Genomic DNA, 45,103 nt, shown 5'->3' with positions numbered 1-45,103 from the left:
GATAGTTATAACTTCTTATTTCTTTTTTTTATTTTTCTTATGAGGATTGCCGAATTTTTTTACCATTGCTTTTAGCAAGGCATCTACTTTCATAATTCCTTCGTATTCCTGCCAGATTCTTGGGTGGAAATTTTTCAAATAGAAAACCAAATCATCATAAGCCAAAGCCTTCTTTTTAATCAAATTCCTCTTCATAACTCCCCCTTTTTATTTTCCCTTCCATATATATAACGGATAAGAAGGCAAAAAGGTTACCACCTTTTTTATCTAATCTCATCTAATCTCATCTAATCTTGCGACAATAGTTATAACTTCTTATTCCCTTTATTATTATTTGGGGTTAATTATTTAGGGAGCGAATAATTAAAATTGGCAGGCAGGAAAAGGGAGGACAAATGTCTAATTTAAAAAGGAGGTGATTATGAGAAAAAATCCTGCCTGCCGATAACCCTTATTAGATATATTATAACAAAATTTCTCTAAAAACAATTTATAATCTTTCCTGTCTTAAAAGATTCTCCTATTTTTAAACGATAAAAATAGATATTTTTCGGCAAATTATTGAGGTCAAGTTTTAACTCATATCTACCGGCTTCTTGGGTTTTATTTAATAAGGTTATAACTTCTCTTCCGAAATTATCGTAAATTGTCAATCTCACATTGGCTCTTTTCGGCACTTCATAATTTATTACCAAAATTCCCTTGGCAAAAAAAGAATGGCTTGTGAGATTTTTTTCTTTAATTGCTGTTCCTTGGGTATCAAGGAGATAGGCTTCATCGCGACCGGTTTGGGCATTGTATCCCCGACCAGCAATATAACGACCATTAGAAGAGATTGCCATCGCATCTCTTAAAATACAACCAGGTGGTATAACATTCGCGTAGAGAACATTTAAATCTTCCATTCCCCGTTCTGGTGTCCAGATAAAGGCATGCCAATTACCAGTAGAGACTTCTGACCAGCCAACAACAATGCTACCATCATAATTACAAGCCCAGGCTTCACTCCAATCACCACCTAATGTTCCCAAGTTAACCATTCCCGTATTTCTTGTCCAACGAAAGGCTTTGATTGGCACTGATGATACTGGTCCCCAACCACCAACTACCACTTCACCGTTACCGGAGATACCAATCGCTTCACTAAAACCAAAAGATGGATTATGGATATCTTCCATTACACCATTTTCCCAACGAAAGGCATGATGGATTTGGTTTTCAAAACCTGACCAACCAGCAACTACCCGACCATCTAAGGAAATAGCCATTCCGAAACTACGTAAAGCACCAGGAAGGACTCCTAAATCTTGCATACCCGAATCAGGCTTCCAACGAAAGGCGTGATTATAACCGCTACTATGCTCAGCACCACCAGCAACAACCGAGCCATCATAAGAAACAGCCCGCGCCCAACTTACCCTTCCGCCCAAAGTGCCAAATTGATACATTGTATCATTATGCCAGCGAAAACCTCGGTAATCATTACCACTGCCAATAAATCCATAACCAACAACCACTTCACCATTTGCTGATAATCCCCAGGCTTCCGCATCTCGGTTAGGAACCAAAGGTTGAATAATTATCATTCCACTATCCGGTTTCCATCGCCAGGCATAATGAGGACTATAAACTCCTGCCCAACCAACAACAACCCGACCATCATCAGAAACCCCATGGACTTCGGCATAAGGAGTTCCCAAAGAACCAAGCCAAGTTAAAGATTGAGAGAATACTAAATTAATAAAAAATAATACTAAAAATGATTTCTTACCCATCTTCACTCCTTTTTAAAAATAATCTCTACCGGCGGGCAGGAAAGAAAGGTAAAAATGGAATTAAAAAGGAGGAAAAAAATGAAAAGGACCTGCCCGCCATTATTTTTATGATTAATTATAACAACCTTATTTTCAATTTTCAATCTTTTGACTTTTCTACTATTTTCTTTAAAATTAATCTATGGAGAAAAATTTAATAACCAATTTAAGAGAGATAACCCGCCTTTTTTGTTGTTTTCCTTGTGTCTTGGTCTCCTGTTCTTATGAAGGAAAGGATAATATTATCAGTATCGGTATGGTTCACATCTTCTCTTTCAATCCACCATTGATTGGCATTGGTGTTGCGCCTACCCGTTATTCCTATTCTTTAATCAAAAATTCGCGGGAGTTTGTTATCAATATTCCCAATAAGGATATGGTAGAGATTGTCAATTTCTGTGGTGAGAAAAGCGGTCAGGAAGTTGATAAATTTAAAGAGCTCTCTCTAACGAAAGAGAAAGGAGTTAAGGTGAATTGTCCAAGAATAAAAGAATGTCCAGTAAATTTAGAATGTCAAGTAAAATACGAAATTGAAACTGGTGACCATACCTGGTTTATTGGTGAAGTCTTATCTTGTTATGTTGACAAAAATTATAAGAAAGAAGAGAATCTTTTATATTGGGGTGGTAAATATTATTCTGTTGGCAAGGTTATTAAGGTAAGGTATTAATGATATTTCTTTTAATTCCCTTAATCTTTTCCCAATATGGCAAGAATAAGATTCAGTATCAGGATTTTTCTTTTTATTATTTAGCGGGTGATAAATTTCTTTTGTATTATGAAGAGGGGAGTGAGGATTTGGGTAATTTTGCCTATGAGATTGCGGAAAAGACAATTGAGGAATACGAAGAGATCTTTAATTTTAGATTAAAAAGAAAGATACCAATAATTGTTTACAATTCGCCCAATCAATTTCAGCAGACCAATATTATTTTGGATTTATTGGAAGAAGGGATTTTAGGGTTTGCGGAGATATTTAAGAATCGGGTTGTTTTACCTTTCACTGGTTCCTATTATGATTTTCTATATACATTAAGGCACGAGATTGCTCACATTTTTGAATACGAGTATTATTGGAAAAGGGGGTTATCAACCCTTTTATCTTTCACACCGGAATTTACTTTGCCCACTTGGTTTATGGAAGGACTTTCCGAATATCTATCTCAGAGGAGAAATTCCTTACATCCGATAATTATTGCCGATTTACTAATCAATGATAAATATATTTCCCTATCTTCTTTACCGGAAGGGAGTTATTTAAATTATGTTTTTGGTGAGCATTTCTTTATCTTTTTAGAAGAGCGATATTCTGATAAGAAGGTCTATGAATTTTTAAGGGAGGTAAAGAAGAGAAAAGGGATTGATGGTGCTTGTAAGAAAAGTTTTGGCAAAAGTTTTTCTTCCTTAGAGAAAGATTTTTTAGATTATCTAAAAGAGAGATATTATCCCTTAGTATATAAAAAGAGGAATTTTCAAAATAAGGCAAGAATAATTCTTGACCACCAGAAAGAGAAAAGGAGATATAATATTTTTCCTTTGCCGATTTCCGAAACCGAATTTCTTTATCTCTCTTACAAAGACGAAGAGGTAGGTATCTTTTCCTATTCTTTTCTTAAAGAGAGATCGAAACTTCTCTTAAAAGGGGTCTCTTTTTTAGGAACTGGTGAGATAAGTATCTTAAAACCAGCACTCACTTATAGCCGAAAAGAGAATGCTATTTATTATATCAAAAGAATAGAAGGCAAAATCTATCTCTGTAAATATTTCTTAAAGAGAAAAAAGGAAGAGAGAGATTATCTGCCATTAGAAGATGCCTATCATTTAAATATCTCACCAGATAATAAAAAGATTGTTCTTTGCGGAATGAAAAATGGCAAAAGCAACTTATATCTCTTTTTATTAGAAAAAAAGGAGTTAATAAGTTTAACGAGTGATATTTATGAAGAGAAAGAGCCTTACTTTTTTAATGATGATACATTACTTTTTATAAGTGACAAAGATAGATTGGGAAGTTATGGAATTTATTTATACTCTTTAAAAGAGAAAACTATCAAAAAGGTTTACCAGTCAGAAGGAGAACTCTCTTCGGTAATTCCTATTTCCAATTTTTTAGATACCCTACTTTTTATTTTAGACAATTCCTTAGTTATCTATTCATTAAAAGAAGAGAGAATTTTATACAAGAGTGATTTTCTTGGTGCCTGTCAGACGCCGGTTATTTATCAAGATAAAATTCTCTTTTCTTATTATCACAATCAGGGTTATTCAATCTGTCAGATCGATAATCTTTCTTCTTTGATTGAAGAGAAAGAGTTTATTAAAGAAGAAAAAGAAGAAAGGGAATTTTCTTATCCAGAGACAAGTTTAGCAAGAGAGAAAAGAAAATATAATTTTTCCCTTTCGGCTGATTATGCTACTGGTCAGGCATTCTTCTCTTCGGCTTTTGGTCTTAGTGGCAATATCTTAATCTCTTTATCCGACCTTCTTGGTAATCATCGGTTTTTAATCTTAACCAATCTTTATGGACTTATTGACTTTTCCAATTTCTATTTCTCTTATGCCTATTTAAAAAGAAGGGAAGATTACTATTTTACCTTATTCCAATTTGTTGATTTCTATCATTGGCGTGGCGATACCTTTTTAACACTTACTGAAAAAGGGCTATTTCCGGTTTTATCTTATCCCCTTACCAAATTTTTAAGAAGCGAATTTGGCTTATTACTTTATTTAAGGGATTTTCGATTTTACTATCAGAAAGGAGATGAAATATACGAAATTAAAAAGAAGAAAATTGGTGAGAAGTTTTTATACAACTATTTCTCCTTGGTTTATGACAATGCCCTATTCTCTTATTTTGGACCGATCAAAGGTCAACGTTTTTTATTCCAGCCCTATTTCACAATTCCACCAAGTGATTCAATCTTTCAGAGTTTATATTTAGAAACAAGAAACTACTTTAATATTTATGATAACTCTTATATTCTTGCTTTTCTTTTTGGTGGAAAAGCCAGTTTTGGGATGAATCGGGAGAGGTTTTATCCTGATGGCAATTTTGTTCGTGGTTATGAACTTGTCTATCCCGAAGAAGAGTCTACCAGTTCCTATCTCTTTATAAGTAAATTAGAATTTCGGACTCCTTTTATTGAGATTTTAAAACTGGGCTTTCCTTTGCCAATAACCATAAAAAATATTCGGACAAATACTTTCTTAGATTTTGGTACCAACTTGAAAAAATCTGTTTGGGGAGTTGGTTTTGGATTAAGATTTTTTGTTGGCTATTTTCCTTTTATGATTGATTTTGCCTATCCCCTATCTAAAAAAGAAGATAGGTATTGGCAGATTGTCTTTGGTATTAAAGAAGACTGGTAAATGAAAATCTTTTTTCTCCTTTTCTTTATCTTCCAAAGATTTACTTTTGAATTAAAAGATATTAAAATAGAAAGATTTATTTTTGATAACAAGACCTATGATTTTATCTATTCTCCCAATTTAAACTATCAATATCTTCCTTCTTTACCAAATTACGAAGAATTTATCTTTTTAGATAGCGACAGCGCCAAAATAAATATTCTCAACACTTCTTATGAAATAAAGCAAGACATCTTTTTAAAAGAAGAAGATAATAAGAAATTAATTGATATTGAATATTTAGGAAAGAGGGAAAATAAAAATCTCTTTAAGATCATAATCAACCCCTTTGAATATAACAAAGATAATAAAACCTTAAAAATCTATAAGAAAATTGATTATGAGATTAAAGAAATTAAAAAATTAGAAAAGGATACTTTCCGATTTTTAAAAGAATTTCCCAATAAAGATTTGATAAAAATTGAAATCTGCTCAACTGGTGTTTATGAGATAACCTATAAAGATTTAAAAAATCTAATCCCAACGATTGATTTATTAAATCCGGAATATTTTTCTCTATACGATGCCGATTTTAAAGAGATTCCGATAATTATTCTTGGTGAAGAAGATAAAAAGTTTGATAAAGAAGATAAAATCATCTTTTTAGGCAAAGAGCATTTCTCTTTATATACTTTAAATAATATCTATTGGCTTTCCCTTTTTAATTTAAATAAAGGAAAGCGAATAAAAAAATATTTGGTTAGCCAAGAAAAAGAAAGGGTAATCAATTTTGCTTGTGAAAGTTTAAAAATAGAATATGATAATTTATGTCCGGCAAGAAGCGGAGTCTTATGGGTTTCAGAAGAGATTAATAAACCGACCGGTGTTTATAAATTAAGAAAAGAATATAAACTATCTTTCTTAGATAACCCAATTAGTTTAAAAAAAATATTTTTAAGGTTCTGGCCAAAAAATGGAAATATCAATCTTTATATTTATCTTAATGATTATCTTTTAGATTCACTAAAATTTATTGGTCAGCCGAATTATCCCCGCTTTGAAGATTTCATAAAAGAGAAAGAGATTTTATTAAAGAAAGATAATACTTTAAGTTTAGAAGTGGTTGGCAGTGATGAGATGGTTTTTTATTTTGATTTCTTAGAAATAGAATATAAAAAAGAACTAATTTTTGAAGATAAGCCAATATTTTTTACGATTGATACCTTTGGCAAGGTAGGTGTGGAGATTAAAAATAAAAGCAAGGAAAAAGAGATATTGCTATTTGATATTACCGAAATAGAAGAACCAAAACTGGCAGAAAACTTATATATTGATTCTTCTCTCATATCTTTTGCCCAGTATTTTTTTGGAAAAAGAAAATTCTATTTATTATCAAAAAGAAATTTTAAAAAGGCAATAAAGATTGAGAGAAAAATTTTAGGAAAATTAGAAGGAGAGTATGATTATATTATCATCACACCTAAAGAACTTTATTCTTCGGCTTTACTTTTGAAAAGTTATCGGCAAAAGACAACTAATTTAAAGATTGGTATTGCCCTGTTAGAAGATATCTATGATCAATATGCTGGCGGATTAAGAGAGATTTCGGCAATCAAAGAGTTTCTAAAAGATAAAAGACCGAAATATTGTCTCTTTTTAGGCGATGCCAATTATGATTATCGGGGATTAATAAAAAGATTTGTTGGTGTGCCTACTTATGAATGGGGCTATGATTACGAACCTGGTGCTTATACTGATAAGGGATTATGCTTTGATAGTTATTTTGCTGATTTAGATGGCAACGGCGCTTCACCGGATATCATCTTAACAAGATTACCAATAAGAAATGAAGAAGAGATGAGAACCTTTTTAAGAAAATTACAAGAATACGAGAAAAACCAATTTATCCCTTCAAATAAAATTTTATTGCTTTTGGCGGATGATGAGTATAATGGTGATCTAACAAGGAAAGACCTAATTTGGCGAGACCATTATGGTGGTTGTGAAAATATTGCCAATCTCGCAGGTAACCAATATCTTTTAAAAAAGATCTACCTTTTTGATTATCCCCTTTTAAAAAGTAATGACAAAGGAAATGTCAAAGAAGATTTGGTAAAAAATATTAATAAAGGGATTGGTATTTTATGTTATTTTGGCCACGGTGCTGGTAATAAACTTGCCCACGAAAACATCTTCTTATTAAACGATATTTATCAATTAGAAAATAAAGGAAAATATTTCTTTGGTTTCTTTGCCAGTTGTGGTGTTGGTCGGTTTGATGAAACCGAATACGAATGTTTAGCCGAAGAATTGGTGAGAAGCCCTTATGGTGCGATTGCGACCGTTGCTGGTAGTAAGGCAACCAGTACAATCAGTAATAAATATTTAGCAGAAATTATGTTTAGAAATATCTTTTCCCAAACCTGTTCAACTTTTGCTGAAGCCTTTTTTAAAGCCTGGTATATTGATAAGAAATACCATTTCTTTGGTGAGCCATTAACCAAAATCCCTTTTTTCCCGTTAAAAAGAAATAATCTAAAAACTGATGAGACATTAAAAACAAGCAAAATATTTTTAATAAAAGATACTATTTCAGAAAAAGAAGGCGAAGCAATAATTTTTGCTTCCTTGCCAAAAAGAAAAAGAATTTATAATTCCTGGTTTGGTCAGATATTTTATGATTTGCCACAAGATTTTTGTTATCTAAATTATTTAAAAATAAAAGAGAATAGAATTGTTGACTCCTTTTTTGTTCCGAAAATTCCTTTTCCTGATACTATTTACCTTACTGATGGAATTTCCTACTTTTTAAACCCTTCGGCAAATATCTATCTGGTGATTAAAGGAAAGGATAATTATTCTATCTCCTCACCTCCTCTCTTCTTCAAAAGAGATACAAGTAATATAGAAAGCAAAGTAGATTGGCAACTTTTTGCTGATAATAAATTATTAAAAGAGACGACCGAAGTGAATAGAAACTTTCTTTTAAAAGGGAAAATCTACTCTCAAACCGGTATCTTACAAATACCTTATCCTTATGCTTGTGGTTTTTATTTAACTCCTTACCAAAAATTCTTTGACCTTCTTCCCTATCTCTCTTATCAGCCAAATTCCTATACCAATTTAACCTTTTCTTTGCCAATAAGTTTGATTAACGATACCGCCACTCTAACATTTTATCTTACCGATAATCTTTTAAATAGATTTTCTCGCACCTACTTTTTAAAAGTTTACGAAAAGGATGAGATAAAAGATTTCTGCTTTTTTAAGATAAATGAAAATACCTATTGTTTTTCTTTTAATACCAATAAGGTTTTTGAGACAAAAATTAGGATTTATACTTTAAAGGGAAGATTAATAAAAGAACTGAAAACCCTTACCCAAATCGGCAGAAATCTTATTTATTGGGATAAAAGAGATTTTTTAGGAAATGAGATTGCGAGAGGAATTTATTTAACAAAAGTGATTTACAATTTAAATGGCAAAGAAGAAAGTTTTCTAAGAAAGATTATCATTGAATAAGATTGACTTTTAATTCTATTATTTTTATAATTTATTATGAGAAAATTCTTAATTTTTCTTCTTTTTATCACCACTCTTTTTGGTGCCCACGGCTATCCCGGAGCAGTATTTTTAATGATTTGGCCATCAGCAAGACCAACTTCTTTAGGTGGAAATTTTACTGGTTTAAGTGATGACCCGTCAGCCACTTATTATAATCCTGGTGGTCTTGGACTTTTAAAAGAAAGATTTAGTGCTGAATTGATGCATTGTAATTGGCTTCCTGGACTTACAGAAGGTTTAGATATTTCAATGTATTATGAATTTCTGGCATTAACTTATAAAAAAGAAGAAATTGGCACCTTTGGATTTAATACTATTTATTTAAATACAGGTGAAACTGAAGTTTGGAATGAAAAAGGCGAACTCCTTGGTAAATATACCACTTTTGATGTGGCTTTAACATTCTCTTATGGTTATCCAATATTAAGTAATTTGGGCGCAGGTTTATCTTGGAAATTTATTTATTCTTATTTGGTTCCGGATTGGGTCTGGAAGGCAATGCCGGAATTGGGAATTGAAGCCGGTGGCACAGGAATAACTTGGGCATTTGATTTTGGAATTCTTTATAAACCTTTTAATTGGTTTTCTTTTGGCACTTCTTTAAGCAATATTGGACCGCCGATCTCTTATATTGCTGGCAGCGAACCTGATCCATTGCCAAGAATGTTAAAGGTTGGCTTAAACTTCTCACCGATTAAAAACGAGAAGATAACATTAAATCTACCAATAGAATTAAATATTGGACTTGTTGAAAAGGCAGATACAACAACTTCGGAATTGGAAGATATGTGGAAAAGTTTCGGTATTGAAACCAGATTTTTAAATAACCTTTTCTCTTTAAGACTTGGCTATTTTGAAGATGTTACTGGTTGGCGTGGTGGTGTGATTGTTGAAGATGAGAATGGTGAGCAAGATTGTATTTCAATCTTTGAATATCTTTTTAAACGAAAAGGAAGAAAACTTATCAAAGGCGATAGAAAAATTTCTATTCCCTTTACTTGGGGAATTGGTTTTTCTTACAAAAATTTTAGTTTAGATATCTCTTCGGACGAACTGATTTATAGTTTTCCAACCACTAATTACAAATTTTCTTTCACTTTCCGAATGTGAAAGGGATTTCTCTTATTTTAGTAAATTATAACACTACCAAATATCTTATAAATCTTCTTAATTTTCTAAAAGGGAAAAATTACCAAATTATTGTTGTTGATAATAATTCCGAAGAAAGATTGCCAACGGAATATTTTAAAAATAATAACATTCTTTTAATAAAATTAAAAAAAAATTACGGATATAGTAAGGCGATAAATATTGGCTTAAAATATGCTACTGGTGAATATATCGGCGTTTTAAATCCCGATATTCTTCTTTTTGACAACGAGATCGAAGAACTAATTTCTTATTTAGAAAAAAATCCTGATTGGGGATGTATCGCACCTTTGTTTATTACCGAAAAAAGAGAAATTCTACCTTCGGCTCGTTCTTTTCCAAAGCTTTCTCACCTCTTTTTCGGTTACCGTTCAATCATTTATCGAATTTTTAAAAACAACCCTTACTCTTCTCAATTTTTAAATTTAGAAAAATACCAAGCGACCGAACCGCTCGAAGTTAATTCGGTTGTGGGAACTTTTATTATCTTTAAAAAAAGGGCATTAGCCACTATCGGTAATTTTGATGAGAATTTTTTTCTCTTTGCCGAAGATTTAGATATTTGTAAACGATTATGGGAAAATAACTGGAAAGTGATCCTCTATCCCAAAGTGAAAGTAATTCATTATTTAGGAAAGGCACGCAAGAAAAATTTTGTGAAATCAGAAAAAGAACGGTTTCGCTCTTTTTACTATTTTTTTAAAAAACATTATTCAAAAAATTTATTATCAGATTGGCTTTTTTCTTTTGGTTTATCCTTGTTATATTTTCAAATAATCTTTTTAAACGATACAAAAATAAAATTATTTTAAGAAATGGGGCTTCTTATATTTTATCTAACTTTAATAAATAACTTCATAACCAATTACACCCTTTTTAATGGAATGGTTAAATTCAAAGACAAATTTTATCTTTGGGGTGAAGGTGGTTTAGTTATTACTAACAAAGATTTTGGTGTGGAAAAATATTATTCCTACTTTGATGGTCTTACCTCTAATTATTTACAAGATTTATCTTGGGATGCTGATTCCAATCTCTGGATTGGCACAAAGTATGGCGGACTTGTTTATTTTGACTTAAAGAAAGAAAAATTTTATTCCTATCCGCCGGAAAAAATCCCTTACTCTATTAATATCAACCAATTAGTAGTGAAAAAAGATACCCTTTTTCTGGCTACTAACCAAGGTTTTTATTTAATAAACACCAAAGGAACAATAAGTAACTTTAATGACGATAGCATTATTAAACTTGAATATCCCCAAATTCCAACCAACAACATCTTATGTATAAGAGTTTTTGATAATATCTATTTAGGTACCAATCGGGGAGTTTCTATCATTAAAAAAGATTTATCCGAGATTAAGAACTTTCCTCAACCTTTGGGCGAAACAGTAAAATCAATTACTAAGATAAGAGATACTCTTTTTGTCTTAACGGAACTGGGAATTGCTTATTTAGCTAATAATCGGTTTTTACCTTATTTTCGTTTTGCTAATCCAAAAATTGTCTATGATTTTACTTTTTATCAAAACTCTTTTTATTTAGGAATGGATACTGGCTTTTGTGTATTAAAAGAGACACTCCGGATAATAACTCCTAATAAAACAGTGCGATTATATTTAGATTTAGAGACCATACCAAAACTTTACGCAATTTGCCGTTCTTGGGCTCCTAATATTTGTGGTTTTCTTTATCAAGTAGTAGATACTATTAAAAAACCCATTTGGTTTAATTCCCTATTTTCCAAGACAGTTCATAACGTTTGTTTTGATAACGAAGGAAATCTTTATTTAACCCATTATCTTACGGCTTGGGGAATTAGAACTATCAGCGTAATTAAACCAAATAACGAGATAATTTGGTTAACCGATACCTTAATTAACCCCCATTTTTTGGCATTAGATTCTAAAAATCGGTTATGGATTGCTCATTGGGCACTTAATGGTGGCATCTCTTGTTATTCACCGGAAAATAATACTTTTATCCCATACCAATGGGGAGAAGTAAGTTTTAAAAATGTGATTGGTCCCTTAGGAATTGATTATTACGATACTAAGTGGATAAGAAATGCCGAAAATATCATTGCCTTAGATTCTTTAAATAATTCTTATGAGTTTAATATTCCGGCCATCGGTGGTCTTAATACTATCTACGACAATTCTAATTTCACCTTTGACAAAAAAAATCGGGTGTATCTGGGAACTAAAAATGGCTTACTTTTAATCGACCATAAAAATACCTTAGGAAATTTTTCCGATGACGAAATTAAAATCATTACCGCTGGACTCCTATCGCCAATCATCAATTCTTGCTGCTGCGATAGGAAAGGTAGAATTTGGGTCGCCACTCCCAAAGGAGCAGCAGTTTTAAAAGAGGATCTAACTTTCGAAACCTTCACTATTCAGAATAGCGGAATTCTATCGGATGAAGTATATTTTGTAAATTGCGATAAACACAACCGAATCTGGTTTTTAACAAAAGAAGGAATCGCTATTTATTATCCCGAAAAGAAAAAGTGGCGAAGTTATAATCAATATTTTTTACCCAATTGGGAAAAGAGAAATAATTTCTATCGTTCTCTTTATATTAACGATTATCTGGAAGAGATATTAATCGCTACCGAAGATGGATTGATAAGATTCCCCTATCCGGAAGAACCGATTACTTCCGAAATAAAAATTTATCCTAACCCCGTAATCAAAAATCAAAAAGAAGTATTATTAAGAATTAAAAATGTAAAAGAAAATGCCCAATTAAAAATTTATGATTTCTTTGGTAAATTAATAGCCGATGATAAAAATTTTAAAAGAGAAAAAGAGGATTTTGTTATTACCATTGACAGTAAATTCAAAGCCGGGCTATACTTTTTATTGATCGAAACTGAGGAAGAAAAAATATCTGAAAAATTTGTGATTCTTGAATAAGAATTTTTTTTATCTATAATTTTTTATGATTGCGATCATTGTTGGCTCAAAATCAGATTTGCCCATAGTGGAAGAAGGAATAAGTATTTTAAAAGATTTTCAAATCCCTTATGAATTAAAAATTCTTTCTGCCCATCGGACACCTGATGAATTAAGAGAGTATGTAATAAATTTAGAAAAGAAAAATTTTCAAGTAATAATTGCGATTGCTGGTATGGCTGCGCATCTACCTGGTGTAATTGCTGCTTATACCAATCTACCAGTTATTGGTGTTCCTTTACCTTCAAGTTCCTTACAGGGACTTGACTCCCTACTTTCCATTGTCCAAATGCCGGCCGGTGTTCCGGTAGCAACAATGGCTATTGGTAAGGCAGGAATTACCAATGCCTGCCTTTATGCTTTAAGAATTTTATCACTAAAAGAACAAACAATAAGAAAAAAATTAGAAAAATATAAGAAAGAAATGAAGGAAAAGATTTTAAGAGGAGAATAATATGAAAAGATTTATTATTTTAAATCTACTTTTCTTAACTCTCTTTTTTGGCGAAAAAGGAGGCAAGGTGAAGTTACCAAAACCGAGATACAAAAGTGATGTAAGTGTTGAAGAAGCCCTTTTGAAAAGAAGATCGATAAGAAGTTATAAAAAAGCACCGCTAACTTTAGAAGAGGTTTCGCAATTATTATGGGCGGCGTACGGAATCACTGCTGATTGGGGTGGCAAAACCTGCCCTTCGGCCGGTGCTACCTATCCTTTGGTTATCTATTTAGTAGCCGGAGAAGTGAAAGACTTAAAACCAGGGGTTTATCAATACCTTCCAGAAGAGCACAGTATCAAATTGATATTGGAAAAGGATGTGAGAAAAGAATTGATGGCGGCTGCCTGGCAACAGGAATATATATTGAATGCTCCGATTAATATTATTATTGCTGCTAACTATGAAAGAACCACCTCCCATTATGGAGAGCGGGGAATTAGATATGTCCATATGGAAGTTGGCCATTGTGGCCAGAATATCCATCTCCAATGCGAAACAATGGGATTAGGCACGGTTGTTATCGGTGCCTTTAATGATAAAGAAGTAAAAAAGATTTTAAAAATAAAAGAAGATGTCCTTTATATTATGCCGGTTGGCAGAAAAAAGTGAAATTAAATGAATTTGACTACTATTTACCAAAAGAACTGATTGCCCAAGAACCACCTAAGGAAAGAGGCTTTTCCCGTTTATTAATTGTCAATCGAAAAGAAAGGAGTTTCCAAGAAAGAAATTTTAATGATATTATTGAATATCTCAATCCAGGCGATTTGATTATTTTTAATAATACCAAGGTTATAAAAGCACGACTTTACGTAAAGCTTCCTGATGGAAAAGAAGGCGAGATTCTCTTAGTAAGAAAAATTGGTGAAAATCTTTGGGAAGCCCTCACTCGCCCAGCCAAAAAGATGAAAGAAGGAATAATCTTAAAGATTGATGGTCAGGAAATAAAGATTTTAGAAAGAAAAAAAGAAGGGGTCAGAATTATTCAATTTCTCAACAGCAGTGATCGAGAAGTAATAGAAAAATATGGTAATATTCCTTTACCCCCTTATATAAAAAATTTAAACATAAAAGAAGATGATTACCAAACAATTTTTGCTACAAAAGAAGGTGCCGTTGCTGCTCCCACGGCTGGTTTCCATTTTACCAACGAATTGATTGAAAAAATAAGAGAGAAAAAGGTTAAAATTGGATTCTTAACTCTCCACTGTAGTTTAGGAACTTTCCGACCAATAAAGACCGAAAATATCGAAGACCATCAAATGTACTACGAAGACTACGAAATTCCTGAAGATTTGATAAAAATGGTTGAAGAAACAAAAAAAGAGAATAAAAGAATCATCGCCTGCGGTACGACGGTAGTTCGGGCTTTAGAAAGTCAAATGAAAGATTTTGACAAACTATTACCAGGATATTATACTACCAACCTCTTTATTTATCCACCTTTCCAATTCAAAATTATTGATGCTTTAATAACCAATTTCCATTTACCCAAGTCTCCTCTGCTCCTTTTGGTCTGTGCCTTTGCTGGCAAAGAATTGATCTTCCAAGCCTATCAATATGCTATTGAAAGAAAATTTTATTTTTACTCTTTTGGTGATGCAATGTTTATAATATAAAATGCTCAAAATCTCAGAGATTTTAAAAGCAACAAAAGGCGAGGTTTTAAACAATTTTTCTGACTTCTTAATAACCGGAATAAGCATCGATTCCCGAAAAGTCAAAGAAGGCGAATTATTCATTGCGATAAAGGGAAACAATTTTGATGGCCACGATTTTATTAAAGAAGCAATTGAAAAGGGTGCGAAAGCAATAATTTTTGATAATCCTTCTAAAATACCGGAATTTAAAAACATCTGCTTGATAAAAGTAATTAACTGCCGAACTGCCTTGGGAGAAATAGCGAAATATTACCGTTCCCTTTTCCATTGCCCAACAATTGCTGTCACCGGAAGTAACGGAAAGACAACCGTAAAAGAGTTAACTGCCTTTTTATTAGAAAAAAAATATAAAGTAGTAAAAGCAAAAGAAAGTTATAACAATGATATTGGTGTCCCTTTAACAATTTTCGAACTAACAAAAGACACGGAATTTCTTGTTTTGGAAATGGAAATGAACCAATTGGGCGGAATCAAAACTCTTTGCGAAATTGCTAATCCTGATATTGGAATTATCACCAATATTGGTGATACCCATTTAGAATTTTTAAAAGACCGAAAAGGAGTGGCGAAGGAAAAAAGCGAACTTTTAGAATATCTCACTCCTAACGGAATTGCTATTCTTAACAACGATGATCCAATTGTAAAAGAGATGAGTAAAGACTTTTCGCTCAAAAAGATTTTCTTTGGCATCAAAAATAAGGAATGCGAAATCTTTGCCACTCCCTTGGAATTAAATAAAGATAGCACCAAAATTCTTCTTTTTGATAAAATAGAAATAAAACTTCCTTTAATCGGTATCCACAATATTTATAATTTTTTAGCCAGTTTGAGTGTAATTAAAGCTTTAAATTTAGATATTTATCAATTCCTCGATATAAAAGATTTCCAACCGCCACCAATGAGAACTAATTTATACCAACTTAAAAATATAACTATCCTTTTAGATTGCTACAATGCTAACCCTTCTTCTATGGAAAATGCCTTCGAGATTTTAAAAACAATTTTCAAAAAAGAACGAAAGATTGGTATTTTGGGTGATATGAAAGAATTGGGTGAAAAGAGTTCGGAGTTCCATTATCAACTGGGAGAAAAAGCCGGAGCAATTTTTGATAAATTAATTTTTTATGGTGATTACGGAGAAGAGGTAAAGAAAGGTTTTCTTAACAAAGAGCGTAAGGAAGAAGATTTTTATTATTTTTCTTTAGATTCAAAAGATAAATTAATAGCAAAAGTGATTGAAATTTTAAAAGAAGGAGATATAATTTTAATTAAAGGTTCAAGAATTTTGAAAATGGAAGAAATATTTTATAAATTAAAGGAGTATTATGGAGAAAAAGAAAATTAAAATAACAGACACCACTCTCAGAGATGCCCACCAATCCCTTTGGGCAACCCGCATGAGTATTGAAGATTTTAGCGAAATTTTGCCAAAATTTGATGAAGCAGGATATTATTCTTTAGAAATGTGGGGTGGGGCTACTTTTGATGTTTGTATCCGTTATCTTTTGGAAGACCCTTGGGAAAGACTTTCTTTTATCAGAAAACAGATTAAAAAAACCAAACTTCAGATGTTGCTGAGAGGTCAAAATATTGTTGGCTATAAAAACTATCCGGATGATTTGCTGGTTGCTTTTATTGAAAAGGCAAGTGAACGAGGAATTGATATCTTTCGTGTTTTTGATGCCTTAAATGATACACGAAATTTAGTAAAAGCGATTGAAACCGTTAAGAAATTAAATAAACATTGCCAAGGAACTATCTGCTACACTATTTCACCAGTCCACACAATTGAATATTATGTTAAAAAGGCAAAAGAACAAAAGGAATTGGGAATTGATAGTATCTGCATAAAAGATATGGCAGGGATTATTTCCCCAAAAGTTGCTTATGAGTTAGTAAAAGCACTCAAAGAGGAACTTAAATTACCCGTTCAACTTCATACCCATTCTTCTTCAGGAATGGCTGTCGCTTCTTATCTTAAAGCAATCGAAGCCGGTGTGGATATTATTGATACGGCTCACGCTCCTCTCTCCTTTGGAACTTCCCAACCAGCAATTGAAACGATGCTTTATATTTTTGAAGATTATAAAATTGCAACTGAATTAAAGAAAGAGGTAATAAGAGAGATTTCCGAACATTTTGAAAAAGTTAGAAAGAAAAAAAATATAAAATATGAAAAGTTGGTTGATGAAGAGGTACTTATCCATCAAATTCCTGGCGGAATGGCTTCCAATCTCTATTCCCAATTAAAAGAAATGAAAGCCGAAGAAAAATTACCGGAAGTATTAAAAGAGGTTCCTTTGGTAAGAAGGGATTTAGGATACCCACCATTAGTAACACCAACAAGTCAGATTGTTGGTGTCCAAGCGGTTTTCAATGTTATCAGTGGTGAAAGATATAAAATTATCCCCAAGGAAGTAAAAGATTACGTAAAAGGACTTTATGGCGCTCCACCAGCACCAATTGAAGAGAAACTTATAAAAAAAATTTTGGGTGATGAAAAACCAATTGCCTGCCGACCGGCTGATTTATTATCACCAATTTTAGATAAAGTAAAAAAAGAACTTTCGCCGGAATTAATAGAAAAGGAAGAGGATTATATCACTTATGCCCTTTTTCCAGAGATTGCTTTAAAATTTTTTGAAAAAAGAAAAAATAGGGAAAAGTTTAAGGAGGAAAAAATGGAACAAAAATCTGCTAATGGTAACGACAAAAAAGATATTAAATATTTAGAAGAACTTTTAAATTTACTTTCTAAATTCAAATTTTCTGAAATTAAATTAGATTTAGGAGAAATAAAAATAGAGTTAAAAACCTATCCTACCCAAATTACTCCTCAATTATCTGTTTCCAAACCGGAAGAAGAAAAAACAACGATTTCTTTAACTTCGGAAACCACCACTGCCCAAAAAGAAGAAAAGGAATTAACAACGATTGAAGAGGAAAAGTATGAAAAAATAACCTCACCAATGGTTGGTACCTTTTATCGCCGACCAAAGCCAGATGCGCCACCTTTTTGTGAAAAAGGAGATATTGTTGAAAAGGGCGCTACCCTTTGTATTATTGAGGCAATGAAATTAATGAACGAAATTAAAGCAGAAAAGAAAAGTAAGATTATTGATATTTTAGTAGAAGATGGTTCACCAGTAGAATATGGTCAACCTCTCTTTCTTATTGAAGAGGTTGCTTAAAAAACTCTTTATTCTTTAAGAAAATATTACTAATCTTATATTAAAATTTCTTCTCATCGGTTTTATGCAACCTTTTGCCCTTCCGTGGTATCCCTTTTTTCTTCCTTTTAATACTTTTCCTAAAACAGCACCATAAATTTTATACTATCTCTCATTAAAGCAATTTAAACTTATTAAGGATTATCGCCGCCAAATTCTTTGCTCCAGTCTTACTGCCAAAACACTTCTTTATCTATTCCCTAACATCTTTAACCGTATTATAACCAACCCAACAAATAAAAATCCGTTCTTTTTGGTGAGTTATGAGGCTTTCTTGATAATTTTTTAAATCCTTTTTCCCCTTCGAAATAACCAATTTGTTAAAAGAATTAAAGAAAATACCGTTGGAGGACGGTAGAGGGGTATGATACAGGGTAGGACTTCTTAATATGAATAATATATGAATAATAAAGTCTTTTATTAAAGATAATAATAATACTTTTATTAAAGTTATTAATAATTCCTTTATTAGTGATAAACATAATCACTTTATTATGGATAATAATAAGTTTATTAGAAATGGACGGAAAGGTTAGGTCATTAGTTAAGGCAAGTGCCGCAAGCCTTTTTAAATAATTTAGGAGGGCAGGCAATTGCTTTGCTGGCAGGAAAAGGTGGCTCAAAAAGAGTAAAAAAGCCAACCAGTAGAGATAAAAGAAGATAGCAATTTATAAAGACGTGACAGGTAGGTTATTGTTTTCAAAAAACATAATTGGATGTATAATCGGTGGCAAAGGCATTTCTTAGCTTAATATTTCTATTAACTTGGAACCATGTCTTAACACATTTACTTTTTCTTATTCACCAAAATAATTTATCTAACTAAAATATAATTATAAAAAGTTGTTTTTAAGCAAAAATAAGAAGTAACTTTTTAATTAAAATTTTTACTTTCTTTTTAATCTTTTGTCTTATTTTATCTTTCGGTTGTAAGAAAAAGAAAGAACTTAGCGATTCAGTAACTGCTGTAATAAGTCCTAATGGTGGCACCATAGTTTCTACCGATGCAAAACTTATTTTAGAAATTCCGCCAGGAGCTCTTTCTACCCAAATTACAATTACTGTAAAAACATCTTCAGAGATTTTTGGGCAATATGGAAATTTATATTGGGTTACTTTCTCAGAAGAAAAAGAATTCACTTTTTTAAAACCTGTGACAATTAGAATTAAGTACATCCTCGCTTCGTTACCGGAAGATGCAAAAGAAGAAAATTTGCGAATAGGCTTGCTTGAACCAATGAACTGTTGGGAACTTCTTTCTAATTCTATAGTAGATAAAACAAATCGGGCTGTGAGTGCTGCTACAGAACATTTCAGCGGAGTAGGGCTTTTATATGAAATTCCTACTACTGGAACTATTAAATTGGCATTTCCTTTACTAAACAGAGTTCCTTACGGTGGTTCTGTCCAACAAACAACCGATAGCGGATATATTATCACCGGCTATACCTATTCTTTCGGTAACTACAAACCAAATGTCTATTTAATTAAAACAGATAAAAGGGACAATCTTTTATGGGAAAAATTTTTACCCTCAAACCGTAGTTATTCGGTTCGGCAGACATCTGATATGGGATATATAATTGTAGGCGATATTAAGTATTATTACCCTCATTCTTATATGGAGTGTGTTGATTTAATTAAAACAGATGAGAATAGCAATCTTTTGTGGAAAAAGACCTTTATTGAACGTTCTGGATATGGTTATTCAGTTCAGCAAACACTTGATGGTGGATATATAATTACTGGTTCTACCGGTACCAGGGGAGTTGATATCTATTTAATTAAAACCGATATGCACGGTAATACCCTGTGAGTATCTTCACTTAATCCCATACGAAACTTATCGAAATAGTTCACAATCCAAATTACTAAAATTTCCTCGTGCTTTAATTTAAAGATAACTTATTTGTGTGTTATGGGCAACTATAAAGAAGAAAGAAGCAATTTCCCTTGGAGTGATTACCCATCTTGAAAAATCTCCATATTATTGACAAAATAAAATTTTTTATTAAAATATAAAGTCAAATAGGAGGAATTATGGCTTGCGCAAAAAAGACAACCAAAAAAAAGACAACTAAGAAAAAGAAGGAATAAACTTCTCTTTGGGGCGGACTTTATATCCGCCCCTTTCCTATGAAAGAAATTGTTAATCTTTTTTCTTCTCTTTTTCCCAAAGAAGTATTAGATTTTAACAATTTCCCAATCAAATTTTATAAATTTAACGAAACAGCAATCTCTTTTTTTATCTATTATTTATACCAGAATATCAAAAAGAGTATTTTACTTCTTTTGGAAGATCAGGAAGCCTTAAATAAGATTTCTCAAAATCTCAATAATTTCTTGTCGCTAAATGAAGTTATTCTTTATTCCCAGGATTTATCAATTATCAAAAATTTAATCCGGAAAATAGCAAAAGGAGAGAATTTTGTTCTTCTTTTGCCAAAAAAATTTTTGTCTGATTTAATTCCTAAAAATATAAATGATCTTATCTTAAAAATTATTAAAAACCAATATTTCCCTTATGAAACATTAAAAAATTGGCTTTTCGAAAAGGGTTATCTTTTAACCGATTTAGTTTGGGAAGAAGGTGAGTTTGCTGTTCGCGGAAGCATTATTGATATCTTTCCTCCTGATACTATTTCACCAATAAGAATTGAATTTGAAAATGAGAAAATAATCTCTATTAGATATTTTGATGAGATAACCCAAAGATCAATAAAGGAATTAGAAGAAATTGAAATTACTGCACTCTCCGGTAATACTAAAAATCTGATTCCTTTAAAAGAGTATTTAAAAGATTTTCTTATTATTAGTGATGAAATAATTGAAGATTTAACCATCCATTATTTACTGACAGAAGAAGGAATTACCTTGCCAATCACCTCTCCTCCGAATTATTTTGGTGATTTTTCTTTATTAAAAAAAGAGATTGAAACCAGTGATTATTTTTATTATTTAATTAGCGAAAATTATTTCCCTTCTCTTTTAAAAAGTCTACCACCAGAAAAAATAAAATACCTATCGGGTTTTCTCTCAGAAGGATTGGTGATACCATCTTTAAAAATCACAATTTTAACAGAAAAGGAGATTTTTGGCTTTCCCAAAAGAAAATACCGTCACAAAAAATTTAAAGGATTACCAATCGATGATTTATTCGGTTTAAAAAAAGATGAATATGTGGTTCATCAAGATTACGGTGTAGGAATTTTCCGAGGAATTATTAAAAAGAACTTTGGTTTTGGCGAAAAGGAATATTTGATGATTGAATACCAAAACAAAGATTTTCTTTATTTGCCCGTAGAAAATTTTAATCTTTTGGAAAAATATATTGGAATTGGCGAAGAAAAACCAATAATTGACAAATTAGGTTCTCCCTTTTGGCAAAAGACTAAAGAAAGAATTTTTAAGGAATGTGAAGAATTGGCTTTTGAGATTTTAGAAATTGTTGCTAAGCGAAAATTAGCCAAAAGAGAACCTTACCAAGAAAAGGAAGAATGGGAAAGAGAACTAAAATTAACCTTTCCCTATGAAGAGACCTTTGACCAATTAAAGGTATTAACGGAAATTAAAAGGGATTTACAAAAAAATAAACCAATGGAAAGATTGGTGTGCGGAGATACCGGATTTGGTAAAACCGAAATTGCTTTGAGGACAGCCGTTTGGGCGGTGAGCAATTTTAAACAGGTTGCCTTTTTGTGTCCAACAACTTTGTTAGTTGTGCAACATTATCAAACTTTTAGAGAACGATTAAAAAACTTGCCTATTCGCGTAGAAATGTTATCGCGAATAACTCCCAAAAACAAAGAAGAAGAAATCATAAAGGATTTAAAAGAAGGAAAAATTGATATTATTATTGGTACCCAAAAACTTCTGGAAGAGAATATTCAATTTGCTAATTTAGGACTTCTCATAATTGATGATGAGCATAAATTTGGTGTGAGAGACAAAGAAAAGTTAAAAAAGTTAAAACCGGAAATCGATGTCTTATCTTTAACAGCCACACCCATTCCCCGTACTCTTTATTTAGCCCTTTCAGGATTAAAAAATATCTCGGTAATAAATACTCCGCCGGTGGGCAGAAAGGATGTGATTACTAAGGTTCTTTCCTGGGATGATGGAGTAATCAAAGAAATAATTCTAAAGGAATTAAAAAGGGATGGTCAAGTATTTTTTGTTCATAATCAAATAAAAGATTTAGAAAAATACTACGAAAAACTAAAAACCCTCTTACCAGAAGTAAAATTTGGTGTTGCTCACGGAAAACTTTCCGAAAAAAAATTAGCCCAAATTTATTATGATTTTTTAAACAGAAAATATGATGTTTTAATCTCCACAATAATTTTAGAAAGCGGCATTGATATGCCCAAGGTAAATACAATAATTGTCAATAATGCAGAAAAATTTGGTTTAGCTGACCTTCACCAACTGAGAGGAAGAGTTGGTCGCGGACCGCTGCAAGGTTATGCCTATTTTATTGTCAACCAACCGGAGAAACTTAAAGAGGTAGCTAAAAGAAGATTATCGGCTTTATTAGCCTATACCAATTTAGGTTCGGGAATGCGAATTGCTTTAAAGGATTTAGAATTGCGAGGAGCCGGTGAATTATTAGGTAAAAAACAACACGGCAATATTAAAAGAATTGGTCTCAATCTTTACTCTCAACTCTTAAAAGAAGCGATCCAAAAATTAAAAAAAGAAGAGATTACTAAAGAGCCTCATTTAAAAATTGATTTACCCGCTTATATTCCCGAAGATTTTATTGGTAATTCTTATCAAAGAATTGCTCTCTATCAAAGGCTTTTAAGATTAAATAGCGAAAGGGAATTAGAAGAATTGATTTTAGAAATAAGAGATCGTTACGGTAACTACCCTCCAATAATGGAAAATCTTTTTAAAATTGCTCAAATAAGAATTCTTGCTTTTAACAAAGGAATTAATAAAATTACTTATGAAAAGGGAATTTTTACTATTGAAAAACAGGATAAGTATCTTCAGAAAGAAGGTAACTTAGAAGATTTAATTAAAGAACTAAAAGAATGGGATTTATGAAACCCTTTTGTCAAATAAAGAATCAAATAAATAAAAAGGAGGAAAAATGCCCAGAAGAAAAATATTGGATGAAAAGAAGGCTTTTTTAGAAACCCTTAAAAAAGACGGTGTGGAGATTTTAGCCTCTTATAATGAGCCTTATAATGGTAATTGGCAAATTTTTGCTCTTATCCCCGTAGAAAAATGCGAACCAACCCCTTTCCAGAGAGAAGTTTCCGCTGCCCATCTTGCCCATTTAAAGAATTCCATTGATAAGATTGGTCGGTTCTTAGACCCAATTATTGTAGTCCGCACCGCCGATGGAAAATATTGGACACCTAACGGCTCCCATCGTCTGCATGCTATGAAAGAATTAGGTAAAGAAAAGATTGCCGCAATTATTATTCCTGATGAAAAGATAATGAACCAAATCTTAGCAATGAACATTGAAAAACCTCATAACATTAAGGAAAAGTCTCTGGAAGTTATTAAAATGTATCAACATTTCTTAGAAAAAGATACAGAAAAATTAGAAAGCGATTATGCCTTTGAATTTGAGGAGCCTTTCTATATTACTTTGGGAGTTATCTATCAAGAAAGAGAAAGATTCTCTGGTGCTGCTTATCTTCCTTTATTAAGAAGAATTGAGCAGTTTTTAGACAAACCGCTTAAGGAAGCCTACGAAGAAAGAAAAAGAAGGGCAAAAAGAATTACCGATGAGGTAGAACCGCTGGTTCAGGATATTCTTAATAAGTTCCACGAAAGAGGAATAAAATTACCTTTCTTAAAACAGATTGTTGTCTCCCAAAATAATCCTTACAAAAGAAAAAGAAAGGGAATATTTGATTTTGACGAAGGGATTAATCAATTTATCCAAAATCTTTCCCAATATGATGTAAGCAAAGTAAAAGAGGAGGAACTTTTAGAGGAGATGCCAGAAGAATAATTTTTTTAATTTCTTAATGGAAATTTTAGAGAATGCGCTAAAGGGAAAAGTAATTCACGATTTTCCTTATCCTATTAAAACTCGTAAATGTCCTCATGCTTCTTTGGTTTCTTTAACTAATCCTGGTGGTTGTGTGTATTGTTGCCCAATGTGCTATGCGCGGGCTTATCCTTGGTCAATCACCGATAAAATTATTATTTACAAAAATTTAGTAGAAAAACTATCTTCGGAAATAGAAAAATTAAATATCGCTTTTCCCTTTTATTTAAGTCAAGTAACTGACCCCCTGCAACCAATCGAAAAGATAAAAGAATTAACCTTTCAGATTGTTAGAATTTTAATTAGCAAAAGATTAAGTTTCAAAATTGTAACCAAATCGGCAAAAGGGGTGAAAGAGTTAATCGAGAAAAACAAAGAACTATTAAAGTATCCCTATTGGTTTTTGGAAATGACCGTTGAAGCCACACCTGAGAAACAGATTATTACTAGCCCTAATGCTTCACCAATAAAGGAACGGCTGGAAGTTATCAAATATCTCACGGAAAAAGGAATTGAAGTTGTTGGCCGAACTGACCCAACAATTTTGGGGCTTATTGATTGGGAAGATTTAGCGTGGCTCATTGACAATCTAAAGAATGCGGGAGTAAAACATATTATTGCTTCCTGTGGCTATTATAATAAAGTATCAATGGAAAATTTGCTTAACCGAATGAAAAATTCAATATTTAGAGAACGAATTAAAAAGGTAATCAATTTTTATCAATACCATCCAAATTCAAAAAAGAAGAAATTTCTTGCTCCTTTAAAAATAAGAATTGATTTTCATACCAAATTTAAGAAACTCTGTGAAGGAAATAATTTAACTTATGCGGTCTGCCAGGAATTACCAAAGGAGTATGACTCAAAAAATTTGGTCTCTTGCGAAGGTTCTAAAAGAAATTTTGTTCATATAAAGATTAATAAAGAATTTATACCAATTAATTGTTATGGTGATTGCCTGCGCTCCTGTCCCGATTTAAAAAATCCACCTTGTAATCTACCAATCTTTCAAAAGGAATATCCTTATAAAGGAAAAAGATTATTCCAAAAACTTTATCCTTCTTTAATCTAAATTATTGCCGTTTTATGTCTAACGGCATGACAATTGATATTTACTGCCACTGGTAAAGAAGCAATATGACAAGGAAAGGCTTCAATAAAAACTGCCAAACAAGTTATCCTACCACCAAAACCTTGGGGGCCGATTCCTAAATTATTTATTCTTTCTAACAGATCTTTTTCCATTTCCGCGTAAAAAGGATCGGGATGAATAGAACCAATCTCTCTCAATAGTGCTTTTTTCGCTAATAATGCTGCATATTCAAAAGTTCCCCCAATACCAACACCTACCACAATTGGTGGACAGGGATTAGCACCGCTTTCCTTTACTCTCTTTACCACATAATCCTTAACCCCTTCTACACCGGCTGCTGGTGTTAACATTTTAACTTCACTCATATTTTCGCTACCGCCACCTTTCGGCATAACGGTAATCTTTATTTTGTCGCCTTTGATAATTGAACAATGGATAATTGCTGGTGTGTTATCATTGGTGTTTTTTCTTCGGAAGGGATCACTCACCACCGATTTCCTTAAATACCCATCAATATATCCCTTTCTCACTCCTTCGTTAACTGCTTCATAAACATTTCCACCAACAATTTTCACTTCGTCGCCAATCTCTAAAAACACCGCTGCCAAACCAGTATCCTGACAGATTGGTACCATTTCATTTTTGGCAATCTCCGCATTTTCTAAAATTTGGCGCAAAACCTCTTTTCCCAAAGGTGATTCTTCTTTCTCAATTGCTTCTTTTACTGCTTTTTTAACATCTTCGCCTAATAAACAATTTGCTTCAATACATAATTGAGCAACTTTTTTAGTAATTTCATTTACATTAACTTCTCTCATCTTTAATCCTTTTTTAAATTAAAGCAGGTTTTAAAACCCAAATTTCTCTTTCTTTTGGTAAATTTTCTTTGCTAACTTCTATTTCTGAAACATCCAACATTTTCACATTCTTCTTTTCGACTAAAAAATCTTCTACCGGTGCAATAGGAAAATCTAATACCGGTGTTTTAAAATGCATCGGGATAGTGATTCTTGGCTTTAAAAACTCAACTATTTCACTGGCTTCTTCCGCATCAATTGTGAAATACCCCCCTACCGGAACAAAAAGAATATCTACATCACCAATTTTCCTTTTTTCTCCCTCTTTAATTTGGTGTCCTAAATCACCTAAATGCAAAAGTTTCAAATCATCAGCTATTATCAAAAATATCACATTCTTACCCCTTTCTTTCCCTTTACTTAAATCGTGATAAGTCTCAATGCCAATAAACTTTATTCCGAAAAGCTCTTTTTCTCCTGCGCCTCTCACAATTTCTGGCGTACCTTTTATTTCTTTGTAATAATTATGATCATCGTGCTCATGGCTGATAGTAACAATATGTGCCTCTTCGGTTATTGGCTTATAGCCAACTGCGCCATTATAAGCACCAGACTTGTAGGGATCAGTAATGATCTTAATATTATTGTTGGTAGTAATTAAAAAAGAAGCATGTCCTAAAAATTTAATCTTCATTATCAACCTCCATTAAATTATTCTCTTACTGAAGAGGAATAACTGAAACTCTTTTCTTATTTTTACTCACCCATTCAAAACGTACAATCCCGTCTTTCAAGGCGAAAAGGGTATCATCCGAAGCGATACCTACATTCTTACCAGGTAAAAATCTTGTTCCCCTTTGGCGAACAAGAATATTTCCTGCTCTAACAAATTCGCCACCAAAGGCCTTTATTCCTAATCGCTGACCAGGTGAATCTCGGCCATTCCTTGATGAACCTTGTCCTTTTTTATGTGCCATAAAACCTCCTTTTTAATTTATAATTATAATATTAAATTTCAAAAAATCAAACAATCTCTTCTTTTCCAGGATAGTAATAAAATACCGAATCACCGATTTCCACTCCTAAACTCTTAGCAACTACTGGACATTTTGCTTTTAAAATAAAGAAAGCATCTCTTTCTTTATCAACTAGAGATTCATAATTGGCATGCCCCTTCGCGATAACAATATCGGCTTCTTGATAATTTTTCAAAAATTCTGTGCTCACCTCATTAAAATTCACTCCCAAAAAACCTGAACCGGTATCGATAATTTCTCCCAACTTATCCAGTTCAGCCTCTTTAGCATCTTTAATTGTCGCATCATTTAAAATTGGTTCTTTCTTTACAACTATTACTAACTTTAAAAAAGATAATTGTTCTAAAAGAAGACGATCAAAATAAATCTCACCAGCATTATCTAAAACATACAAAATTTTATTAGCGCCTTTTAATTTTTCCTTAAAGATTTTATAATCATCTCTTTTAAAAGATAGATTTTTAATATGTTGTTCTAAATCAAAATTATTCTGGGGCCCAATATCGATTATATTGCCACAAGCAGCATATTTAATCGCTCCGTAAATTTTATCTTTTTCTTTTTCTAGCAATAACCTTACCTCATTTACTCTTTTTTTACCTATTCTATTCATCTCTTTTTTTAACTCTAAAAAGGGATCAGGATTTTTTAGATAATTATAAACCTCCCTAATAACATAAGAAGTAAATATACTTGGCGGATCTTCTAAAGATAAATTTCCTACCATATCCATCACTAATTTTGTTACATTAATAAAATCTTCTTCTTTTCCTTTGGAAAACAACACTATTCTTTGGGCTTGTCTAATTACACAAGGAATACAATTAGCTTCGCTTCTCATATCAAGTCTTTCTTGGTTTTTTTTCTGCTGCCGGAAATAGAACATTATTTAGAATCAGCCGATAACCAGGCGAATTTTTATGTAAAGATAAGTTTGTTGGTGGGTCACCAATCCGATGGGCATAATCTTCCGGATCATGACCACCTAAACAGGTAATTGTCCCTTTACCATAATTCTTATGAATATACTTTACCTCCTCAGTATTTTTTATCTCTCCCAAAATTAAAACATCCTTTTTTAATCTCTCTCTCCTAAAACCGACATTTTGACCAAGAAATTCTTTAACTAAAGAAACATGATTTTGGACAAGCATACAAGGAACCGGGTCATATTTTGCTGAAAAATCAAAGAGAGAAAAATAAACCTCTTCTCCCCGACCGATTGCTTCTAAATAAGTGTCAATATCTGAATGTTCATATAAATAAGGATCAGTATATACCACAAAATTTTCAAACAAAAGACAATTATCATAATTTAATTTTCCTTGATAATTTGGGTCAACACCGTCGCCATCAAATTCTTTGGGAACAATATCAGTAGCCTCGGCTGCCAAAGCAATATCCGGTGTATCAGCCGATGAACACATAGCGAAAACCATTCCACCATCATAGATATACTTCTTAATCTCTTTCACTACTGCCAATTTTAATTGAGATACTTTCTTAAATCCTAATTTCTTTGCCATCATTTCATTTATCTTTACTTCTTCCTTATACCAGTCAGCATCCCTATAAGAAGCAAAGAACTTACCATATTGACCGGTAAAATCTTCGTGATGGAGATGAAGCCAATCATATTTATAAAGTTCTCCTTTCAAAACCTCTTCATCCCATAAAGTTTTATAAGGAATCTCGGCATATTCTAATGCCAATCTTACCGCGTCATCCCAGGGCTCTTTGTTTGGCGGTACATAAACTGCAATCTTTGGCGCCTTTTCTAATAAAATAGAAGCCATATTATTTTCCTCTATTATCTTTCTTATTTCGCTCTCTTTATTAATATCTACATATTCAAAACTTACCCCTTTTAATTTACATTCTTTGATAACAAAATCATTATCCGGAAATAGAAAAGAGCCTCCCCGATAATTCAAAAGCCATTCCACTTTTATCCCCTTTTCTAAAGATCGGTAGGCAATTCCATAAGCCCTTAAATGGTCCGATTGGCTTAAATCCATTGGAATTAATATTTTATTTAATATAATAAATAATAATATCATCTTAAAATCCTTGTTCCAACTTTTCCTTTTAATGCTTTACCAATATTTTCGGGAGATGTAATGATAACCACTTTCCCGCCGTTCTTCAAGAAATTTATTGCCGCTTCAATCTTTGGTCCCATACTTCCTTTTGGAAAATGACCTTCCTTATAATACTTTATAATTTCAGAAAGAGTAACCTTTCTTAATGGTTTTCTATCTTTCTTACCATAATTTAAATAGACATAAGGAACCGCTGTTGAGATAATAAATAAAGAAGCATTTAACTCCTTGGCAAGTAATGAACCTGTTAAATCCTTATCAATTACACAGGCAATCCCAAAATAATCACCATTCTTCTCAATCACACCAATTCCGCCTCCGCCACCAGCAATCACAATCTTACCTTCCTCCAACAATTTTCTAATTGCAGAAATCTCAATAATCCTTTTTGGTTTTGGCGAAGGGACAACCCTTCTAAATCCCCGATAAGCATCTTCCACAAAAACCCAACCATATTTTCTTTTTAAAACTTCCATCTCCTCTCTCGTATAAAAAGGTCCAATGGGCTTAGAAGGTTTTTTGAAATCCTCATCATTTTCATTAACCAAAACTCTCGTAATAACAGTAACCACCTCTTTATCAATTTTATTTCTCTTTAATACATTGGTCATCGCCAAGCTTATCATATAACCAATCTCCCCCTGAGTCATCGCATTCGCACAATCCAAAGGCTCCTCCGGTAAGAAATTCCTTGATAGATGATTCTTTAAAAGTAAATAACCAACCTGCGGTCCATTACCATGAGTAATCAAAAGTTCATAACCATTTTCAATAACCGGAACTAAATTTTCACAGGTCTCATAAACGGTATTTAATTGGTCATCAAATGAAATTCCACCGCCTTCTTTAATTAAGGAATTGCCACCAATCGCACAAACGCATATTTTCTTCATTATTAATTTTAATTAACTATTAATAAAAATTCAATACTTTATTAATATATTCTTACAAATTGTTTTAAAGATTATTAATAAAGGTATATCCAAGGTGGTATAGTATATAGTCCCCTATCCAAAGGGGCAAATATATTTAAGTTATGTAATTTCAATAACTTATATAAAATTTTTGTGAAATAAAAAGTTTCCATAGAGGAAACTTTAAACTTTTGTTTTTCCCTTCAAAAATGGTTGTCCAATTAAATATCTTTATCTAGAGAAAGGAATCACAAATAGCAACAAAGGACTGACCTGTCCAATTGTGAAGTTCCCTTGTCGAAGCATTTTTAAAAGGCTCAACCCCTTAACTCTGAGTACACTTAAAATAATGCCTAACATTAAAAATATCATAAGGATTATTCTTCTAACCATTTTTCACCTCTTTTTATTTTACTGGATTTTTGGCAATGTTAAAAATTTGGAATAAATAAATACTAGCAACATAAAGAAATTTCCTATAATGGGGATGAGGAAGAGGACGGTCCTATAAGCAAAAGAATCAGAAGCAATTGCTCAATTAGTATCTTATCAAATATAAATGTGTAAAATTCGCCAACTTAATAAGGTAAAAGGGATTAGAAAATATCTATTATCTTTAAACCTGAACGCATACATATTCGCAATATATAGATAAATTTCTATCTATCCAAATATCCAACGCATATCAGCACCAAAAATCATTGTATCAATATGAGGTCTTGTTGGAACAGAAATATCAATTTTCTATTTGCGGTAAGGTAAAAATAAGAAGTTTAATATCTATATTATTGTTGGAAATTTTTAAAATTTAAGGGTAGTTTATTCTCTCACTTTATGAATCTTACCAAATAAGTTTCTATTTAAATAGATGGATATTTAACCTTTTGCCTTCTTAGTGAGTATCTCCCAATTAAAATCTACTTCTCTTTGGATTATTTCTATCTCTTTTTCAGTTAGATGGGAGAAACGACCTTGGAGTTTTAGGTATTCTTTAACAGGTATATTTTTGGGTTGGTAATTTATCACATATTTTACACCATCAAAAACTTCGTATAATGGAAAGACCTTACAATCAACTGCTAATTGGGAGATTGTTATCATCAATTCCGGTGCCATTCGCCAACCTGTTGGGCAAGGTGCAAATATATGGATAAAGGCTGTTCCTTTTGCTTCTTTTGCCTTTTTAAATTTTACTATTAAATCATCAGGAAAACCGATAGAAGCGGTGGCAACATAAGGTATCCGATGGGCGGCAATAATTTCACTAATATTTTTCTTTCTCTCTTTCTTAAAATTCTCTCTTGGTGTCGTTGTTGTCCAAGCTCCATAAGGAGTTGCCGAAGAACGTTGGATTCCGGTATTCATATAGGCTTCATTATCATAACAGGCATAGATAATTTTATCATTTCTCTCGCAGGCAGCCGATAATGCCTGAATTCCAATATCTAATGTTCCACCATCACCAGCAAATGCCAATACTTCAATATCAGTTTTTCCTTTTATATCTAATGCTGCCCTTATACCACTGGCAACAACCGCTGCTGTTTCAAAGGCGGTATGATAAACTGGAACCTTTAAACAATGTAAAGGAAAGGGACCATCAATAATTGACCAGCAACAGGCAGGAATAACAACAATTGTATTCTTACCTAATGCCTTTAATGCCAAGCGCATCGCATAAGCACCGCCACAACCCGGACAAGCCAAATGTCCCTGGTTCATATATTCTTGAGTGTAATTAGCAAACTGCCACCTCATAATCTCACCCCCCGAAAATATACCATTTCTTCGGGATAATCAGCTTTGTAAGCAAAATCAATAATCTCCCTAATGTCATCGGGAACAACATCTCTACCGCCTAAACCAATCACAAAACCGAATATCATTGGCTTTCTTATCTCATTATATAAAATTGATTTAATCTCTTGACAAAATATTCCTGAATGCCCAAAACTAATATTTCTATCAATAACCGCCACCCTTTCGGCTTTTGTTAAAATCTCCTTTATTTGAGGAATAGGTGAAGGTCTAAAAAGTCTGATTTTCAAAAGTCCAACTCTTTTTCCTTTGCTCCGCTCTTCATCAATAACTTGTCTGGCTGTACCGGTAATTGTTCCGGAAGTGACTAAAATAAGTTTGGCATCTTCACACTGATAACTTTCCACTAAACCATATTTTCTACCAAATATCTGATAAAACTCATTATCCACCTCTTCGCTAACCTTCAATGCCTTTCTATGGGCTTCTTCAATTTTATATCTAATTTCATAATAATGGTCAGGTGAAGTAAGTCCACCAAAGGCTCTTGGGTCATTTATATCTAAGAAATATTTTGGCTTATAAGGTGGTAAAAACTTATCCACATCTTCTTGGTAAGGAATATCTACCGGCTCAGAGGTATGGGATAAAACAAAAGCATCCAAAACAAGCATTACCGGAATGAGACAAGTTTCAGCAATCTTAAACGCTTGAATTGTGGTATCTAATACTTCTTGATTAGATTCACAATAAAATTGGACAAAACCAACATCCCTTTGGGAAAGGGAATCATTTTGATCCGTCCAAACTGACCAGCCTGGTCCCATCGCCCGATTAACATTGGCTAACACAATTGGTAACCTTCCACCCACTGCCCAATGAAGCATTTCGTGCATCAAAGCCAAACCATGAGCAGAGGTAGCAGTAAAAGTTCGACAACCAGCAGCAGCAGCACCAACACAGGCAGCCATTGCAGAATGTTCACTTTCTACTTTAATAAACTTTGCTTTTAGAAGACCACTGGCACAGAACTCTGATAATAGTTCAACAATCTGAGTTTGTGGAGTTATCGGATAGGCAGCAATCACTTCTGCTCTTGATAATAGTACCCCATAAGAAACTGCGTGATTACCAGTTACTACCTTCTTTTTACCATAAATCAAACCCTCTTTCATTTCTCCTCCTCAAAGAACATACTTATCACATTTCTTGGACACTCATGGGCGCAGACACCACAACCTTTGCAATAATCATACAATATCTCATACTCACCATTTTTCTTTAATATTGCTAAATCTGGACAGAAAACATAGCAATTATCACAGTTATTACACACACCACAGGAAAAACATCTACCGGCTTCGTATTTAATATCTTGGTCGCTAAGAGTAGCAATAATCTCTTTAAAATTTCTTTTTCTTTTATTTACTGGCAATTTACTTTCTTCGATTCTTTTCTGTTTTTCAAAATAGTAAGTATTAAGATTTTCGTAATCAACTAGATTAAAAATTTCTTTTGGTGGTAATTCATAATTTTTTAAATAATGAAGAATAAAAGCAGCAGCCCTCCGACCATAAGCAATTGCTTCAACAACCGTTTTGGGACCTGTTACACAATCGCCACCAGCAAATACCTTTTCAATATTTGTTTTACCAAACTCATCGGCAAGAATTGTTCTTTTACTAATTATTTCTTTAGGTAAAATATTTAAATCAACTCTTTCGCCGATCGCTTTAATTATTGTGTCACATTTGATAACAAAGTTAGAATCTTTTATGGGTATTGGCTTTCTCCTTCCGGTCTCATCTACCTCCTCGCTTAATTTCATTTTTACACATTCTAACCCTTTTACCTTTCCTTTTTTATCTTTAATCACTCTCACTGGTGCGGTCAAAAAAATAATCTCTATTCCTTCTTTTATTGCCTCTTCAACTTCTTCTTTTACTGCCGGCATTTCTTCTTTCGTTCGGCGATAGAGAATTTTTACTTTCGCTCCCTTTCTCAATGCCGTACGGGCACAATCAATTGCGGTATTACCACCACCAATAACTAACACATTTTTGCCAAAATCTTTAATTTTCCTTTTAAGATTTATTGTTTTAAGAAATTCCAATCCCATTAAAACACCTTTTGCTTCTTCATTAGGCACTCCTAATTCTTGTTCAATTTGAGCACCAATCGCCAAGAAAACTGCATCGTATTCCTTTGTCAAATCATCCAAAGAAAAATCTTTTCCCAGTTCTTTTCCGAAAATAAATTTTGCTCCCCTTTTTATAAGTTTTTCAACCTCTCTTTTTACAATCTCTTTGGGCAAACGATAACTAGGGATACCATAAAAAAGAATGCCGCCAGGATATTCTTCTCTTTCCAAAATTGTCACCTTTACGCCATTAGAAAGAAGGTAATAGGCACAACTAAGGCCACTTGGGCCACTGCCAATTATTGCTACTTTTTTATCATTGGTTAGTTTCTCGATCCTTCTTTTAGGCTCAACAAAATTTAATCCATAATCGCCAATAAATCTTTCAATAGTGTGGATAGCGATACTCTCATCAAACTTTCCCCGATTACAACCGGTTTCACAAGGATGATAACAAACGCGGCCGGTGATAGAAGGAAAAGGATTTTTTTCTAAAATCGTGAGATAAGCTTCTTCGAATTCTCCCTTTAAAGAAAGGGCAATATATTTTTGGATATTTTCATTCGCTGGACAATAGTAATTACAAGGAGGCGTCTTAGAAAGATATTTAGGATAAAAAGTTCGCCAAGTACCGGTCTTATTAATTAAAGTTGTTTCCCAACTAATCGCTAATTCTGGATAATCTTTAACTCTCAAATCTAACTTTTTCATAGGCCTCCCGACAGGCTAAAATATTTTCTTCTTGTTTAACATCTACATATTCCTTAATACTTTCTAAAACACTATCTAAACTAACAAAAGGATGAATTCTTACAAAAGCACCGAGCATTGCCGTATTAACAATCGGTGCGGCTTTTGTCCCCAAACGATATTTTAAAGCAATTTGAGTAGCATCACAAACCGCCACTTTGTAATTAGGAAAAGAAAAAAAAGAAATTTCTTTATTAGTATTAATCAAAATTGTCCCATTAGGTTTTAGACCATCGGTCACATTTATCTGGTTTAACAAAACCGGATCTAAAATGATAATATGGTCAGGATGATAAACTTTATAACGGATAACTATCGGTTTCTTGTCAAACCTTAAAAATGCTTGAACGGGTGCTCCTCTTCTTTCAACACCAAATTCCGGAAAGGTTTGACAATAATAACCTTCTTTAAAAAGGGCGGATGCTAAAATTTCCGAAGCAATAACGGCTCCTTGTCCGCCCCGACCATGAAACCGTATTTCCACCATTTAACCTCCCTACCATTTATAAACCATTCCTGCCCAAGTAAAACCAGTACCAAAGGCACTCATTAAGATCAAATCACCATCTTTTATCTTTCCCGTTCGATAAGCCTCATCTAAAGCAACAGGAATAGTGGCTGCTGACATATTACCATATTTATGTAAAACAATAAAAGTCTTTTCATCAGGGATTTTTGTTCTTTCATTGGTTGCTTTTATTATTCGCATATTTGCTTGATGGGGAATAAAAAGTTTAATATCATCAATAGAAACATTGGCATCTTTTAACGCCTTTTCGGCTGCCTTACCCATCCAAATTACTGCGTGTTTAAAAACTTCTCTTCCTTTCATATGAACATAATGAAGTTTCTCTTTAACCGTTTTTTCTGATGCCGGTAATCGAGTACCGCCAGCCGGTTGATAGAGAAGCTCGGCTAAATTACCATCGGCTCCTAAATTAGCCGACAAAATCCCTGATTCACCATTACTTTCAACAATCACACAAGCACCAGCACCGTCACCAAATAAAACACAAGTTGCTCGGTCTTCCCAATTGACAACTTTTGACATTACTTCGCCACCACATACCAATACCTTTTTGGCAATTTTTGTTTCAATCAAAGTGCCCGCAAGTAAAAAGGCATATAAAAAACCGGAACAACCAGCACTCACATCAAAAGCACCCTGTCCTTTTATTTTCAATCTTTTTTGAAGCCAACAGGCAGTAGAAGGATAAACAGTATCAGGAGTAGAAGTGGCCACGATAATTAAATCTATTTCTTCTGGTCTCATTCCAGCCATTTCTAATGCCTTTATTGCTGCTTCGTAACACAAATCGGAAGTAGCCTGATCTTCCCGAGCGATTCTTCTTTCTTTTATTCCCGTTCGCTCGGTAATCCATTCGTCACTCGTGTCAACCATTTTTTCTAAATCAAAATTATTAATGATCTTTTCTGGCAAATAAGAGCCAGTGCCAACAATTTTTATTTTAATCATAAAATTTCAATTAAATAATAATAAAAAAGTTTTAAAAATCAATGAAATAGTCATTACTCAAAAGATGGATATTGCCAATATTTACTATTTTTAATCCGTAATCCAAAGCAATCTTCTTCGCTATTTCCGCATGAGTTTTGGAAGTTTTTGGCAAATCATTTAGATAAAACATTGGATAATAAGCTAGAAAACTAATCGGAATTTCCCAATTCAATTTGCTAAGAAATTTCACAATCTCTTCAATTTCGCACTTATCCACATAACCCGGAACCAAAAGTACCGAAACAACCAAAAGAGGCGGTTCTTTTCTTTTGTTGAAAAATTGGGAAGCATATTCAATATTTTTTAAAGTATTCTTGTTAGAAGAACCAGTTAAGGTATAGTGAACTTCTGGAGAAAAGGCTTTTAAATCAACTTTAATTATTCCATCACTTTTTAAAGCAATGTCAACAATTTTCTTAAAAATTTGCAAATTTACTGAACCATTGGTTTCAAAACAGATTCGGCATTTCTGCTTTTCTAAAATTTTTTCGGATAGATTGATAATATAATAAATATTGGGTGTAGGATCGCCACCAAAATAACAGACACAAAAAACTCGGGAATTAATCTTTTCTAACATTTCAGAAATTGAGTATCTATTCTTTGGTGCCAATTTAAAATGCCAATTTTGACAATATAAACAGTTAAAGGTACAATGGCGGAAAAATACTGCCAAATTGTAATAACCTTTAGGAGCATTACAAGCAAAAGAAGCCACACAATTGGTCGGTAATGGGTCATAATAATAATCAAGATAACCAAAATCTTCGTTTCTTTTTATTCCTCTCTCATTTTTTATTAAGCCACAATAACCATAGCTGTTCTCTAAAATTTTACAATCATTGACACATTGACCACATTTTCTACCTTCTTCAAAATTTGGGACTTCCTCAGGCAAAGAAAAGGATTCTCTTAAATTCTTGTGAATTTCTTTTATCACCTCTTTTATTTCTTCAAAATTTTTTCGTAGACAGTTAACACAATAACCAATTTTTTGTGAAATAATTATTGACTCTTTATTACATAATTTACATTTTCCCATTATAAAATTATAATCTATCTTATTGACAAATCAATTTTTTTAAATTATACTTTTTTAAACTTAAAAGGAGGAGAAATGGCAAAGAAAGCAAAGAAAAAGGTAGTAAAAAAGACCGCTAAAAAAACCACTAAAAAAGTAGCAAAGAAAAAGGCTGAAACACCAAAAGGACCGATCTATACCTGCTCTGTCTGCGGTGCAGAAGTGATGGTTACCAAAGAATGTACGTGTTCACCCTGTGATTTAGTCTGCTGCGGACAACCAATGACCAAGAAAGAATAAAGTAATCAAATCTTCGATTTAAAAAGAACTTTATTATACCAAATTTTTTAACTAATGAAATTTGTTATAAAAAGTGAAATATTTTTCTAAATTTAAAAAAAAAGCAATTTTAATAAACATTAGAAGTTAGAGTTAGTTCTATAGTAAAGAGTTTATATTTTTTAAATGATTTTGATAAAAATTACTTAAAAAGAGATTGATTTTGAGTTAAACCATAAAACTAATATCCCAAATTGTTTATTCTCTTTATTATTTTTAAAAATTGAATTCTATACTATCTCCTATACGGTTCCTTATTTAAAAGAGAATAAAATCCACCTGTTTTATTAGCATAGAGTTTAGAAAATATTTGGAATTGAGAACTTATTTAACTATTAAATAAAAAATTTGCCTTACATTAAGCACCTTCTCCTTTATTAAACCTTTATTAACCACCATTATCTTCCTCTTATCCACTTGGTATCCACTATCTTTGCCCTTCTTTGATTTTCAAATAAATAATTTATCTTTCTCATATAATATACGTAAAAAACCTAAAAGGTTACCACTTTTTATAATTTATAATTCTCTTTTCTTGAATCTTACAGGTTATTTTATTATAATTTTTAATGGATTTGGAAAAATTTATTGAAGAGAATAATATAGAGTTCATTGATTTAAAATATGTTGACTTATTAGGAAATCTTCGCCATCTTACTTTACCAAGTAAAAAATTTAATTTTATTAAAGAAAAAGGAATTGGTATCGATGGTTCTTCGGTTATTGGTCTTGCTGATGATAAAAAAAGTGATTTAACATTAGTTCCTGACTTTTCTGAATATTTCATCGATGTTATTTATCAACATAAGACTCTTTCTTTATTCACTAATATTTTTTCAAAAAGTAAACCCTACCATAGAGACCCTCGTTTTATATTAAAAAAAGCCGAGGAGACATTTAAAAGAACTGTCGGTGTTGATAAAATTCTTTTTCGGACAGAATTAGAATTTTATCTCTTAGAAGAGGCAGATTTTAACTTTAATAAGTTAAATGGCTATTACCATTTTTCAACCGAAGAAAGAAAAGAAAGGAGTATAAGATTACCTTACGAAAAATCTTATCACGAAATACCGCCTTTTGATAAATATTATGAATTTCGACAGGAAATAGTTATTAAAGCAAAAGAAATAGGAATTGAGATTAAATATCACCATCACGAAAATGGCCAATTTGGCCAAGAAGAAATAGAAACAGAATTTTATGAACCTGTTAAGATTTGCGATAAGATATTAATTTTAAAATATTTAATCAGAAACTTAGCAAAAAGATATAACAAAATTGTAACTTTTATTCCTAAGTTATTTTATGATGAACCAGGTAACGGCTTACACTTTCATTTTCAAATATTAAAAAATGAAAGAAACATCCTGTTCAGAAAAGATAATAGTTTAAGTGATGAAGGAGATTATTTTATCAAAGGTATCTTTGCTCATTTAAAGGCAATATCGGCTTTTGCTAACCCTTCGCTTAATTCTTATCGTCGGCTTCTTTCTGGTTTTGAAGCACCTTCGATTTTAGATATCGGTTTAGGAAATCGAAATACGATTTTTCGAATTCCTGCTTATCTAGAAAGAGAAGATTTAACTATTGAATTTAGGTTACCTGATGCTCTGGCTAATCCTTATCTCCTATTAGCGAGTTTCCTTTTGGCTGGTTTAGAAGGGATTAAGAAAAAAGGCGATTATAAAAAGGAATTCCAACTATCTAAAAGTTTGGAAGAAAGTTTAACTGCCCTAAAAGAAGATAATGAGTTTTTACTAAAAGAAAATATTTTTAATAAAGAGGTTATTGAAGAATGGATTAAAATTAAAGAACAGGAATTAAAATTAATTAACAATTTTCCTCATCCTTTAGAATATTTACTATACTTTAACTTATGAAAGAAATTATTTATACTGATAAGGCGCCAAAACCTATCGGACCTTATTCCCAAGCAGTAAAACTTGGTAATCTTCTTTTCCTCTCAGGACAGATTGGCATTGACCCAAAAACTAATGAATTAGTTAAGGGTGGAATTGAAGAAGAGACAAAACAGATATTGGAAAATATTACAAATATTTTAAAATCTCAAAATGCCGATTTAACTAATATTTTAAAAGTGAATATCTATTTAAAAAATTTAGAAGATTTTAAAAAAGTTAATGAAATATATCAAGAATATTTCAAAGACCATTTTCCTGCCCGTACTACTATCGGTGGCGTTTTACTTCCGAAAAATGCCTTAATTGAAATTGATGTTATTGCTTACATTCCTTAATATTTTCTTTCTTAATCAAGATACGTTGATTAAAGAAGGTTTAAATTATGCTTACAATTTAGATTTTAAAAAAGCCGAATCTTGTTTTTATTACCTAAACAAATTAAACCCCAACAGTCCAACCGGTTATTTTTTCCAAAGTCTTTTACTCCAAGTGATTATGCTTGATAGTTTTAATGACCGATATAAAAACATTTATTACGAAAAAATTAAAAAAACTATTAATCTTGCTAAGAAAAGTTCTTCTGATTTCTATTTAGGTTCTGCCTATCTCTATTGGGCTCTTTTTGAAGGTTGGCGAAAAAATTATTGGCAATCTTATCTCTTGGGGATGGAAATCCCTAAATATCTTAATCGTGCCTTAGAAAAAGATAGAAATTTATTTGATTGTTATTTAGGTTTAGGACTTTATGAATATTTTAAATCAAAGGCAAATAAATATATCTTTTCTTTAAAACTTTTTGGTAATAAGGAAAAAGCATTAGAATATCTTAGACTTGCTCGGGATAGTTCTAAAATTTTAAAAGTCACTGCCCAATATGCTTATGCTTGGGTATTAATTGAAGAAAAGAGGTTTAACGAGGCTGAAATTATTTTAAAAGAACTTTCCAATAAATATCCTAATAATAAAATTTTCTTGAGATTACTAAGAGACTTGTATTATAAAAAAGGGGATTACCAAAAATGTTTAGACCTCTGTGAGAAATTAAGAACATTAGAAAAGAAAACAATCTTAGAAAACGAATTAATTACTGGGAAAGTTTATTACTTTTTAAAAGATTATAAAAAAGCAAAAGAATATTTTAACTTTATTATTGAAAACAAGGATAAGTTTAAAAGGCAGGTAAGATTTAAAGACCATTACGAAGAAACATTAAAATATTTTCGTAAGGTAAAATGGTACTAGTTGTTGGTATTGGTAACCGAGATCGAGGAGACGATGGAATCGGTTCTTTGATTGCTGAAAGGTTAATAAAAGAGGGTTTTGAAAATGTCTTAGATTGTGAAAGGACGCCAGAAAATTATCTTGCTAAAATAATTGAGAAAAAACCAGAAAAAATTATTTTCATTGATGCCTGCGATTTTGGGGGCAAAATTGGTGAGATAAAAGTCTTCCAGAAAGAAGAGTGGCAAAATTTTAAAAAATTCTCTCTTTCTACTCATACCTTACCAATACCTCTTCTCCTCTCTTTGATTGAGAAATTAATTAACTCCGAAATCTATCTCTTAGGAATCCAAGTAAAAGAGACTAATTTTTCCCAATCTTTAAGTAAAGAATTAAATAATCTTTTTGAGGAGATAGTAGAAAAAATTAAAATTATTTTAAAGGGAGGTTAAAATGTTTCTTTTATTATCATTATTAATCTTTTCTCAATACGGTTATTTAACCGTTTTAAGTGAAGAAGGAGATTTACCAGTATATTTAGATGGCGATTATTTAGGCAAAACACCAATTGTCAAAGAAAGGGTTAAACCCGGTAGATATACGATTAGTCTTTTTTCTGAAAACGAAATGGAAATCGCTTATGAAAAATTAAAAAGGGGGTCTCTTTTCCAAAAACTATCTTCTTTATGGGAATTAGCCAAATACTCCGGGGCCACCGAGAAAATTAGAGTTGCTCCAGATAGTATTACCGAAATCTTTCTTTCTAAGAAAAATGCTGAAAACACTAAAAAGAAGGCAAAAATCTATTTCTTTTCTTCAATATCCGGCATCTTCCTACTGGGACTAATTACTGGAATTTTAGTAGAATGATAAATAAATACCAGTGGATTATTAATAACTTAGAAAAAGATTGGGAAAAGATTGAAGAAGAAATTAACTTACCTCTTCCTATTATTAAAATTTTATGGCAAAGGGGTTATCAGAAAAAAGAAGAGATCGAAAATTTTTTAAACCCAAAGGCAAAGGATTTATTTTTACCTTCATTGCTACCAGATATTGAAAAAGGAGTAGAGAGAATCAAAGAAGCCGTTAAAAAGAAAGAAAGAATTTTAATTTTTGGTGATTACGATGTTGATGGTATTACTGCCACTGCGTTGTTATTTTCTACTTTAAAGAAAATTGGAGCCTCTGTAAATTTTTATATTCCTCATCGGGAAAAAGAAGGTTACGGACTTTCCGACACAGTAATTCTTTATGCGAAAAGTCATGGTTATAAAGTATTGATTACCGTTGACTGTGGCTCCAATGATCTTTCTTTACTCAAATTTGCTAAAAGATTAAAATTGGATGTGATTATCTGCGATCATCACGAAGTTCAACAGGAGGCCGATCAAGCCTTTGCTTTTATTAATCCAAAAAGAAAAGATAGCAAATATCCTTTTCGGGAATTGGCGGGTGTGGGAGTTGCCTTTAAATTAAGTTGGGCTCTTTTACAAACCTTTGATTTCAATAAAGAAGACCTAATTGAAAATCTTGATTTAGTTTGTTTAGGAACTATCTGTGATGTGGTGCCTTTAATTGGTGAAAATCGGATATTAGCAAGATTGGGAATTAATTACCTTAATAAAAGGAAAAGATTAGGGTTAAATTATCTGATTAGAGAGGTGGGTTTAAAAAATAAAGAGATTACTTCTTATGATATCAGTTTTATTATCGGACCAAGACTTAATGCCAGTGGTCGAATTACTCACGCCGAAAAGGCGGTTAGATTATTAATCACTGATAATGAAGAGGAGGCAAAAAATTTAGCGGAACAATTAGAAAAAGATAATAAGAAAAGACAATTGATTGAAGAGAAAATCCTAAAAGAAGCAAAAGAGATAATCAAAAAAGAAGAAAAGGATAAAAATCCAATAATTCTTTTAGGAAAAGAAGATTGGCACGAAGGGGTAATTGGTATTTGTGCTTCAAAGATTGTTGAGGAATTTTATAAACCAACTATTCTTTTTAGTCTTAAAGAAAATTATGCCAAAGGCTCAGGAAGGAGTACCCCTCATTTTCCACTTTTTGAAGTAGTGAAAGCCAATTCCCAATATTTATTGAAATTTGGTGGCCATAAATATGCCTGCGGTCTCCTTTTAAAGAAAAAAGAACTTAAAAACTTTGAAGAAAGCATTATAAATTATATAGAAAAAAATATTGATAAAGAAATCTATCAACGAAAATTATATATTGATTGCGAATTAAACTTAAACGAGATAAATTATGAATTATTAAATTATCTTAAAAAATTGGAACCTTTTGGAATTGAAAATCCAGCACCAGTTTTTTTAACAAGAAACTTAGAAGTGGTTGGTTTTCCAAGAGTAGTAGGTGATAGGCATTTAAAATTCAAGGTTCGTCAGAAAAAAGAAGAAAAAGAAGCCTGGGAAGTGCTGGCATTTAATGAGGCAAAAGCAATCTTAAAATTGGCGGTTGGCAAACAAGATTATTTAAATTTAGTTTATACTTTTGATGAAGATTCCTTTTTTGGCAAGAAAAAGATTGTTTTATATGTGAAAGATATGTTTATCAATGTGGCAGAAGATAAAAGTTGATAATCTTATTTTCTATCAATTTAATTATAAAAAGATTAATATCTATTTCTTTACCCGCCAAGGTGGTTATTCCCAAGATAATTACTTTTCCTTAAATCTTTCTTATGATGTGGGTGATGAGCCAACTTTGGTGAAAAAAAACTATCAAAAAGTAAAAGAGATTATTAAGGTAAAAGAGATTATCACTCTTAATCAAATCCACTCTAATAAGATTCTGGTTTTTGATGAGAATAAATTAAATGAAACGGGCGACGGAATTGTCACCCAAAAGAAAAATATTTTATTAGGAATCAAAGTTGCTGATTGTTTACCCGTTGCTCTTTTCTCCGAGGATTGCCAGGTTATTGGTATTTTTCATATTGGCTGGCAGGGATTTTACTTAAAAATCTGTGAAGAGATTATTAAATTTTTTAGGAATAATAAAAATAGAATCTATTTCTTACTTATGCCTTCTATTGAACAGAAATGTTATCCAGTTAATTTTTCTATCTATAAAAAATTCCGAGAAGTTTATGATAAAGATTTTTTAGAGAAGATCTTTCTTAAGCAAGCGGATAAATATTATTTAGATTTACGAAAGGGGGTAAGAGAAATTTTAAATAAATATTTTATTGAACTTCCTGGTTTAGAACTTTGTTCTTTTTGTGAAAAAGAAGAATTATATTCTTATCGGCGAGACAAAATTACTGGCAGGAATTTAGCCGGTATTCAAATTATTTCTTGAAATCCTTTCCTTTATAAAATCAATAACTTCTTTTCTTAATAAAGAATTTTTAGGTAAAAAGATATGTAATCCCCGAAAATTATCTAAATAAGTTTTATGTAAAAAAGGACTTAACACCAATCCATTTTTTGTATAAAGGAACTTTTTAAATTCATCCCATCTACGAAAATTTTCTATAAAAAACTTCTTTACCCTTATCCCCTCTTCATCTAAAAAATAAGATATTTTTAAAAAATAGTTATTTAAGGTGATAAAAAAGAGAACAAAGGCAAAAAGAAACCAAAAAAATCCCCAGAAGATAAGTAAAATGCCTAATAAAAAAATAAGAAAAATAGAGACAAAAATAGATTTCTTAATATTCTCCTTAAAAAGAAAAATTTCGTATTTAATTTTTTTCATTAAGGAATGGGCCCGGTAGGAATCGAACCTACGACCTGCTGATTATGAGTCAGCTGCTCTAACCTGCTGAGCTACGGGCCCTTTTATATTTAAATATAATAAAATTTTGAGAAATGTCAACATAAAAATTAATAGGCACCCCTTCTTTAAAAAATCTCAAAAGAGAATTAAAGGGGTGCCTATATCCTGATAATTACATTAAGATAAGTTTTCTTGTTGCTTTGTATTCTCCTGCCTCAAACTTTAAGAAATAAACTCCTTTCAAAAGCTTGTTGAGAGAAAAAGGAAATGAATAAATGCCTGGCTTCTGTTTTCTTACATAAACTTGCTCAACAACCTGCCCAGATAAATTGTAAATGATAATTGAAACATCACTTTCCTTGGATAAAGAATAGGAAATCAAAGTTCTCTTGATAAAGGGATTTGGTTTTGGTGGAAAAAGTTCTGTTTTTAATGGTAATTTTGGGGATAAAATATCTTCTTCTTTTATTCCAACCATCGCAGTATCAATTATCCAGAAACCAATCT

At 32.1% G+C, this 45,103-nt stretch carries 40 protein-coding genes and 1 tRNA gene; 23 read left to right on the top strand and 18 right to left on the bottom strand.

Annotated elements, in window-relative coordinates:
• Positions 1–15: 15 nt before the first annotated feature.
• Positions 16–195: a hypothetical protein gene (locus tag ABIK75_03925; GenBank protein ID MEO0090233.1), complete on the bottom strand. Its 180-nt coding sequence runs from the start codon at positions 193–195 to the stop codon at positions 16–18.
• A gap of 284 nt (positions 196–479) precedes the next feature.
• A complete protein-coding gene (locus ABIK75_03920) occupies positions 480–1,775 on the bottom strand; it encodes a T9SS type A sorting domain-containing protein (protein MEO0090232.1) in 1,296 nt (431 codons plus the stop codon).
• 181 nt (positions 1,776–1,956) lie between these two features.
• On the opposite strand from ABIK75_03920, the gene ABIK75_03915 reads away from it, so the two are divergent.
• From ABIK75_03915 to accB, 11 genes are all read left to right on the top strand, one after another.
• Complete coding sequence (locus ABIK75_03915; GenBank protein ID MEO0090231.1) at positions 1,957–2,484, top strand: flavin reductase family protein; 528 nt, start codon at positions 1,957–1,959, stop codon at positions 2,482–2,484.
• Positions 2,484–5,183, top strand: coding sequence for a hypothetical protein (locus tag ABIK75_03910; GenBank protein ID MEO0090230.1), 2,700 nt, complete (start codon positions 2,484–2,486; stop codon positions 5,181–5,183). The genes ABIK75_03915 and ABIK75_03910 overlap by 1 nt, the downstream gene beginning before the upstream one ends.
• Positions 5,184–8,684, top strand: coding sequence for a C25 family cysteine peptidase (locus ABIK75_03905; protein MEO0090229.1), 3,501 nt, complete (start codon positions 5,184–5,186; stop codon positions 8,682–8,684).
• Between the two features lie 36 nt (positions 8,685–8,720).
• Positions 8,721–9,836, top strand: coding sequence for a PorV/PorQ family protein (locus tag ABIK75_03900; GenBank protein ID MEO0090228.1), 1,116 nt, complete (start codon positions 8,721–8,723; stop codon positions 9,834–9,836).
• Entirely contained in the window at positions 9,833–10,687 is an 855-nt protein-coding gene (locus ABIK75_03895; protein MEO0090227.1) for a glycosyltransferase family 2 protein, read from the top strand. Before ABIK75_03900 ends, ABIK75_03895 begins: the two co-directional genes overlap by 4 nt.
• A gap of 72 nt (positions 10,688–10,759) precedes the next feature.
• Positions 10,760–12,799 (top strand): two-component regulator propeller domain-containing protein, encoded by a 2,040-nt coding sequence (locus tag ABIK75_03890; protein ID MEO0090226.1) that lies wholly within the window; start codon positions 10,760–10,762, stop codon positions 12,797–12,799.
• Positions 12,800–12,824: 25 nt separating this feature from the next.
• A complete protein-coding gene (gene purE, locus ABIK75_03885) occupies positions 12,825–13,292 on the top strand; it encodes a 5-(carboxyamino)imidazole ribonucleotide mutase (protein ID MEO0090225.1) in 468 nt (155 codons plus the stop codon).
• A 1-nt stretch (position 13,293) separates the two neighbouring features.
• Positions 13,294–13,944, top strand: a complete 651-nt coding sequence (locus tag ABIK75_03880; protein MEO0090224.1) for a SagB/ThcOx family dehydrogenase — start codon at positions 13,294–13,296, stop codon at positions 13,942–13,944.
• The gene (gene queA, locus ABIK75_03875; GenBank protein ID MEO0090223.1) at positions 13,941–14,954 is read left to right on the top strand and encodes a tRNA preQ1(34) S-adenosylmethionine ribosyltransferase-isomerase QueA; all 1,014 of its coding nucleotides are present in this window, start codon (positions 13,941–13,943) and stop codon (positions 14,952–14,954) included. The genes ABIK75_03880 and queA overlap by 4 nt, the downstream gene beginning before the upstream one ends.
• A gap of 1 nt (position 14,955) precedes the next feature.
• Complete coding sequence (gene murF, locus ABIK75_03870; protein MEO0090222.1) at positions 14,956–16,341, top strand: UDP-N-acetylmuramoyl-tripeptide--D-alanyl-D-alanine ligase; 1,386 nt, start codon at positions 14,956–14,958, stop codon at positions 16,339–16,341.
• Positions 16,322–18,187 carry an acetyl-CoA carboxylase biotin carboxyl carrier protein gene (gene accB / locus ABIK75_03865; protein MEO0090221.1) on the top strand — a complete coding sequence of 622 codons (1,866 nt, stop codon included), beginning with the start codon at positions 16,322–16,324 and terminating at the stop codon, positions 18,185–18,187. Before murF ends, accB begins: the two co-directional genes overlap by 20 nt.
• A gap of 888 nt (positions 18,188–19,075) precedes the next feature.
• On the opposite strand, the gene ABIK75_03860 is transcribed toward accB, so the two are convergent.
• Entirely contained in the window at positions 19,076–19,402 is a 327-nt protein-coding gene (locus tag ABIK75_03860; protein ID MEO0090220.1) for a hypothetical protein, read from the bottom strand.
• 61 nt (positions 19,403–19,463) lie between these two features.
• On the opposite strand from ABIK75_03860, the gene ABIK75_03855 reads away from it, so the two are divergent.
• The 4 genes from ABIK75_03855 to ABIK75_03840 all read left to right on the top strand — a co-directional run bounded on the left by ABIK75_03855 (position 19,464) and on the right by ABIK75_03840 (position 25,314).
• The gene (locus ABIK75_03855) at positions 19,464–20,042 is read left to right on the top strand and encodes a hypothetical protein (protein ID MEO0090219.1); all 579 of its coding nucleotides are present in this window, start codon (positions 19,464–19,466) and stop codon (positions 20,040–20,042) included.
• 320 nt (positions 20,043–20,362) lie between these two features.
• Positions 20,363–23,278, top strand: a complete 2,916-nt coding sequence (gene mfd, locus ABIK75_03850; protein MEO0090218.1) for a transcription-repair coupling factor — start codon at positions 20,363–20,365, stop codon at positions 23,276–23,278.
• Between the two features lie 46 nt (positions 23,279–23,324).
• Complete coding sequence (locus ABIK75_03845) at positions 23,325–24,203, top strand: ParB/RepB/Spo0J family partition protein (protein ID MEO0090217.1); 879 nt, start codon at positions 23,325–23,327, stop codon at positions 24,201–24,203.
• A 16-nt stretch (positions 24,204–24,219) separates the two neighbouring features.
• On the top strand, positions 24,220–25,314 hold the full coding sequence (locus tag ABIK75_03840; protein MEO0090216.1) for a radical SAM protein: 1,095 nt from the start codon (positions 24,220–24,222) through the stop codon (positions 25,312–25,314).
• Here the strand turns inward: ABIK75_03840 and ABIK75_03835 are convergent.
• The 12 genes from ABIK75_03835 to ABIK75_03780 all read right to left on the bottom strand — a co-directional run bounded on the left by ABIK75_03835 (position 25,311) and on the right by ABIK75_03780 (position 37,394).
• Positions 25,311–26,153, bottom strand: a complete 843-nt coding sequence (locus ABIK75_03835) for a fumarate hydratase (protein MEO0090215.1) — start codon at positions 26,151–26,153, stop codon at positions 25,311–25,313. The two genes, ABIK75_03840 and ABIK75_03835, sit on opposite strands and share 4 nt — an antisense overlap.
• Before the next feature lie 13 nt (positions 26,154–26,166).
• Positions 26,167–26,826: an MBL fold metallo-hydrolase gene (locus ABIK75_03830; protein ID MEO0090214.1), complete on the bottom strand. Its 660-nt coding sequence runs from the start codon at positions 26,824–26,826 to the stop codon at positions 26,167–26,169.
• Positions 26,827–26,851: 25 nt separating this feature from the next.
• Positions 26,852–27,109 (bottom strand): 50S ribosomal protein L27, encoded by a 258-nt coding sequence (rpmA, locus tag ABIK75_03825; GenBank protein ID MEO0090213.1) that lies wholly within the window; start codon positions 27,107–27,109, stop codon positions 26,852–26,854.
• A 46-nt stretch (positions 27,110–27,155) separates the two neighbouring features.
• Positions 27,156–28,010, bottom strand: coding sequence for an ARMT1-like domain-containing protein (locus ABIK75_03820; protein MEO0090212.1), 855 nt, complete (start codon positions 28,008–28,010; stop codon positions 27,156–27,158).
• 1 nt (position 28,011) lies between these two features.
• Positions 28,012–29,229: an asparagine synthetase B gene (locus ABIK75_03815; protein ID MEO0090211.1), complete on the bottom strand. Its 1,218-nt coding sequence runs from the start codon at positions 29,227–29,229 to the stop codon at positions 28,012–28,014.
• Positions 29,226–30,164, bottom strand: coding sequence for a carbamate kinase (arcC, locus tag ABIK75_03810; GenBank protein MEO0090210.1), 939 nt, complete (start codon positions 30,162–30,164; stop codon positions 29,226–29,228). The genes ABIK75_03815 and arcC overlap by 4 nt, the downstream gene beginning before the upstream one ends.
• Before the next feature lie 897 nt (positions 30,165–31,061).
• A complete protein-coding gene (locus ABIK75_03805; GenBank protein MEO0090209.1) occupies positions 31,062–31,943 on the bottom strand; it encodes a thiamine pyrophosphate-dependent enzyme in 882 nt (293 codons plus the stop codon).
• Positions 31,940–33,118, bottom strand: coding sequence for a pyruvate ferredoxin oxidoreductase (porA, locus tag ABIK75_03800; GenBank protein MEO0090208.1), 1,179 nt, complete (start codon positions 33,116–33,118; stop codon positions 31,940–31,942). The genes ABIK75_03805 and porA overlap by 4 nt, the downstream gene beginning before the upstream one ends.
• The gene (locus ABIK75_03795) at positions 33,115–34,794 is read right to left on the bottom strand and encodes an NAD(P)-binding protein (protein MEO0090207.1); all 1,680 of its coding nucleotides are present in this window, start codon (positions 34,792–34,794) and stop codon (positions 33,115–33,117) included. The genes porA and ABIK75_03795 overlap by 4 nt, the downstream gene beginning before the upstream one ends.
• Positions 34,769–35,320, bottom strand: a complete 552-nt coding sequence (locus tag ABIK75_03790) for a 2-oxoacid:acceptor oxidoreductase family protein (protein ID MEO0090206.1) — start codon at positions 35,318–35,320, stop codon at positions 34,769–34,771. The genes ABIK75_03795 and ABIK75_03790 overlap by 26 nt, the downstream gene beginning before the upstream one ends.
• Positions 35,321–35,329: 9 nt before the next feature.
• Positions 35,330–36,310 carry a beta-ketoacyl-ACP synthase III gene (locus ABIK75_03785; protein ID MEO0090205.1) on the bottom strand — a complete coding sequence of 327 codons (981 nt, stop codon included), beginning with the start codon at positions 36,308–36,310 and terminating at the stop codon, positions 35,330–35,332.
• A 31-nt stretch (positions 36,311–36,341) separates the two neighbouring features.
• Entirely contained in the window at positions 36,342–37,394 is a 1,053-nt protein-coding gene (locus ABIK75_03780; GenBank protein ID MEO0090204.1) for a radical SAM protein, read from the bottom strand.
• Between the two features lie 75 nt (positions 37,395–37,469).
• On the opposite strand from ABIK75_03780, the gene ABIK75_03775 reads away from it, so the two are divergent.
• The 8 genes from ABIK75_03775 to pgeF all read left to right on the top strand — a co-directional run bounded on the left by ABIK75_03775 (position 37,470) and on the right by pgeF (position 44,176).
• Complete coding sequence (locus ABIK75_03775; GenBank protein ID MEO0090203.1) at positions 37,470–37,673, top strand: hypothetical protein; 204 nt, start codon at positions 37,470–37,472, stop codon at positions 37,671–37,673.
• 608 nt (positions 37,674–38,281) lie between these two features.
• Positions 38,282–39,592, top strand: coding sequence for a glutamine synthetase beta-grasp domain-containing protein (locus tag ABIK75_03770; GenBank protein MEO0090202.1), 1,311 nt, complete (start codon positions 38,282–38,284; stop codon positions 39,590–39,592).
• Complete coding sequence (locus tag ABIK75_03765) at positions 39,589–39,969, top strand: RidA family protein (protein ID MEO0090201.1); 381 nt, start codon at positions 39,589–39,591, stop codon at positions 39,967–39,969. The genes ABIK75_03770 and ABIK75_03765 overlap by 4 nt, the downstream gene beginning before the upstream one ends.
• Positions 39,953–40,876, top strand: a complete 924-nt coding sequence (locus ABIK75_03760; GenBank protein MEO0090200.1) for a tetratricopeptide repeat protein — start codon at positions 39,953–39,955, stop codon at positions 40,874–40,876. The genes ABIK75_03765 and ABIK75_03760 overlap by 17 nt, the downstream gene beginning before the upstream one ends.
• On the top strand, positions 40,867–41,307 hold the full coding sequence (locus ABIK75_03755) for a hydrogenase maturation protease (GenBank protein MEO0090199.1): 441 nt from the start codon (positions 40,867–40,869) through the stop codon (positions 41,305–41,307). Before ABIK75_03760 ends, ABIK75_03755 begins: the two co-directional genes overlap by 10 nt.
• Position 41,308: 1 nt before the next feature.
• Positions 41,309–41,725 carry a PEGA domain-containing protein gene (locus ABIK75_03750; GenBank protein MEO0090198.1) on the top strand — a complete coding sequence of 139 codons (417 nt, stop codon included), beginning with the start codon at positions 41,309–41,311 and terminating at the stop codon, positions 41,723–41,725.
• Positions 41,722–43,452, top strand: a complete 1,731-nt coding sequence (gene recJ / locus ABIK75_03745) for a single-stranded-DNA-specific exonuclease RecJ (GenBank protein MEO0090197.1) — start codon at positions 41,722–41,724, stop codon at positions 43,450–43,452. The genes ABIK75_03750 and recJ overlap by 4 nt, the downstream gene beginning before the upstream one ends.
• The gene (pgeF, locus tag ABIK75_03740; protein MEO0090196.1) at positions 43,430–44,176 is read left to right on the top strand and encodes a peptidoglycan editing factor PgeF; all 747 of its coding nucleotides are present in this window, start codon (positions 43,430–43,432) and stop codon (positions 44,174–44,176) included. The genes recJ and pgeF overlap by 23 nt, the downstream gene beginning before the upstream one ends.
• Here the strand turns inward: pgeF and ABIK75_03735 are convergent.
• The 3 genes from ABIK75_03735 to ABIK75_03725 all read right to left on the bottom strand — a co-directional run.
• Complete coding sequence (locus ABIK75_03735) at positions 44,150–44,575, bottom strand: hypothetical protein (GenBank protein MEO0090195.1); 426 nt, start codon at positions 44,573–44,575, stop codon at positions 44,150–44,152. The genes pgeF and ABIK75_03735 overlap by 27 nt on opposite strands.
• A gap of 7 nt (positions 44,576–44,582) precedes the next feature.
• A tRNA-Ile gene (locus ABIK75_03730) sits at positions 44,583–44,656 on the bottom strand.
• 112 nt (positions 44,657–44,768) lie between these two features.
• A partial coding sequence (locus ABIK75_03725) for a T9SS type A sorting domain-containing protein (GenBank protein ID MEO0090194.1) occupies positions 44,769–45,103 on the bottom strand: 335 nt, incomplete at its 5' end.

Source organism: candidate division WOR-3 bacterium, from assembly GCA_039801725.1.
Taxonomy (GTDB): Bacteria; Hydrothermota; Tepidihabitantia; order Tepidihabitantales; family DTDR01; genus DTDR01.
Note: the sequence above shows the minus strand (reverse complement) of the source record. Positions and strands in the feature narration are given on the sequence as shown.

Excerpts from the sequence above, each read along its gene's own strand:
- mfd (MEO0090218.1), top strand. The coding sequence starts at position 20,363 with ATGAAAGAAATTGTTAATCTTTTTTCTTCTCTTTTTCCCAAAGAAGTA.
- ABIK75_03905 (MEO0090229.1), top strand. The coding sequence starts at position 5,184 with ATGAAAATCTTTTTTCTCCTTTTCTTTATCTTCCAAAGATTTACTTTT.
- ABIK75_03855 (MEO0090219.1), top strand. The coding sequence starts at position 19,464 with ATGAACTGTTGGGAACTTCTTTCTAATTCTATAGTAGATAAAACAAAT.
- rpmA (MEO0090213.1), bottom strand. The coding sequence starts at position 27,109 with ATGGCACATAAAAAAGGACAAGGTTCATCAAGGAATGGCCGAGATTCA.
- ABIK75_03925 (MEO0090233.1), bottom strand. The coding sequence starts at position 195 with ATGAAGAGGAATTTGATTAAAAAGAAGGCTTTGGCTTATGATGATTTG.
- ABIK75_03795 (MEO0090207.1), bottom strand. The coding sequence starts at position 34,794 with ATGAAAAAGTTAGATTTGAGAGTTAAAGATTATCCAGAATTAGCGATT.
- ABIK75_03830 (MEO0090214.1), bottom strand. The coding sequence starts at position 26,826 with ATGAAGATTAAATTTTTAGGACATGCTTCTTTTTTAATTACTACCAAC.
- ABIK75_03890 (MEO0090226.1), top strand. The coding sequence starts at position 10,760 with ATGGTTAAATTCAAAGACAAATTTTATCTTTGGGGTGAAGGTGGTTTA.
- porA (MEO0090208.1), bottom strand. The coding sequence starts at position 33,118 with ATGAAAGAGGGTTTGATTTATGGTAAAAAGAAGGTAGTAACTGGTAAT.
- ABIK75_03920 (MEO0090232.1), bottom strand. The coding sequence starts at position 1,775 with ATGGGTAAGAAATCATTTTTAGTATTATTTTTTATTAATTTAGTATTC.
- ABIK75_03750 (MEO0090198.1), top strand. The coding sequence starts at position 41,309 with ATGTTTCTTTTATTATCATTATTAATCTTTTCTCAATACGGTTATTTA.
- ABIK75_03790 (MEO0090206.1), bottom strand. The coding sequence starts at position 35,320 with ATGGTGGAAATACGGTTTCATGGTCGGGGCGGACAAGGAGCCGTTATT.
- ABIK75_03770 (MEO0090202.1), top strand. The coding sequence starts at position 38,282 with ATGGATTTGGAAAAATTTATTGAAGAGAATAATATAGAGTTCATTGAT.
- ABIK75_03755 (MEO0090199.1), top strand. The coding sequence starts at position 40,867 with ATGGTACTAGTTGTTGGTATTGGTAACCGAGATCGAGGAGACGATGGA.
- ABIK75_03840 (MEO0090216.1), top strand. The coding sequence starts at position 24,220 with ATGGAAATTTTAGAGAATGCGCTAAAGGGAAAAGTAATTCACGATTTT.
- ABIK75_03775 (MEO0090203.1), top strand. The coding sequence starts at position 37,470 with ATGGCAAAGAAAGCAAAGAAAAAGGTAGTAAAAAAGACCGCTAAAAAA.
- purE (MEO0090225.1), top strand. The coding sequence starts at position 12,825 with ATGATTGCGATCATTGTTGGCTCAAAATCAGATTTGCCCATAGTGGAA.
- murF (MEO0090222.1), top strand. The coding sequence starts at position 14,956 with ATGCTCAAAATCTCAGAGATTTTAAAAGCAACAAAAGGCGAGGTTTTA.
- ABIK75_03915 (MEO0090231.1), top strand. The coding sequence starts at position 1,957 with ATGGAGAAAAATTTAATAACCAATTTAAGAGAGATAACCCGCCTTTTT.
- ABIK75_03765 (MEO0090201.1), top strand. The coding sequence starts at position 39,589 with ATGAAAGAAATTATTTATACTGATAAGGCGCCAAAACCTATCGGACCT.
- ABIK75_03860 (MEO0090220.1), bottom strand. The coding sequence starts at position 19,402 with ATGTACTTAATTCTAATTGTCACAGGTTTTAAAAAAGTGAATTCTTTT.
- arcC (MEO0090210.1), bottom strand. The coding sequence starts at position 30,164 with ATGAAGAAAATATGCGTTTGTGCGATTGGTGGCAATTCCTTAATTAAA.
- ABIK75_03845 (MEO0090217.1), top strand. The coding sequence starts at position 23,325 with ATGCCCAGAAGAAAAATATTGGATGAAAAGAAGGCTTTTTTAGAAACC.
- ABIK75_03880 (MEO0090224.1), top strand. The coding sequence starts at position 13,294 with ATGAAAAGATTTATTATTTTAAATCTACTTTTCTTAACTCTCTTTTTT.
- ABIK75_03820 (MEO0090212.1), bottom strand. The coding sequence starts at position 28,010 with ATGAGAAGCGAAGCTAATTGTATTCCTTGTGTAATTAGACAAGCCCAA.
- accB (MEO0090221.1), top strand. The coding sequence starts at position 16,322 with ATGGAGAAAAAGAAAATTAAAATAACAGACACCACTCTCAGAGATGCC.
- recJ (MEO0090197.1), top strand. The coding sequence starts at position 41,722 with ATGATAAATAAATACCAGTGGATTATTAATAACTTAGAAAAAGATTGG.
- ABIK75_03780 (MEO0090204.1), bottom strand. The coding sequence starts at position 37,394 with ATGGGAAAATGTAAATTATGTAATAAAGAGTCAATAATTATTTCACAA.
- ABIK75_03835 (MEO0090215.1), bottom strand. The coding sequence starts at position 26,153 with ATGAGAGAAGTTAATGTAAATGAAATTACTAAAAAAGTTGCTCAATTA.
- ABIK75_03785 (MEO0090205.1), bottom strand. The coding sequence starts at position 36,310 with ATGATTAAAATAAAAATTGTTGGCACTGGCTCTTATTTGCCAGAAAAG.
- ABIK75_03805 (MEO0090209.1), bottom strand. The coding sequence starts at position 31,943 with ATGAGGTGGCAGTTTGCTAATTACACTCAAGAATATATGAACCAGGGA.
- ABIK75_03735 (MEO0090195.1), bottom strand. The coding sequence starts at position 44,575 with ATGAAAAAAATTAAATACGAAATTTTTCTTTTTAAGGAGAATATTAAG.
- pgeF (MEO0090196.1), top strand. The coding sequence starts at position 43,430 with ATGTGGCAGAAGATAAAAGTTGATAATCTTATTTTCTATCAATTTAAT.
- ABIK75_03815 (MEO0090211.1), bottom strand. The coding sequence starts at position 29,229 with ATGATATTATTATTTATTATATTAAATAAAATATTAATTCCAATGGAT.
- ABIK75_03900 (MEO0090228.1), top strand. The coding sequence starts at position 8,721 with ATGAGAAAATTCTTAATTTTTCTTCTTTTTATCACCACTCTTTTTGGT.
- ABIK75_03910 (MEO0090230.1), top strand. The coding sequence starts at position 2,484 with ATGATATTTCTTTTAATTCCCTTAATCTTTTCCCAATATGGCAAGAAT.